The 57671-nt window shown below is 61.7% G+C and carries 55 protein-coding genes (2 of these 55 only partly in view); 40 read left to right on the top strand and 15 right to left on the bottom strand.

All coding sequences use genetic code 11. From position 1 onward, the window contains the following. The 5 genes in view from SB822_RS14670 to SB822_RS14650 are tightly spaced (at most 34 nt apart) and all read left to right on the top strand, a layout consistent with a single transcriptional unit that may run on beyond the window. On the top strand, positions 1–3973 hold the 3' end of the coding sequence (locus SB822_RS14670; RefSeq protein ID WP_410855016.1) for an Ig-like domain-containing protein. 4199 nt of this gene lie to the left of the window's left edge; only the last 3973 of its 8172 coding nucleotides appear in the window; the start codon falls outside the window, past its left edge; the stop codon is at positions 3971–3973. After that, the gene (locus tag SB822_RS14665) at positions 3970–4458 is read left to right on the top strand and encodes a hypothetical protein (RefSeq protein WP_410855015.1); all 489 of its coding nucleotides are present in this window, start codon (positions 3970–3972) and stop codon (positions 4456–4458) included. Before SB822_RS14670 ends, SB822_RS14665 begins: the two co-directional genes overlap by 4 nt. A 34-nt stretch (positions 4459–4492) precedes the next feature. Next, positions 4493–5302 (top strand): outer membrane lipoprotein-sorting protein, encoded by an 810-nt coding sequence (locus SB822_RS14660; RefSeq protein ID WP_410855014.1) that lies wholly within the window; start codon positions 4493–4495, stop codon positions 5300–5302. Between the two features lie 24 nt (positions 5303–5326). After that, the gene (locus SB822_RS14655; protein ID WP_410855013.1) at positions 5327–6160 is read left to right on the top strand and encodes a hypothetical protein; all 834 of its coding nucleotides are present in this window, start codon (positions 5327–5329) and stop codon (positions 6158–6160) included. Positions 6161–6165: 5 nt separating this feature from the next. Then, complete coding sequence (locus SB822_RS14650; protein ID WP_410855012.1) at positions 6166–7824, top strand: c-type cytochrome; 1659 nt, start codon at positions 6166–6168, stop codon at positions 7822–7824. Between the two features lie 38 nt (positions 7825–7862). Here the strand turns inward: SB822_RS14650 and SB822_RS14645 are convergent, their stop codons facing one another. Further along, positions 7863–8501 (bottom strand): lytic transglycosylase domain-containing protein, encoded by a 639-nt coding sequence (locus SB822_RS14645; protein ID WP_410855011.1) that lies wholly within the window; start codon positions 8499–8501, stop codon positions 7863–7865. A 555-nt stretch (positions 8502–9056) separates the two neighbouring features. Between SB822_RS14645 and SB822_RS14640 the strand changes: the two genes are divergently transcribed. Beyond that, the gene (locus SB822_RS14640; RefSeq protein ID WP_007736971.1) at positions 9057–9848 is read left to right on the top strand and encodes a response regulator; all 792 of its coding nucleotides are present in this window, start codon (positions 9057–9059) and stop codon (positions 9846–9848) included. 42 nt (positions 9849–9890) lie between these two features. On the opposite strand, the gene SB822_RS14635 is transcribed toward SB822_RS14640, so the two are convergent. Beyond that, positions 9891–11024, bottom strand: a complete 1134-nt coding sequence (locus tag SB822_RS14635) for an ATP-binding protein (protein WP_410855010.1) — start codon at positions 11022–11024, stop codon at positions 9891–9893. A 711-nt stretch (positions 11025–11735) separates the two neighbouring features. On the opposite strand from SB822_RS14635, the gene SB822_RS14630 reads away from it, so the two are divergent. The 14 genes from SB822_RS14630 to SB822_RS14565 all read left to right on the top strand — a co-directional run bounded on the left by SB822_RS14630 (position 11736) and on the right by SB822_RS14565 (position 24723). Continuing rightward, the gene (locus SB822_RS14630) at positions 11736–12326 is read left to right on the top strand and encodes an SCO family protein (RefSeq protein WP_407671928.1); all 591 of its coding nucleotides are present in this window, start codon (positions 11736–11738) and stop codon (positions 12324–12326) included. Between the two features lie 23 nt (positions 12327–12349). Next, on the top strand, positions 12350–13042 hold the full coding sequence (locus SB822_RS14625; RefSeq protein ID WP_165904617.1) for a response regulator: 693 nt from the start codon (positions 12350–12352) through the stop codon (positions 13040–13042). 156 nt (positions 13043–13198) lie between these two features. Next, positions 13199–13648 (top strand): type II secretion system major pseudopilin GspG, encoded by a 450-nt coding sequence (gene gspG, locus SB822_RS14620; RefSeq protein ID WP_410855081.1) that lies wholly within the window; start codon positions 13199–13201, stop codon positions 13646–13648. Positions 13649–13668: 20 nt separating this feature from the next. Then, positions 13669–14871 carry a type II secretion system F family protein gene (locus tag SB822_RS14615; protein WP_410855009.1) on the top strand — a complete coding sequence of 401 codons (1203 nt, stop codon included), beginning with the start codon at positions 13669–13671 and terminating at the stop codon, positions 14869–14871. Positions 14872–14885: 14 nt separating this feature from the next. Next, entirely contained in the window at positions 14886–16616 is a 1731-nt protein-coding gene (locus SB822_RS14610; RefSeq protein ID WP_410855008.1) for a GspE/PulE family protein, read from the top strand. Continuing rightward, positions 16597–17511 carry a hypothetical protein gene (locus SB822_RS14605; RefSeq protein ID WP_114223631.1) on the top strand — a complete coding sequence of 305 codons (915 nt, stop codon included), beginning with the start codon at positions 16597–16599 and terminating at the stop codon, positions 17509–17511. Before SB822_RS14610 ends, SB822_RS14605 begins: the two co-directional genes overlap by 20 nt. Then, positions 17508–18038 carry a hypothetical protein gene (locus SB822_RS14600; protein ID WP_410855007.1) on the top strand — a complete coding sequence of 177 codons (531 nt, stop codon included), beginning with the start codon at positions 17508–17510 and terminating at the stop codon, positions 18036–18038. The genes SB822_RS14605 and SB822_RS14600 overlap by 4 nt, the downstream gene beginning before the upstream one ends. Continuing rightward, positions 18035–18601: a hypothetical protein gene (locus tag SB822_RS14595; RefSeq protein ID WP_086919458.1), complete on the top strand. Its 567-nt coding sequence runs from the start codon at positions 18035–18037 to the stop codon at positions 18599–18601. The genes SB822_RS14600 and SB822_RS14595 overlap by 4 nt, the downstream gene beginning before the upstream one ends. Then, complete coding sequence (locus tag SB822_RS14590; RefSeq protein ID WP_079490133.1) at positions 18598–19176, top strand: hypothetical protein; 579 nt, start codon at positions 18598–18600, stop codon at positions 19174–19176. Before SB822_RS14595 ends, SB822_RS14590 begins: the two co-directional genes overlap by 4 nt. Before the next feature lie 14 nt (positions 19177–19190). Continuing rightward, positions 19191–21476 (top strand): secretin N-terminal domain-containing protein, encoded by a 2286-nt coding sequence (locus tag SB822_RS14585; RefSeq protein WP_410855006.1) that lies wholly within the window; start codon positions 19191–19193, stop codon positions 21474–21476. Between the two features lie 3 nt (positions 21477–21479). Continuing rightward, the gene (locus SB822_RS14580) at positions 21480–22025 is read left to right on the top strand and encodes a type II secretion system protein (RefSeq protein WP_114223627.1); all 546 of its coding nucleotides are present in this window, start codon (positions 21480–21482) and stop codon (positions 22023–22025) included. A gap of 8 nt (positions 22026–22033) precedes the next feature. Further along, positions 22034–22426, top strand: coding sequence for a type II secretion system protein (locus SB822_RS14575; protein ID WP_007736948.1), 393 nt, complete (start codon positions 22034–22036; stop codon positions 22424–22426). Next, positions 22423–23043 carry a type II secretion system protein gene (locus SB822_RS14570; protein ID WP_410855005.1) on the top strand — a complete coding sequence of 207 codons (621 nt, stop codon included), beginning with the start codon at positions 22423–22425 and terminating at the stop codon, positions 23041–23043. The genes SB822_RS14575 and SB822_RS14570 overlap by 4 nt, the downstream gene beginning before the upstream one ends. Before the next feature lie 294 nt (positions 23044–23337). After that, complete coding sequence (locus SB822_RS14565; RefSeq protein WP_114223625.1) at positions 23338–24723, top strand: sigma-54 dependent transcriptional regulator; 1386 nt, start codon at positions 23338–23340, stop codon at positions 24721–24723. A gap of 191 nt (positions 24724–24914) precedes the next feature. On the opposite strand, the gene SB822_RS14560 is transcribed toward SB822_RS14565, so the two are convergent. Further along, a complete protein-coding gene (locus SB822_RS14560) occupies positions 24915–26042 on the bottom strand; it encodes a porin (protein WP_114223624.1) in 1128 nt (375 codons plus the stop codon). Positions 26043–26484: 442 nt separating this feature from the next. On the opposite strand from SB822_RS14560, the gene SB822_RS14555 reads away from it, so the two are divergent. The 10 genes from SB822_RS14555 to SB822_RS14510 all read left to right on the top strand — a co-directional run bounded on the left by SB822_RS14555 (position 26485) and on the right by SB822_RS14510 (position 35993). Next, positions 26485–27516: an ABC transporter substrate-binding protein gene (locus SB822_RS14555; RefSeq protein ID WP_410855004.1), complete on the top strand. Its 1032-nt coding sequence runs from the start codon at positions 26485–26487 to the stop codon at positions 27514–27516. A 3-nt stretch (positions 27517–27519) separates the two neighbouring features. Next, on the top strand, positions 27520–28353 hold the full coding sequence (locus SB822_RS14550; protein WP_086919461.1) for an ABC transporter ATP-binding protein: 834 nt from the start codon (positions 27520–27522) through the stop codon (positions 28351–28353). Continuing rightward, positions 28353–29192, top strand: coding sequence for an ABC transporter permease (locus SB822_RS14545; RefSeq protein ID WP_410855003.1), 840 nt, complete (start codon positions 28353–28355; stop codon positions 29190–29192). Before SB822_RS14550 ends, SB822_RS14545 begins: the two co-directional genes overlap by 1 nt. A gap of 33 nt (positions 29193–29225) precedes the next feature. Continuing rightward, positions 29226–30611 carry an FAD-dependent oxidoreductase gene (locus SB822_RS14540; protein WP_410855002.1) on the top strand — a complete coding sequence of 462 codons (1386 nt, stop codon included), beginning with the start codon at positions 29226–29228 and terminating at the stop codon, positions 30609–30611. After that, complete coding sequence (locus SB822_RS14535) at positions 30608–31786, top strand: CaiB/BaiF CoA transferase family protein (protein ID WP_410855001.1); 1179 nt, start codon at positions 30608–30610, stop codon at positions 31784–31786. Before SB822_RS14540 ends, SB822_RS14535 begins: the two co-directional genes overlap by 4 nt. Then, the gene (locus tag SB822_RS14530; protein WP_180733937.1) at positions 31783–32556 is read left to right on the top strand and encodes an enoyl-CoA hydratase-related protein; all 774 of its coding nucleotides are present in this window, start codon (positions 31783–31785) and stop codon (positions 32554–32556) included. Before SB822_RS14535 ends, SB822_RS14530 begins: the two co-directional genes overlap by 4 nt. Further along, positions 32556–32891 carry a ferredoxin gene (fdxA, locus tag SB822_RS14525; protein ID WP_007736924.1) on the top strand — a complete coding sequence of 112 codons (336 nt, stop codon included), beginning with the start codon at positions 32556–32558 and terminating at the stop codon, positions 32889–32891. The genes SB822_RS14530 and fdxA overlap by 1 nt, the downstream gene beginning before the upstream one ends. A 9-nt stretch (positions 32892–32900) precedes the next feature. Continuing rightward, complete coding sequence (locus SB822_RS14520; protein ID WP_007736922.1) at positions 32901–33815, top strand: LysR family transcriptional regulator; 915 nt, start codon at positions 32901–32903, stop codon at positions 33813–33815. Between the two features lie 23 nt (positions 33816–33838). Beyond that, positions 33839–34600, top strand: coding sequence for an SDR family NAD(P)-dependent oxidoreductase (locus SB822_RS14515; protein WP_009770153.1), 762 nt, complete (start codon positions 33839–33841; stop codon positions 34598–34600). Positions 34601–35057: 457 nt separating this feature from the next. Beyond that, positions 35058–35993 (top strand): LysR family transcriptional regulator, encoded by a 936-nt coding sequence (locus tag SB822_RS14510; protein WP_009770154.1) that lies wholly within the window; start codon positions 35058–35060, stop codon positions 35991–35993. A gap of 136 nt (positions 35994–36129) precedes the next feature. Here SB822_RS14510 and SB822_RS14505 read toward each other — a convergent pair whose 3' ends face one another. Beyond that, entirely contained in the window at positions 36130–37230 is a 1101-nt protein-coding gene (locus SB822_RS14505; RefSeq protein WP_007736918.1) for an alkene reductase, read from the bottom strand. A 175-nt stretch (positions 37231–37405) separates the two neighbouring features. Beyond that, entirely contained in the window at positions 37406–38290 is an 885-nt protein-coding gene (locus SB822_RS14500) for a LysR family transcriptional regulator (protein ID WP_410855000.1), read from the bottom strand. Between the two features lie 116 nt (positions 38291–38406). Here SB822_RS14500 and argC point away from each other — a divergent pair, with 116 nt between their 5' ends. Then, complete coding sequence (gene argC / locus SB822_RS14495; RefSeq protein ID WP_114223619.1) at positions 38407–39336, top strand: N-acetyl-gamma-glutamyl-phosphate reductase; 930 nt, start codon at positions 38407–38409, stop codon at positions 39334–39336. Here the strand turns inward: argC and SB822_RS14490 are convergent. Then, positions 39303–39590, bottom strand: coding sequence for a hypothetical protein (locus SB822_RS14490; protein WP_410854999.1), 288 nt, complete (start codon positions 39588–39590; stop codon positions 39303–39305). The genes argC and SB822_RS14490 overlap by 34 nt on opposite strands. A gap of 145 nt (positions 39591–39735) precedes the next feature. Further along, positions 39736–40953, bottom strand: coding sequence for an FAD-dependent monooxygenase (locus SB822_RS14485; RefSeq protein ID WP_410854998.1), 1218 nt, complete (start codon positions 40951–40953; stop codon positions 39736–39738). Between the two features lie 170 nt (positions 40954–41123). Between SB822_RS14485 and SB822_RS14480 the strand changes: the two genes are divergently transcribed. Together SB822_RS14480 and SB822_RS14475 are read left to right on the top strand one after the other, a co-directional pair. Continuing rightward, the gene (locus SB822_RS14480; RefSeq protein ID WP_007736913.1) at positions 41124–42059 is read left to right on the top strand and encodes a LysR family transcriptional regulator; all 936 of its coding nucleotides are present in this window, start codon (positions 41124–41126) and stop codon (positions 42057–42059) included. 626 nt (positions 42060–42685) lie between these two features. Beyond that, positions 42686–43561: a patatin-like phospholipase family protein gene (locus SB822_RS14475; protein ID WP_007736912.1), complete on the top strand. Its 876-nt coding sequence runs from the start codon at positions 42686–42688 to the stop codon at positions 43559–43561. A 206-nt stretch (positions 43562–43767) separates the two neighbouring features. On the opposite strand, the gene SB822_RS14470 is transcribed toward SB822_RS14475, so the two are convergent. Together SB822_RS14470 and SB822_RS14465 are read right to left on the bottom strand one after the other, a co-directional pair. Further along, positions 43768–44625, bottom strand: a complete 858-nt coding sequence (locus SB822_RS14470; RefSeq protein WP_410854997.1) for a PA4780 family RIO1-like protein kinase — start codon at positions 44623–44625, stop codon at positions 43768–43770. Between the two features lie 294 nt (positions 44626–44919). Then, positions 44920–45954 carry a hypothetical protein gene (locus SB822_RS14465; RefSeq protein WP_410854996.1) on the bottom strand — a complete coding sequence of 345 codons (1035 nt, stop codon included), beginning with the start codon at positions 45952–45954 and terminating at the stop codon, positions 44920–44922. 386 nt (positions 45955–46340) lie between these two features. Here SB822_RS14465 and SB822_RS14460 point away from each other — a divergent pair, with 386 nt between their 5' ends. The 6 genes from SB822_RS14460 to SB822_RS14435 all read left to right on the top strand — a co-directional run bounded on the left by SB822_RS14460 (position 46341) and on the right by SB822_RS14435 (position 51976). Next, positions 46341–47213 carry an ABC transporter substrate-binding protein gene (locus tag SB822_RS14460; protein WP_410854995.1) on the top strand — a complete coding sequence of 291 codons (873 nt, stop codon included), beginning with the start codon at positions 46341–46343 and terminating at the stop codon, positions 47211–47213. Positions 47214–47299: 86 nt separating this feature from the next. Next, complete coding sequence (locus SB822_RS14455; RefSeq protein WP_410854994.1) at positions 47300–48817, top strand: amino acid ABC transporter permease/ATP-binding protein; 1518 nt, start codon at positions 47300–47302, stop codon at positions 48815–48817. An 8-nt stretch (positions 48818–48825) separates the two neighbouring features. Continuing rightward, complete coding sequence (locus SB822_RS14450) at positions 48826–49509, top strand: GntR family transcriptional regulator (RefSeq protein WP_100216102.1); 684 nt, start codon at positions 48826–48828, stop codon at positions 49507–49509. Between the two features lie 77 nt (positions 49510–49586). Continuing rightward, positions 49587–50426 carry an urea carboxylase-associated family protein gene (locus SB822_RS14445; RefSeq protein WP_007736905.1) on the top strand — a complete coding sequence of 280 codons (840 nt, stop codon included), beginning with the start codon at positions 49587–49589 and terminating at the stop codon, positions 50424–50426. Between the two features lie 108 nt (positions 50427–50534). Continuing rightward, complete coding sequence (locus tag SB822_RS14440) at positions 50535–51092, top strand: carboxymuconolactone decarboxylase family protein (protein WP_410854993.1); 558 nt, start codon at positions 50535–50537, stop codon at positions 51090–51092. Between the two features lie 38 nt (positions 51093–51130). After that, a complete protein-coding gene (locus tag SB822_RS14435; RefSeq protein ID WP_410854992.1) occupies positions 51131–51976 on the top strand; it encodes a helix-turn-helix domain-containing protein in 846 nt (281 codons plus the stop codon). Positions 51977–51991: 15 nt separating this feature from the next. Here SB822_RS14435 and SB822_RS14430 read toward each other — a convergent pair whose 3' ends face one another. From SB822_RS14430 to SB822_RS14415, 4 genes are all read right to left on the bottom strand, one after another. Beyond that, the gene (locus SB822_RS14430) at positions 51992–52753 is read right to left on the bottom strand and encodes an SDR family oxidoreductase (protein WP_410854991.1); all 762 of its coding nucleotides are present in this window, start codon (positions 52751–52753) and stop codon (positions 51992–51994) included. 84 nt (positions 52754–52837) lie between these two features. Further along, entirely contained in the window at positions 52838–53719 is an 882-nt protein-coding gene (locus SB822_RS14425; protein ID WP_410854990.1) for an NmrA family NAD(P)-binding protein, read from the bottom strand. Positions 53720–53846: 127 nt separating this feature from the next. Then, positions 53847–54419, bottom strand: coding sequence for a TetR/AcrR family transcriptional regulator (locus SB822_RS14420; RefSeq protein ID WP_007736894.1), 573 nt, complete (start codon positions 54417–54419; stop codon positions 53847–53849). Positions 54420–54505: 86 nt separating this feature from the next. Further along, complete coding sequence (locus tag SB822_RS14415; RefSeq protein WP_410854989.1) at positions 54506–55147, bottom strand: HD domain-containing protein; 642 nt, start codon at positions 55145–55147, stop codon at positions 54506–54508. Positions 55148–55267: 120 nt separating this feature from the next. Between SB822_RS14415 and SB822_RS14410 the strand changes: the two genes are divergently transcribed. Continuing rightward, positions 55268–56287: a GlxA family transcriptional regulator gene (locus SB822_RS14410; RefSeq protein WP_410854988.1), complete on the top strand. Its 1020-nt coding sequence runs from the start codon at positions 55268–55270 to the stop codon at positions 56285–56287. 48 nt (positions 56288–56335) lie between these two features. Here the strand turns inward: SB822_RS14410 and SB822_RS14405 are convergent, their stop codons facing one another. Further along, positions 56336–56629: a hypothetical protein gene (locus SB822_RS14405; protein ID WP_007736881.1), complete on the bottom strand. Its 294-nt coding sequence runs from the start codon at positions 56627–56629 to the stop codon at positions 56336–56338. 476 nt (positions 56630–57105) lie between these two features. After that, positions 57106–57671: the 3' portion of a glycoside hydrolase family 19 protein gene (locus SB822_RS14400; RefSeq protein WP_410854987.1), read on the bottom strand. 91 nt of this gene lie beyond the right edge of the window; 566 of the gene's 657 nt are visible here — the last part of the coding sequence; the start codon falls outside the window, past its right edge; it ends in the stop codon at positions 57106–57108.

Below are 57671 nucleotides of genomic sequence, written 5' to 3'. Positions count from 1 at the left end.
GTTCTTCTTTACACTGAAGGACAGCTCGCAATGGCTCGACCCGCAAAAGCGAACGCTGCCCATGCACTCGCAGTTCAAGTGCTATGACGGCATGCACGCGTTCAACCAGCTGCAGCCCGCGCCGTACGACGGGATGTACCAGTTCCCGAGCGTGACGGACCGCGATCCGCAGAAGGGCACGCCGAAGGGTTCGAACTGCACGATCTGCAGCAAGCTCGCCGACGGCTCGTACATGCTGCCTGCGGGCAAGTATGTGGTCGAAATCATCGTGCCGGCGGGCTATGAACTCGTGAAGGAAGAAGACAAGAACATCCTGATCGGCGACAACTACATCGCGCCTGTCACGCAGCAGTTCGGCGGACTGGGCAACATCTTCATCCTGCCCGACCAGGCGGCTGTGAACGCGACGTACAACCGCAACAACGCGCAGAACCCGACCACCGACCTCGGCTCGCAACCGCGTCACGAAGGCGACACGGGCAGCGTCGAGACGTTCTGGCCGTGCGTCGGCGCGCTGCGTGTGGTGCCGGACTACATCAGCCTGTTCCCGGGCTCGCAGGAAGTCGCGCCGTTCGCGGGCGCTTCGCGGCACCTGTGCGACCGCAAGGAAGTCGTGCTGACCAACCAGATGTCGGCGCTCGCGAAGTTCTGGGTGTTCAGTTCGACGCACGTGGCCGCGCACTTCACCGGCTTCATGCTCGATGACTTCTCGTCGGAGTTCGATCCGTACTCTCCGCAGTTCGGCGAGAAGTTCGCGGTGCCGAACGTGCCTGTTTCGATGAAGGATTTCGCAGGCAACGAAGTGAGCCGCATCTATTCGGACCAGTGGGGCATCTTCAACGGGATGAATTATTCGACGTGGGAAGTGAACCCGCCGAACCCGACGGGCTACGCGCCGACGATGATGGTCGCCTGCATGAACGATCCCGACATGCCGGACCCCGCGCATCCGGGGCAGACGATCCGCGATCCGCTGTTCAACCCCGCGTACAGCCAGTTCTGTTATGAGATTCCGTTCATGCCGGGGCAGACGCAGTACATGGATACGCCAGTGGTGCCCGTGTCCGCGTTCGCGGACGGCTACAACCCACCCGATTGCGCGTATCCGGACGCGACGCCCGCGATCTCGTCAGTGACGGGCGACACGAGCAACGGCGGCGCGGGTCCGTGGGTGAGCCAGGCCGGCCATACGCTGACCATCAAGGCGCTGGGCGACCAGCAAGTGCCGAATCATGCCTACGGCGGTCCCGCTGCGACCACGGCGCCCTATAACCAGAAGTTCGTCTCCCGGCACTATGGCTTCGGCGCGTCGCAGGGCACAGGGACGGTGACGGTCGGCGGTGTGAATGCGCACGTGAACGCGTGGTCGGATACACAGATCAACGTCACGGTGCCGACGCTCTCAGCGAACCAGTCGAGCTGCACGATCCAGCAGCGCGGCGTCAATACGCAGACGCGCTGCGGCGAACTGGTCATCACGTCGGGCAACGGCAAGAAGTCGATCGATACCGTGACGGTGACGATCGGCGGCAAGGCGCCCGCCTATGTCGGCGGCGAGAACGGGACGAGCAACGCGATCCAGACGGCCATCGACAAGGCGACGCCGGGCGATCTGATCATCGTCGGTCCGGGCACGTACAACGAGATGTTGCTGATGTGGAAGCCCGTGCGCCTGCAGGGGGTGGGTGCGCCCGCTGTCGTCGTGAACGCCAACACGCATCCGTCGGGCAAGGTCGACCCGTGGCGCAGGCAGATCGATTGTCTGTTCGGCCTGGCGCTCAACGGCGGTGCGATTTCGTCGGGCAATGCGTACGACCCGTCGGGAACGTATGCGTGTTCTGCCGCGATGCAACGCAAGGTGGACGCGATTCCGCTCGAGCCGACGTTCGGCTGGGACAGCAACCTCAACGGCAATCTCGGCGAGCTGCTGATGGAGCCGACGCTGATGGGCGCGTACGAAGGCGCGGGCATCACGGTGCTCGCCAAGGGTGTGCGCGACGTGCGGGTCGGTGGCGTGCTGCAGCCCGATCCGAACTGCACGGCCAACGGTATCTGTACGCCGCTGACGGCCAGCAACGCGGACTGCAACACCTATTCGAGCAACTTCCTGTGCAACCCGTCGCGTGTCGACGGCATCACGTTCACGAACAGCTCGCAGGGCGGTGGCGGCATCTTCCTGCACGGCTGGAACCACTACACGGAGGTGTCGAACAACCGCGTGTTCAGCAATGCGGGCACGCTGACAGGCGGGATCACGATCGGCCAGGTCGAAGTGCCCGACGGCACGATCGCCAACGATGGCTTCACGCAGGAGCCGTTCGCGTACAACACGCATGTCAACGTGCACCACAACTCGGTGACGTCGAATGCGTCGTACGGCGACGAGATCAACTCGACGACGCCTTCATCGGCAGCGGGTGTGACCTTCTGCTCGGGAGCGGACAACTATCACTTCAACTACAACTGGGTCTGCGGCAACATGAGTAGCGGGGATGGCGGCGGTGTCGCGCATTTCGGCTTCAGCTACAACGGCGACCTGTCGCACAACTGGATCCTGTTCAACCAGAGCAACAACCCGACGCTGCCAACCTACGGCGGCGGGCTGATCGCCCAGGGCGTGCCGCCCGACGGCACGTTCTGCGAGAACTCGCCGACCGATATCGACTGCGCGCCGCAGCTCTCCGATGGTGTCGGGCCGGGTCTCGTGATCGACGGCAACCTGATCGTCGGCAATACGGCCGAAAGCGGCAAGGGCGGCGGCCTGCGTCTGCAGAACATCAATGGCACGGACGTGCAGCGCAGCCCGCGCAATCGCAACCGCTGGTACGAGGTGAGCGTGGTCAACAACATCATCGCGAACAACGTGGCGGGCTGGTCGGGCGGCGGCGTGTCGGTGCAGGATGCCGTGCGCGTGAACTTCATCAACAACACGGTGATCTCGAACGACTCCACGGCATCGGCGGGCGTGCTGTTCAACACGGCGCTCGCTGCGCAGGCCAATGTCGGTCCGCCGAACTGCACGACGGTCGGCTCGCAAACGACGTGCAGCCCGATCACGACGTCGACGATGCAGCCTTCCGGCCTCGAAACCGCGAAGCATACGCAGAACTTCCTGACGGCGTTCACGGCGGGCGGCGCGGGCTGTCCTGCAGGCGAGGACTGCAGCCACTACTCGTTCCCTGTGGTGAAAAACGACGTGTTCTGGCAGAACCGCACGTTCTATATCACTGTGGGCGGGCTGAACCCGAACATCCCGGGATTGCAGAATACCGTCGCGCTGAACCCGACGTTGAACCAGGCGGGTCATCAGACGGGCTACTGCGATCCGAATGCCGTGTACTGGGATCTCGGCGCCTATGGCGATACGAAGCCTTCGGATCACTCGTCGGGCATGAGGCTCGCTCCGCAGTACTCGATCATCACGGATGCAGGTGACTATCCGAACGCGCACAACAGCTCGGCGAATCCGAACGTGGTGAGCCAGTACTGCAACGGCGCGCGCGTGCCGCCCGAAGGCGGCGGCAACGGCTTCGCGGTGCCGCCCGGGATTGCGGATACCGTGCTGCCCAATCCGCTGTTCGGTCTGCTGCCGTCGGCGACGCCGGATGAAGGCAACCAGTGGATCAACATGTCGTACGGGCCGCTGTCGCTGTTCAACATGACGGTGAGTTCGGGCAGCACGAACTATGGCGTGCCGCTCGGCAACTACTCGATCAAGACAGGTTCGCCTGCCGTCAATGCGGGCACGAATGCGGGTGCACCGAATCACGACTTCTTCGGCACGCAGCGTCCGCAGAGCGGCAGCTACGACATCGGCGCGGTGGAGTTGCCACGCACGGGGCTGTTCGCAGGCGGCAACCTGCCTTTCGCGCCGGGCGCGCTGCTCGATATGCTCAATCAGGTGCTGGGCAATGGGGCAACGGGACCGGCAGGTCCGCAGGCAAATGCACCTTCGACGGGAGCGGTGCAATGAGGCGCGTAGTCACAGCGACGACGTGGGTCTGCTGTGCCGCATTGCCGGCGATGCCGGCAGCGGCGCAGCAGGCACAGCAGGTGGCAACGCATGGCGGTGCGCCGCACGCGTCGCGCTATGAGCCAATGAAGCTGCCCGCGCACGCGCGCACCTTTTATCAGTCAGTGCGGGGCGTCGACAATCTGAGCGTCCGTCGCACTGCGTCGGGCAATCTTCTGCGCTTCAGTTACCGCGTGACGGACCCGGCGCTTGCCAAGCTGCTCGGCGACAAGAGCACGACGCCTTATCTGTATGGCGAGGCCAATCATGTGCTGCTCGAAGTGCCCGTGATGGACAACATCGGCCAGTTGCGGCAGACGGGCGCGCTCGAGGTCGGCCAGCAATACTGGATGGTGTTTTCCAACAAGGGCAATCTGGTGAAGGCGGGGGACCGCGTCAACGTACTGATCGGCTCGTTCCATATCGATGGGCTGGTCGTTCAATAACGCGTATGCGCGGCACGACATTGAGGAGATCGACATGAACCGGGGCTTTCGGATGATTGTTTCGATGACGGGCGTAGTGGCCGCGAGTTTCGCTACGCATGCCCCGCTGGCAGCGGGCGGCGGCGGGATGAGCGCGGCGCAGGTTGTCGAGCGCAACGTGGCCGCGCGCGGCGGCCTGCAGGCATGGCGTGCCGTCAACACGATGACGTTGAGCGGACAGATCGACGTGGGCGGCACGAAGCCCGTCAAGCTGCCGTATGTGATGACGATGAAGCGGCCGCACAAGAGCCGCTTCGAACTGAACTTCGACAACCAGATTGCCTTCCAGGTCTACGACGGCAGCCAGGGGTGGAAGGTGCGTCCATTCCTCGGCCGCAATGTCGCAGAACCCTATACGCCTGCCGAAGCGAAATCGGCGGCGGAAACGGCCGATCTCGACGGGCCGCTGGTCGACTATGCTGCCAAGGGCAGTCAGGTCGCGTTGCAGGGTATGGAGACGATCGACGGGCACCGCGCCTACAAACTCCTGCTGACCACGAAAGATCACGCGCAACGGCATGTGTGGATCGACGCGTCGAGCTTTCTCGAAGTCAAGGTCGAAGGCGATCCGCGCAAGCTCGATGGACGCATGCATGTCGTTTCCGTCTACTACCGCGATTACCGGCGCGAGGGCGGATTGATGGTGCCGCATCTGCTCGAGACGCAGGTGACGGGCGTGAAGCAGAAGCATCAGATGACGATCCAGCATGTCACGGTGAACCAGCCCGCCGACGACGCGCTCTTCGCGAAGCCGCAATTGCCCGCGCAACCGCAATCCGCGCCCGCCAGGGTCGCCGCGAAATGACGCCACGTCGATGAGGTCACGATCATGAAACGCATCGCCTCATGGTTGCTGGCGGGCTGTGTGTCCGCGCTCGCATGGGCGCAGATGCCCGCCGCCGGGCAGCCGCTTACGGTCGACGAGATCATCGCGAAGAACGAGGCCGCGCGCGGCGGCGTGGACGCGTGGCGCAAGGTCCGCACGATGATCTGGATGGGGCATGTCGAAAGCGCGAACGCGCCGACGCCGAATGCGCCGTTCGTGCTGGCGCTGCAGCGGCCCAACAGCACGCGCTTCGAGATCACGGCGATGAACCAGCGGATCGTGCGCGTGTTCGACGGCAAGGAAGGGTGGAAGATACGGCCGTCGTCGGGCGGCGCGCCCGATGTGCAGCCCTACACGCCCACAGAAGTCCGTTATGCACGCGATGAACAGGTAATCGACGGCCCGCTGCTCGACCACGCGGCGAAGGGCATTGCCGTATCGCTCGACGGCATGGATGCCATCGAAGGAAAGGACGCTTACCGGCTTGCCGTCACGCTGCCGTCGGGCGCGCATCGTCATGTATGGGTCGACGCCGCGTCGTTTCTCGACGTCAGGTACGATCGCGAAGCGCCGGGTCTGTCGGGCGCGCCTGTGAAGATCGAGGTGACGTATCGCGACTATCGCGAGATCGAGGGCGTGCAGGTACCGTTCGCGATCGAAAGCGGCGTGGCGGGCGCGGCGAAGAAGGACCGGCTCGTGCTCGAGCGGGTGTCGCTGAATCCGCCGCTCGACGACGCGATGTTCGTCAGGCCGATGGTGCCGGGGCGGCGCGCATCGGTGGCCGTCGGCGCGGGTGGTATGCAGGCGCCGCGTTCCGCATTTGGCCCGGCGCAGTAACGATCATGCCCGGCCTCGTCGCAATGGCCACTGTGTTTCCACGGCGGCTGCTCTTTGCGAGTGCGTTGGCCGCCGTGTTGCTGGTGTCCGCGCATCACGCGCTCGGAGCGCCGCCCGTCGACGCCGGCGCAGCGATCTTTCGCGACGGCATCGCCGGCGACGGCCGCCCCGTCGAAGCGACGCATCAGGGGCAACTCGCGATGCGAGGCGCAACGGCCGCCTGCATGAATTGCCATCGACGCAGCGGGCTTGGCGCGAAGGAGGGCAACACGGTCATTCCGCCCATTGCCGCGCAGTATCTGTTTCATCCGCCCGCGAAAAACCCGGATGAATTGACGGTGCCGTTCATCGACGGCATGCGCACCAGTCGCGAACCGTACACGGAAGCGACGCTCGCGCGCGCGATCCGCGAAGGCATCGATTCCGAAGGCAAGCCGCTCGGCTATCTGATGCCGCAATTCGATCTGAGCGACGCGGACATGCATGCGCTCATCGGCTATCTGAAGACGCTCGACAGGCGCAGGGCGCTCGGCGTCACCGACACCGTGCTGCACTTCGCAACGATCATCACGCCCGACGCCGACCCCGTGAAGCGGCGCGGCATGCTCGATGTGCTCGAACATTACTTTGCCGACAAGAACGCTGCGCCGTTGGGCGCGACGCCCGCGTTGCGCTCGTCGCGCAAGATGATGTTCATGGTCAACAGGCGCTGGGAACTGCATGTATGGGAACTCCACGGGCCGCCGGAGACGTGGCAGGCGCAGTTGCGGCAGTATCTTGCGAAGCAGCCGGTGTTCGCCGTGCTGTCGGGACTCGGCGGCGGGAACTGGGCGCCTGTCCACGATTTCTGCGAGCGCGAACAGGTGCCGTGTCTGTTTCCGAACGTCGAGGTGCCTGTCGAAAGCGAACACGACTTTTATTCGATGTATTTCTCGCGTGGCGTGCTGCTCGAAGCGGAACTGATTGCGAAACGAATTCGCGAGCCCGCCAGTTCTGCTTCGGCTCGACCGGTCAAAACAGTGCTGCAGGTTTATCGCGCGGGCGATAGCGGCGAGGCCGCGGCGCAGGCGCTTGCCGCAAACTTGAAGAAGCAGGGCATCGCCGTCGAGAATCACGCGATGCCCGCGAACGCGCGCGTCGCGGCGGCGCTGCGAGGCGCGTCGCACGCGGATGTGCTGGTGCTATGGCTCAGGCCGCCCGACATCGCCGCGCTCGGCGACGCGCCGGCTGCCTCGGTGGCCGTGTATGTGTCCGGGCTGATGGGCGGGCTCGACCGCGTACCCCTGCCTGCGCACTGGCGCGACAACGCACGGCTCGCGTATCCCGTCGATCTGCCGCAAGGTCGGCGCGTGCGCGTCGACTATGCGTTTGGATGGTTCGCAATACGCCATATTCCCGTCGTCGACGAGCGTGTGCAGGCCGATACCTATCTGGCGTGCGGGCTGCTGGCCGAAACGTTGAGCCATATGGTCGATGCGTTCGTGCGCGACTACCTCGTCGAACGTATCGACGACATGCTCGAACATCGCATTCTCACCGGCTACTATCCGCGCCTCACGCTCGCACCGGGTCAGCGTTATGCATCGAAGGGCGGGTACATCGTGCGATTCGCAGAGCCGGACAGACTGCGCGTGGTCGCGGACAGCGACTGGATCGTGCCGTAGCGCGAGGCGCTGAATGCGCGCTATTCGAAGTGATCAACTCAACTGCTCGCAGGCAGCAAGCGCCGGTATTTATCGAGCACGCGCGGCACATACGAACGCGTTTCGGGGAACGACGGAATCCTGTAGCCCGCGCGTATCACCGCATTCTCGCCGGCGTTGTACGCGGCGAGCGCCAGTTCCATATCGTCCTTGAAGAGATCGAGCAAAAAGCGCAGATAGCGGGCGCCCGCAAGCACGTTGTCGCGCGGATTGAACATGTCGCCATCGGAGAAGCGGCGAGCCGTGTCCGGCATGAGTTGCATGAGGCCTAGTGCCCCTTTGTCGGAGACGGCGTTTGGGTTGTAGCGTGATTCGACGTCGATAACCGCGCGCAAGAGTTCGGGCTGTAGATGGAAGGTTTCGCTGGCCTCGACGATCATGGGTTCGAATTGCGAGGCATCGGCATGCGTCGATTGCACGGGTTGTTTCGCGCGGCCAGGTGACGGCGGCGACGCGACGATCACCGACATGCCCGTCTTGCCCGGCATATCGGTCAGCACGATTACGCCCGTGCTGTCGACCTTGCCGAAAATATCGGCGTGTGCGGACCGGGCCAGAACCAGACCGAGCACGATGGCGGACAGAACGGATGGCGCGGAGGCTGTAGGTGCCCGTCGGGTCGCTGCGTGCACGCGCATGATGGATCTCCGCTCGTGCTTTGATTGTGGTGCGCGGTCCAGAACGCGGCAATGGGGCGATCTCCCCTTTTTCTGAGGCGAATGCGGAGGGCTTTCACCCACTGTACAGAAACGTTACAGGTGAGGCGGCTGCGGCAAGGGCGAATTCGTCGGGTGTTTTGGCGCGCAGGCACGCGCAAAGAAGGAAACGCAAAGCGGAGCATGCCGTGTGGGTGAAAACTGCCGCATAACTGGCATCTCACTGCTGAACGGAACTTTTTCCGAAATATTACGGGCGCGTGAAACGGAAAGAAACCGATCAGGAATGAAACATTTTTGCGTGCAAAAATTACCGATCTTTGACAGTTTTCAAATGGTCGGGCACGCCTACAGGTTTTGCGAGGATGGCAAGCTCCTTGCTCGTTCTGAGCCGGGCGCAGGCCTGGCAGGGTTTTGCCGCCATGCGTTAGCATAACGAAATATATACGTAATGTTCAAGAAAGTAACAATCGAAAGAAGAAGAATTTTGTGCTCGCCATGTTATGGCACGCACACTTACGACACGAGGAGCCGACCGTGAACATCAAACATCGCGTGATCATCGCAGAGGACCACGACCTGCTGCGCAACGGGTTGCGTTCGATGCTGTCGGCGCAAAGCGAATACGAAGTAGTGGGCGAGGCGCGTGACGGGAAGGAGGCGTGTCAGCTCGCCATGTCGCTGGCACCCGACCTGATCCTGATGGATCTGTCGATGCGCGGCATGAACGGCATCGACGCGACGGCGGCGATCAAGCGTCGCTCGCCGCTCGTGCACATCATCGCGTTGACCGTGCATCAGAGCGAGGAATATGTGCGCGAGGCGTTGCGCGCGGGTGTCGACGGTTACGTGCTGAAGGATGTGTCGTTCGACGAACTGCTTTTCGCGATGCGCACTGTCATGCAGGGCAAGAAGCATTTGAGCGCGGACGTCTATGGCTTCATGGTCGATTCGTTCGTGACGGGGCGCGAGATCGCGGCGCCGAAGAAAGCATGGGACCTGTTGACGGCCCGCGAACGCAGCGTGTTGAAGCTGATTGCGGAAGGGCGGACCAACCGGCAGGTGGGCCAGTATCTGAACCTGAGTCCGAAGACGATCGAGAAGTATCGCGCGAGCGTGATGCATAAGCTTGCGATCGAGAACGTGACGGAACTCGTGCTTGCGGCGATCAGCATGGGCCTGCTGACTTCACTCGCGTCGAAATGCGCGGAGCCGGAGACGGACGACGGGCTGTATCGCTTGCCCGTTGCAGGCGCGCAGGTTGACGGCGCGGCGGGCGAAGCGGAGAACGGCGCGTTGCCGCACATGAGCGGCACGGCGGCGGGCTAGCCGGAGCATGCGTGCGCGCCGCGCGGCATGTCACGCGAGGCGCTACAGAGGCCAGCATGCCGAGACTTCGGTGCCGTCGCCCAGAATTGCACTCACGGCGAACGTGCCGCCTTGTGTTTCGACGCGATGCTGCATGCCCGTCAGACCCAGGCCGTTCGAGCGGGCGTCGTCCGTGCGAAGTGGGCGTGCCTCGTAGCCAGTTCCATTGTCGCGTATGGTCAGCAGCAGATGCGATGCATTGCGCTGCAAGTCGACGCGAATCTCCGAAGCAGCAGCATGCTTGACGATGTTATTGAGTGCTTCCTGCACCACGCGAAAGATATCCGCCTTTAGATGGTCGGGGATTTCGCCGTCTTCGATGCCGCATGAAAACATCACTCGCAGCGTTTCGATGCTTTGCCCGACGCGCCGGCAGAGCGCGCTCAACGCGGCGGGCAGGCCGAGGCGCTCCAGCGCGAGTGGCCTCAGCTCTCCGCATATCTGCCGCATTTCGCCGATCGTGTCGCGTATCTGCAGGACGGTTGCATCGAGCAGTTGTGCAGCGTCGTCGGCCTGGCCGCGCCGCAAACGCATGCGCGCGTCTTCCACCATCAGCTTGATCAACGTCAGCGCCTGACCCATGCCGTCGTGAAGCTCGGCGGCAAGACGCTCGCGTTCGCGCTGCTGGCCCATCATGAGCCAGGTTGCCGGTTTGCGCGCGTCGTCGGCAGGTGGCTGAGCGCTTTGGGACTTCTCGCTTCCCAGCGACGCGAGCGGCTCGGCGAGCAACATCAGCCGGAGTAGCGCGCCGCCTTGGCTCGGTGCAAAAGTCTGCTGGTACACATGCAATGGCATTCGATGGCCGGTTCGGCCCGTGAGCGTGACGTCGAATGTGCGGAACACGTGGTCTGCGCTGTCGCGCAGCTGCTGTTCGACGGCCGCGTGATCTTCTTCATGCGCGAGGTCCGCGAGACGCTTGCCGGCGAGATCGGCACTCGCATAGCCGAGCAGCGCGGCGGCGCTGCGATTCATGCTGACGATCGCGCCTTCGGCGGTCGTCAAGGCGAGCGCGGCGCCGCGCGCGTCGCTGATGTGCGCTGTCTGCTGCGTGTCGCGCATGGCGTTGCCCAGCTTGCGCATCGCGTCGATCAGATCACGCAGCTTGACGGGCGGTTCAGGCGACGTAGTGGCATGCATGGGCGCTCCCGTCTGGTTGACCCGAAAACTCTGAAGCCGCTGTGGGATTGTAGGCCGCGCGCCGCGCGCGCGGCAACGGGGCACGTGCTGCGTTTCGTACGGGGAAGACCCGTACCGTCTGGCGCGGGGTATTACGCAGGTGGAAATCCCCTACTGTGCTTTGGGGAGCTTCATCCAATGACGTCCCACAGACGATTGACGAGACTGGTCGAGCAAGGGCGAATTGCGCGCCGTGCCCTGGTTCGCAGCCCGTTGCTTCATGAAGAGGAGGTCGCGATGAACACCCACAGGCTCGTAATCGGTGCGCTCATTCTGACGGGCGCGGGACTGACGGCGCTACCGGCATTGAGCGCCGAGGACGAACAGGCGCCCGCAGCCGATGCGGCGATGGCGGCGCAACATCACGACGCCTCGATGAAGATGGACGAGGCTAAAGGCGATGACCCGATCGCGGAGACGGCTGCAAAGGCAGCACAAGACAACGCAGCACAAGACAACGCGCCGACCAGTGCCGCGCTGCAAGGCATGACGGCGAAGCAGCGTGTGATGAAGGAAGCGGCAGCGGCACAGGCAGCAGCAAAAGCCACGGAAGAAAAAGACGTCGCGACGGAAGAGGCGCCCGCGCACGATGCCGCCGCGATGCCGGCTGATATGCCGATGGACAACATGCCGATGCCCGCCGCGCATGACACGGCCGCGCCCGCGGACGCCATGCCCCCGCACGACGAACAGTCGAAAGACAAGCTTCACTCGATGTCCGGCGAACACGAGATGCTCGCGCATCATCACGACATGGCGCCAGGCACGACACGCACCACGGTGGACTACGCGTTGCCGCCCATCACGCTGGTGCGCGACGACGGCGAATCCGTATCGCTCGTCGACGAACTGAACGACGGCCGTCCCGTAGTGTTGACATTCATCTACACGTCATGCACGACGATCTGCCCAATGGTCAGTCAGACCTTCGAGCAATTGCAGGAGGAACTCGGCAGCGAGCGCGACAACGTGCATATGGTGTCGATCTCGATCGATCCCGAAGAGGACACGCCCGCCCGCCTCAAAGCCTACGCTGAGCGCTTCGGTGCGGGCCCGGAATGGCAGTACTACACGGGCACGGTGGAAGCGAGCGTCGCCGCGCAGCGCGCGTTCAACGTCTATCGCGGCGACAAGATGAACCACACGGCCGTCGCGTTCTTCCGCGCCGCGCCGGGCAAGCCGTGGCTGCGCCTGGATGGTCTTGCGACTCCCGACGAACTGTTGAGCGCCTATCACGAGATCGTCGCCCGCAACGGTTCGTGAACGCGCCGCGCGGAGGTGTCAACGTGGAGAAGATCCACCGGGTGCTGATCGCCGAAGACCAGCCGCTGCTGCGCGGGGGGCTGTGCTCGATGGTCCGCGCGTTGCAGCACTACAGCGTCGCGGGCGAGGCGGGCGACGGCGTCGAGGCGTGCAGCCTCGCCGCGACGCTGATGCCTGACCTGATCCTGATGGACCTGTCGATGCCGGGCAGAAGCGGCGTCGAAGCGATCGCGCACATCAAGCGGCAAGCGCCGCAGATCAGGATCATCGCGCTGACCATCCACGCGAGCGATATGCATATGCGCGAGGCGCTGGCGGCAGGTGTCGATGGCTATGTGCTCAAGGACGCAGCCTTCGACGAGCTTGTCGAGGCGATGCGTCTGGTCATGCTCGGCCAGCGCAATGCGACGCTCGACGAGTATGGCGCGCGACAGGGCGAGCCGCGCGGCCAGCCTGCGAACGGGCAGCATGCGCAGATGTGGAGCGCGCTGACCTGCCGCGAGCGCGTCGTGCTGCGTCTCGTTGCCGAGGGCTGCACCAATCGCGAAGTGGGCGAGCAGCTGCGTCTGAGTCCCAAAACCATCGAGAAACATCGCGCCAGCCTGATGCGCAAGCTCGGCGTATCGAATGCGACAGGGCTCGTGCACGCGGCGCTCGATCTCGGCGTGCTCGCGCTGCCCGAGGACACGGGCAATGGGTTGAACTACTTCGTTTGAACGGTAAAGAACGGGAGGGTCTTTACCCATCTGTTTGCACGAGTCTCCCTACTTCGCGCGCATGCGGGCCTGAACAACAATGCACACAGGCGTCCGGCCTGCGCGACACGCGCGGCATTCCACAGGGAGGACCACACCGTGAGCGACATCCTGTCCATGTCCACATGCGGCAGACCCGTCGATACACATGCACGGCAAGCTGCGCGCGAGCGGGGTTTCACGCTGCTCGAACTGCTGGTGGTCATGGTCATCATCGGATTGCTGGCGGGTCTCGTCGCTCCCCGCTATTTCGACCAGATCGGCAAGTCGAACACGAAGATCGCGCGCGCGCAGATCGAATCGCTCGGCAAGGCGCTCGATCAATTCCGGCTCGATGTCGGCGCGTATCCGACCACGGAAGAAGGCCTGCAGGCGCTGATGACAAAGCCGCAAGACGCGCCGCACTGGAGCGGCCCCTATCTGCAGAAGGCCGTGCCGCCCGATCCGTGGGACCGTCCCTATCAGTATCGCGCGCCTGGCGAACACTCCGACTACGACCTGTATTCGTACGGCAAGGACGGCCGGCCGGGCGGCTCGGGCGAGAACTCGGACGTGACGTCCTGGTGAACGGTGCGAGGAGAAGCGACGTGAAGTATGTGCTGCGGGTCTTCGATACGAACGGGGCGGTGCAGACGGTGCACGTCGAGAGCGATTCGACGGCGGCGGCCGCGTCTCTCGCCCGCGCGCGCGGGCTGCGTGTCGTATCGGTGCGCGGCGAGCGCGGCAGCGCGCGTTTGCGCCTGCGCACGCACGCGCTCGCGCGCGGCAAGTTCAATGTCGAACTCTTCGCGCGCGAACTCGCGGCGCTGCTCTCGGCGGGCGTCGGTGTGGTCGATGCGTTGCGCACGCTCGCGAGCAACGAGCGTCGCGAACGCTCTGCCGCCGTGTATCGCGGGCTGTTGCGGCGGCTCGAAGAAGGACAGTCGTTGTCGGCGGCGCTCGAACAGGCCAGCGACGTTTTCCCCGCCGTGCTGGTCGCCTGTGTGAAAGCGAGCGAGCAGACGGGCGGTCTCGCAGACAGTCTCACGCGCTATTCGCGCAACAGCGCGATGCTGCATGAACTGCGGGGACGGGTGGTGTCCGCGGCGATCTATCCGACGGTGCTACTGGTGGTTGGCGCGGTAGTCGTGCTCTTTCTGTTGGGCTTCGTCGTCCCGCGCTTCGCGACGCTGCTCGAACATAGCGGGCGCGAACTACCGCTTCTTTCTCAACTGCTGATCGCGTGGGGCAGTATGGTTCACGCGCATGGCAAGGAACTCGCAATCGCCTTCGCCGTGCTCGTGTTCGCTGCGTCGATCGTGCTGCGCCGCCCTTCCGCGCGCGACTGGATTGCTGACCGCATGCTCGCGTTGCCGGGCATCGGCGAATACTTTCGGGTGTTCCGTCAATCGCAGTTCTTCCGCACCACAGCGATGCTCGTCGACGGCGGCATCCCGGCCATCCGTGCGTTCGATCTTGCGCGTGGGCTTGTGGGTCGTTCCGATCAGGCATCGCTTGCGCGTGCGCTCGATCAGGTGCGCAACGGCGCAAAGATTTCGGACGCGTTCCAGCAGGCGTCGCTGGCTGATGCGATCACCTATCGGCTATTGACCGTCGCGGAGAAAACGGGCGGTCTCGGGCCCGTGCTCGACCGGATCGCGGCGTTCCAGGAATCGCAGGTGGCGCGCGCAATCGATCTGATCTCACGGCTGATCGAGCCCGCGATGATGATCTTCATTGGCATCGTGATCGGCGGCATTGTCGTGCTGATGTACATGCCGATCTTCGAAATCGCATCGAGCGTTCAATAGCAGGCGAGGATGTCATGGACACGGCGAGCATGGCGAACGGCATCGGCGGAACGGGTGGCGTCGATCTGCGCGATGCGCTGCGCAGCCTCGCCGAGCGTCATGGCTCGGGCCTTCGCGCGCTCGAAGATCTGCTTACGCAAATGCCCGTCAGCCCCGACGAAGTGCTCGCGCAACTCGCTGTGCAATGTCACATGCAGCCGATCACGATGCATGCGCTGAACGCGCTGCAACCGGATTTCGACGTCGTACCGTTCGTCGAGGCGACGACCCGCCTGTGCATCTGCTTTCGCGATGCCGAAGATTCTGCGGCGGGATGCGGCCTGTTGTTCGTGATCGCCGATCCGCTTGACCGGCGCACGCGCGGCAGTATCGAGCAACGCATGCGCGCGCGGCCGGCCGTGCCGTATCGCTGGGCGCTTGCGAGTATCGGCGACATCACCGCATGGCTCGCGGTGCGCGAGAAGGACGTGCGCGCGATGGACTCGCTTGCGTTCGACCAGACGACCCTGCATGCCACTGATCCCGCGTCGCTTGCGCTGACGCTGCAAGGCATCAGCAACGACGACAGCGCCGTCGTGCGCCTGCTGAATTCGACGATCTACGACGCCCTGAAAATGATGGCGAGCGACATACACCTCGAATGCCGCGCGCATGGGCTGATGATCAAATGCCGTGTCGACGGCGTGCTGACGGTGGTGGGGCGCGTCGAAGGGCGCGACGTCGCGGATCAGGTGCTGTCGCGCGTGAAAGTCATTTCCGAACTCGACATCGCCGAGCGCCGCGTGCCGCAGGACGGCCGATTCAAGGCCGTCTATGCGGGCCGCGAGATCGATTTTCGCGTGTCGATCATGCCGAACCAGTTCGGCGAAGACGCGGTGCTGCGCATTCTGGATCGCTATCAGCTGTCGCAGGCGTCGGGAGGACTCACGCTCGAAGCGCTCGGTTTCCAGCAGGAAGACACGCGTTTCATGCGCACGGTCGCCGCGATGCCGTACGGCATGCTCCTCGTCACGGGGCCGACGGGCAGCGGCAAGACGACGACGCTCTACGCGATCCTCACGGAGATCAACGACGGACTTGAAAAGATCGTCACCATCGAAGACCCCGTCGAGTATCAGCTGGGCGACATTCTGCAGATTCCCGTCAACGAGGCAAAAGGGCTGACATTCGCGCGCGGCCTTCGCTCGATCCTGCGCCATGATCCAGACAAGATCATGGTCGGTGAAATCCGCGATCCGGAGACGGCGCAGATTGCCGTGCAGGCGGCATTGACGGGCCACCAGGTCTTCACGACTGTGCACGCGAACAATGTGTTCGACGTGATCGGCCGCTTCACGAACATGGACGTCGACCCTTACAGCTTCGTGTCGGCGTTGAATGGTGTGATCGCGCAACGACTCTTGCGCCAGTGCTGCCCGGACTGTGTCGCTGAAGATATCGTCGATGCCGATGCGCTCGCGCGATCGGGCATCGATCCGGATACGGCGGGCGGCTATCTGTTCCGGCGCGGCATGGGATGCGCAGCCTGCCGCGGTAGCGGCTATCGCGGACGGCGCGCCGTCGCGGAAGCATTGCGCATGGACGACGAACTGCGGCAACTGCTGTCCGAACGCGCGCCGCTTACGCAGATCAAGGCGGCCGCATTCCGGCAGGGCATGAAGACGCTGCGAAGTGCGGCGATCAAGCTCGTGCGGCAGGGCGAGACGACCCTCGAGGAGATCAACCGTGTCACCATGGTCGATTGATTCGCCCGGCGCGGACATCAACATCGGCATCGGCACGCGCGAGGTCGCCGTGGGGCCGCGCTGGACGCGCTGGACGCCGGCGCGCAAGCCCACTTCGCCCGCCGGGCCGCGCAGCGTGCCGATGCCCGAAACGCAATGGTTCACGCAAGCGGGTGTCTTCGACGCACTGCGCGCAGCGCTCGAACCCGCGCCGGATAGCGTTGCGGCGCAAGCGCCGAGCGTGCCTTCCCGAACACGCGGCGCCCATATCGTGCTCGACGACTTCTGGGGCAACCACGCGATACTCCGTGGCGACTTCCGCACGTTGCGCGCGCGAGAAGTCGACGAGATCGCGCGTGCGCATTTCATCGATACGTATGGTGTCGATGGAGAGACCATCGTTGTGCGCGCGTGCGTGCAGCGTGGCGGACGTGCAATGTTTGCCAGCGCGTTGCCTTGCGCGCTGGTGGATGGCATGCGCGAGGCGAGTGCGTCGGCCGGCGCCCGCATGCTGGCGTTGAAACTGTGCCTGCCTGAAATGCTCAACCGGACGCTGCACAGAATGCCCCGCGCAAACGCAATGGTCGTGTTCGCCGCCGACGCGCTGATCCAGGCTGTGCTGATAGAAGCGGGTGGCTGGGCCTGTTATGACGCGCAGCGCCTTTTCGCGGGCGACGCATGCGATCCCGCAAAAGTCACGCTACTCGCGGAACAGGCGTTCGAGCGCTGCGCGGAACGTACGACGCTCAAACACGAGGATTGCGCGCTGGGCTTCTGTGGCTCCGGCATTGCCATCGATCTCGCTGCGCTGCAAGCGCGCTTTGCGAGCGTGACTACGCTGGCTCCGCCGAATGCCTGTCATGAACTTGAGGGGGGCGAGAGCTTTGCGCGCCATCTGCTGGAGTACGCGCAATGATCCAGCGACTCGACATCGACTTCGCTCGCCGCCGGTCACACCTCGCGCCAGCGGGACTCATCGTGCTGTGCATCGCGATTTGCGCGCTGCTTGCGAGCGGTGTGCGGCTGTGGCAGGTATTCGATGACAACCAGCAGGCGCAGGAACGGCTGGACGAAGCGCGTCATCGTGGGTCCGCCAAAGCCCATCTCGTCAGGGCGCAACCAACGCCTGCAGCGATGCATGCGGAAAAGCAGAGTCTTGCGGTGCTGAGTGAACTGACGGTGCCGTGGCAAGACCTGTTGTCGATCGTCGAGGACTATCCCGAGCATGATGTCGCGCTGATCGGCATCGATCAGAATCCGGTGCAGAGCCAGATTCGCATTACGGCGGAGGCGAAGAACTTCGACGCGATGATCGCGTATCTGCGCTATCTGCAATCGAGCAAGCTATTGCGGGAGGCCGTGCTCAACGATCACGAGATCGAAGCCAATGTTCCGGGCACGCCCGTCCGGTTTCAGGTTACCGCCGTGTGGAGCCGCTCATGAACGTCGAGTTTCTGCGCGAGCGCTGCCTGACCTTGCGTTTCGAATTGATGCGGCGCTTCGGCGTAGCGGGGATCGCCGGCATCGTGTTGTTGTGTGCCGCTGCCGTCGTGGCCGATAGCGCGATACGCATGCAAGGCGACACGCTCGCGCTGTCGAACGAGGTTCGGCCTGCTCGTACCGCGAAGAAAGCAGACGTTGCCCACGACGCGGGCCCTTACGCGGATACCGCCGTGCTCGCGAGCTTGCCCGATCTGTTTCCGCGTTTCGCGCATAGCGCGGACGATATCGCTGCGATACTCGCGCACGCCCGCGACAGCAATCTGGCAGTCGGCTCAGCGGAATACGTCATCGTTGCCGATCCAGGCGGACGTTACGTGCGCTATCAGATGCTGCTGCCCGTCAAGGATCAGTACGTCACGATTCGCCGGTTTCTTGCGTCGGTGCTCAACAGCGTGCCGAACGCGGCGTTGCGCGAGATTCATGTCGAACGGCCCGCCGTGGATGGCAGCGTGCTCGATGCGCGTGTCCGGTTCGAACTCGTATACGGGACGGCGCGGCCATGAGTTCCGTTCTCGTTCGCCGCTCCCTGCTGGGCATGTGCCTGATCGTGACGATCGCGCTTTCGGTGAAGGCGTGGCGCGCTCCGCAAGGAACGTCGGCGATGGCGGCTGTGAGTGTCGGGCGTCACGACGTCGCGTTGACGGCTTCTTCGGTTCGCTCCGCGGCAAAGCACGACCGCGCGAAATCGCCAGGAAAAGCAACGCAGGCAGCGAGCGAAAAGACTTCGAACGAAAAGCTCGCGGCATTACGCAAGCCCATGTCGCTCGAATCGCGAAACAACCCGTTTGCCGCGTCGTCGTGGCTGCCGCCTGCGCCCCCACCGGTACAGGCTGCACCCGAGCCTCCGCCACCACCGACCGCGCCACCCGTGCCGTATGTGTACTTGGGAAAACTGGACGGCTCGACGCTCAAGCCACGTGTCTTCCTGAGCAGTGGCGATCAGTTGGTGATCGTGTCTCAGGGAGAAGTGGTCGATGGACAGTACCGCGTCGAGTCGATCTCCGACGCCGACATCGTGCTGATGTATCTGCCGTTGAACCAGAGGCAGGTCATATCCATGCAAAGCGAAGGAAAATGAGCGAAGGAACATAAATGACAGCCGCATGCAGCCGCGATCGGAGCCGCAACGGGGACAGCGGCTCATCAACGCGCTATCCACCGCATTCCGCGCCCCTCACGCATCGCTCGCCCCGTGTGCCGCTGACGAAGCGCCAGGCCGCGTGCATCGCACTGGCCGTGCTCGCGTTGGGCGGTTGTGTGACACCGCCCGCTACGCGCCAGAACGATCCCACCAACGCGCAATTGCAGATCGACTATCTGCACGATCGCGACGCGCGCGTGAATGCATTGCTCGACGATGCGGACGCGTACCGCGGGAGCTACCAGTATGACCTCGCGGTCCAGGCGCTTGGCCAGGCCTACCAGATCGACCCGGCGAGCGAGCGCGGCCGCAAGATCGGCGCCGCGCTCGACCGTGACCGGCGCGACCTCACGAGTTTGCAGGAAGCGGACCGCATGATGCAGCGCGGCTCGTATGCGCTCGCGGAAGAGCGCGTGCATCGGGTGCTGGCGCAGAACCCGACCAATCCGATGGCGCAGCAGATGCTCAGGAATATCCAGGACAAACGTAATCAGCAGCGCGCGCTGAAGGAGGAAAAGATCACCGCGTCGTCCATCATGCGGACGCCCGTCACGCTTCAGTTTCGCGATGCCAATGTGCGGATGGTGTTCGAAGCGCTGTCGAAAACGACGGGTCTCAACGTGATTTTCGATCGTGACGTGCGCGCCGACCTGAAGACGACCATCTTCGTGACGAACGCGACGCTGCAGGACACGGTCGACATGATCCTGATGCAGAGCCAGCTCGACAAGAAGCAACTGAACGCGAATACGCTCTTCATCTATCCGGCGACGCCGGCGAAGGAACTGGAGTATCAGGAACTGAAGGTGCGCACGTTCCAGTTGTCGAATGTCGATGCGAAGCAGATTCAGGGCTTGCTGAAGAGCCTGCTGAAGCTGAAGGAAGTGGTGGTCGACGAACGGTCGAACACCGTCACGATACGCGGCACGCCCGATACGATCCGCGTGGCCGAGGAAATGATCGCTGCGCAGGACATTCCCGAGCCCGAAGTGATGATGGAAGTGCAGGTGCTGGAAGTCTCGCACGATCGCATGACCGACCTTGGCATCGAATGGCCGAACACGTTCACCATGTCGACACCCGCCACGGCCAATACCTGGGGCGAGTTGCACCATCTGCCTATCAATGCGCTCAATGTGAGCGGCCTGTCCGCGACGGCCAATTTCAAGCTGAGCGACACCGATGCCAACCTGCTCGCCAGTCCGCGCATTCGCGCGCGCAACAAGGAAAAGGCGCGCATCCTGATCGGCGACAAGGTGCCCGTGATTTCGAGTTCGAGCACGCCGAGCACGAGTGGACCGTCCTATACGCAGATGGTCCAGTACCTCGACGTCGGCATCAAGCTCGAAGTCGAGCCGCAGGTCTATCGGGACGGCGATGTCGGCATCAAGCTGAACCTGGAAGTAAGCAACATCACCAAGGTTATCCAGAGCGACAGTTCGCAGGCAGGGCTGACGACGCTCGCTTATCAGATCGGCACACGCAACGCGTCGACGAGCCTGCGTTTGCGCGACGGCGAAACGCAGATTCTCGGCGGCCTGATTTCCGATTTTGACAGAACGACGGCCGACAAGGTGCCGGGCCTCGGCCAGTTGCCCGTGCTCGGACGGCTCTTCTCCAATCACAACGGCGACCACGTGAAGACTGAGATCGTGCTGCAGATCACACCGCATATCGTGCGCCCGCAGATCGCCGCTGACGCAGATACGCAGGAAGTCTGGTCGGGCACCGACGTCAACGTGCACTCGGAGCAGTTGCGGCTCGACCCGGTCGTCGCGGAACTGGAACCGACGGTACCGCGTCCCGTCGTCCGTACGCCCGGCAGCGTGGGCGGCGGCACGACGGGCGGCGCGGCCGCCACACCGCACAGCAGCACGCAGGGCCGGCCAACAACCCAGCCGCCCGCGAGCGCGTTCGGCCAGTTGCCTCCGGTGCCACGCACGGCGCCGCCGCAGCAACCGTACGGCGGCCGCTATTCGACCTTGCCCGCGCCGCCCGCTAACGGCGCCACGCCGCCTGCCGATCAAGGTGCCGCCGAGGCGCAGTCGAACGGCGAGAACGGCAACGGCAGCGCGCTACAGGCGCCGTCCGCAGCACCCGGTGCACAGATGGCGCCTCCGCCTCCGCCCGCACCCGCGCTGTCAGCGCCGACCGCGCCTCCGTCGAATCTCGTGATGCCGCCAGGCGACATGCCAAGCGACAACCCGCTGCGTCCGATCCAGAACGGCGGGTACTGAACGATGTCTCGCCTTGTGCGTCCAGACCGTTGCAGCATCGCGCGCCGTGCGAGGCCGCGTGGCTTCACGCTGGTCGAACTCGTGATCACGCTTGCGCTCGTCGGCATTCTGGCGCTTGCTGTCGTGCCGTTTTCGCAACTGATCGTGCAGCGCGAAAAGGAACAGCAACTGAGCGGCGCATTGCGCGAGATTCGTACCGCCCTCGACGCCTACAAGGAGGCGAGCGACGCCGGTCTTATCGAGCGGGAAGCGGAAGCTTCCGGCTATCCGCCTTCGCTAGCGGTGCTGGTGGACGGCGTGAAGAACGTGAAGGACCCGAAGGGCGGCATGCTGATGTTCCTGCGCCGCGTGCCGCGCGACCCGTTCTTCGCAGGCGACGCCGATACACCGCCCGAAGACACCTGGAGCCTGCGCGCGTTCGGCGACCCGCCCGCGCATGCCGACGGCAGTGATGCTTCGGAACGCGGCAACGTGGGCAAGGACGTATTCGACGTTACGTCGAAGTCGGATCGCGTCGGTATCAATGGCATTCCCTATCGACAGTGGTGAGCGCGACCATGAAACACATCGATACGCGCCGGCGCGATGCCGGCTTCACGCTGATCGAACTGGTGGTCGTGATGGCGATCATCGGGCTGTTGCTGACCATCGCGCTGCCGAGTTACATGCACAGCATCGATCGCGGCAAGGAACAGGTGCGTGCGCAGAATCTCGCTGTAATGCGCGATGCGATCGACAAGTACTACGGTGACAACGCCGCCTACCCTGATACGCTCGACGAGCTTGTGACGCGACACTATCTGCGCACGATTCCCGTCGATCCCGTCAACGGTGACGACAAATGGGCGGTCGTCGCGTCGCCGGATGACACGAAGCCGGGTGTCTACGATATCGTGCCTGCCAGCAGCCCGCAGGGCACGGCTTCGGGTGACGCGGGAGCGGGCAAATGAGGTTCGGCGCAGCGTGTGGCCGCCGCGCGACTGCGCATGTCGGGCATGTCGCGCGTGATCGCGGTCTCGTGATGTTGACGTTGCTAATCGCGTTGATGCTGCTCTCCGTCGCGCTGATGGGCGCGCTCGATGTCTGGTCGCTGCAACGCAAACGGGAAAACGAGCAGCAACTGCTGTTCGTCGGGAACCAGTACCGGCTCGCGATATTGCGCTACTACCGAGCTGGGCGCACGCTGCCCGCTTCCGTCGATGAACTGCTCAACGACACGCGTGTTCCCGAGCCGCTGCATCATCTGCGGCGCGCCTATGCCGATCCCATCACCGGGCAGAACGATTGGGTCTATATGTATCAGGCGGGACGGATGGCGGGCTTGCACAGCAATTCGACTGATGCGCCGATCAAGCGTGCCAACTTTCCCCGGCAGTTCGAAGACTTCGAAGGACAGAAGACCTACGCAGGCTGGCAGTTCTTCTATTTGCCGCCGATGCAGCGCGCCTACTCCAACAGCGATACCCCTGCGAAGCCAGCGAGACCGGGTACAGCAGGCGCGCCTTTCGATCCGATGAACGACGGATTGACGCACTACACGCCCCGTCCGTTCGGTGCATCGCATTGACGGTCGGCATCAAGCCGATTGAAATCCCTTTGTTTGCATCTTCATCATTGCAGGTCCAACGTCAAGGTTGTGTCATTGATTCTCATTACCTGGATGTTCGCTACAGCTTATGAGGTTTACCGCACACATGGCGAATGATTGATGCACAAAAGAGCCGTCGTCTTCTGAATAGAAAACAGATCTTAAGGCGTTCTTAAGCTGCACTCGCCGACACTTCCATTACGGTGCAATTTCGCTTCCTTGTCAGGGCGATCAGCTTTTCTTTCGAATCAGAATCAAACAGAGAGGCTTCGTATGGACTCTGTGACGAGGAAGCTCTATCACGTTTGCCGCGTGAACCGCGCGCTGCCGGATGCGCTGCTGCCGACAAAGGGATGGGCGATCGACCGGATCGACATTAGTGCGCGGACGAAGCATCGGACACGGCCTGCTGCGGGCGCAGGTGGATTGCTCGATATTGCGTCGATGAAGTTTCCGCGCGACATGGACCCGCTCACGGAGGTGCTGGCGACGCGGGACGTAGGCTGGGTCGCGGCGCTTCAGCACGGGCAACTGGAAGACACCACGATCCGCTCTGTTGTCCGTAGTCACTGCATCAGCTACATCACGCTACCGACGACGGCCGTCGAACTCGGACATGCCGTGGGTCACGCGCGCGGCATGTGCTCACTGGGCGGAACCACGACGGCCGAATCGTTGACCGTTGTCGATGGTGACATGATCGGCTCGTGCGATGCGATGCTTCAGCTATTTCGCACGATGCGCAAGGTCGCGATGTGCAACGCACCCGTTCTTATCCAGGGGGAGTCGGGTACGGGCAAGGAACTGACTGCATTCGCCATTCACCGGCACTCGGATCGACACCATGGGCCGTTTGTCGCGATCAACTGTGGCGCAATCCCTGTGCATCTCGTTACTTCGGAACTCTTCGGCTATGAGCGTGGCGCTTTCACGGGGGCGAATGAGCGGAAGACGGGGCGCATTGAGTCGGCGAACGGCGGTACGGTTTTTCTCGACGAAATTGCCGATCTGCCGATGGAAAGCCAGGTGACGCTACTGCGTTTTCTGCAGGAGCACAGCATCGAACGACTCGGGGGCGTGTGCTCGATCGATGTGGACGTGAGAATCGTTTGTGCGACGAACGTCGATCTGGAGCGCGCGGCGCGCGAAGGACGGTTTCGCGAGGATCTCTATCATCGGCTGAGTGTGCTCCAGATCGAAGAGCCGCCGCTGCGCGCACGAGGTGCGGACGTCGAACTCCTCGCGCGGCATCTGCTTGACCAGTTGCGCGTGGATTCGCGCCGCCGGATTCGCGGCTTTTCCGAAGACGCGATTCGGGCTCTGCGTGCGCACGACTGGCCCGGCAACGTCCGCGAATTGAGAAATCGCGTGTGGCGTGCGGTTGTACTGTTCGACAACTCTGTCATCACGGCGAGTGACCTTGGCCTTGCGCACCATGTCGATGCGCGCACGATGTCGCTCGACCAGGTGCGGCGCCGCGCCGAGCAACAGGCAGTTGAAAGGGCTTTGCTGCGTCATCGCGGCAGAGTCGCGGACGCGGCGCGCGATCTCGGCATTTCGCGCGTCACGCTGTACCGGCTGCTCGAGTCGTATGGGTTCGATATTGCTTCGTTTCTGCGGGGCTTGCGCACAGATCGCTCACTAACGATGGTTCGCTAGGCCGCGCCGAAGGGTGAAGGCTTTGTTGCATACCTGCGCCGAACAGCAGCCGCGAGCGTCTCGCTGCGAATTCCAGCGAATACGAAAGGGAAACCAACAACTTGCGATGACTCAGCGTATCCCTCCGGGCGCTGGAAGAAACACCCGCGGATCACAGGCACCCTCCTTGATAGTTTGTTGCGAGATTCCTTTTACCAACGATGCCGTAGACCTACTACGGCCGAGACTTGTGTTTTAGTGGTCGATGGCGAAAGCGTATAGATCTGGGCGAATTGTGCATCACCTGCGGCTTTCTGATAAATGCTAACCAGAAACACGTCCGTCCGTTTGCTCAGGAAATACACCGCGCCAGCGTTGACCTGATGCCATTTCGGACTTGTTTCCTGGGGACGGTATTGTCCCGTAGTGAAGACATATGCCGCCCCGAGCAGCAGGTCCGGCAGAACATAATCGGTCAATGAGACTTCGAAGTTCTGCAGCGTCAGCCTAGATTGGTCGAGATATTCGAATCGCGCATTCGTATAGAGCAGAGACAGATTTGCATTTCCAAATGCGTAGGCGCCACCTGTGCCGAACATTCTCTGTTTGCTCACGCCTGCGTTGGTCGCAGGGTTGGTAATAAAAGGTGAAGTGAAGCCATAGTCCCCGACCACCGCGCCGTTGGGATTGGCGGGGTCATTGGGCATTTTGACCTGAAGGTAGGCCACTCCCAGGGAGAACGGTCCCCTGTGATATTGAGCAGCTGCGCTGATGGCGTTGTTGTCCGAGAAATCCCCGGCCTTGTTCGAAAAACCGTAGAGTCCTTCGAACTGGAGTCCGCCGTAATCGACGCTCTTGTACTGCACCGCATTGTTGATGCGGAAAGTATCGAACACGTTATCGCTGTCGCCGATATGCGCGCCATATGCGGCAAACTGGCAGGCCGACGAAAAAATGCACAGCGTGACGGCCTCGTCATACTGGCGGCCGATCGTGACCGTGCCCAGACTGTTCGATGACACGCCTACGAAGGCTTGCCGGCCAAACAACCGGCCGCCTTGCGACAGGGCGCCATTGCCGACGCTGTAACCGCCTTCCAGCGTGAAGATAGTCTTGAGTCCCCCACCAAGGTCTTCGACCCCTCTCATGCCCCAACGCGGCGTCTGCATCGGTCCGCTTGCGAACTGCCAGGTCGAATGCCCCTGTTTGTCGGCTCCCTTCTGATTGTTCGCATACACGATTCCGCTTGAGATCAAACCGTAGAGCGTTACGCTGCTTTGGGCGAATGCCGTCTGACAGGCGAGAGCGGTTGCCGTAATGACGATAGCGCGTCGAATCATGATTTCCTTGAGTGCTGGCTGATTGTTTGAAGTACAGCTCGATTAATTTAGGAAAACGAATTGGATGGTCTGCATGACGGGACCTTGATGTGCCGGCATGATGGATCTGACACCGCATTGCATGAGCGAGGCCGTCTCTTGCCTGCCTCACTAGCGACCGATTCTTGCGGAACAAAAATCGCGTCGGCTAGCACTGAATTTGACCAGCAGTGAGCGAATTTTCAGAGCGGGTGGTCGTGCTACGTGCGCGGCAGGTGCGCAGCTTCGAATTCATGCACCATATCGGTGCATTCCGATGGGTGAGCTAAAATCGGCATCACTCGTCTTCAAAATTGATGCTAGCGGGGACACTTTCGGCTGCTGAGAATGCACTTAGCCGGCAGCACTCGGAAAGCAACAGACCGGTTCCCCCTTGAATCCAGGACCATCGGAGGAGTGAAACATGTCAGTAGTCGAGAATGCGGGGCGCAGACGTATGCTGCGGATGACGCTCGCGGCGGGCGGCATGGCGGCGACAGGCGCACTGCTTTCGGTGCGCGCCCTAGCGGGTGAAAAAGCGACCGTCAATATGCAGTTGGGATGGGTCCCGGGCGGCAATCAGGTTGGTGAGGTGGTCGCGAAGAGACTGGGTTTTTACCAGCAGGAAGGCATCGATTTCCAGATTCAACCAGGTGGCCCCAATATCGATGGCGTCGCGATCGTCGCCTCGGGGCGCTTCGAGACGGGCGAAATTTCATCGAGCCCATCGATCATGCTGGCCGTCTCGGAAGGGCTGCCGATCAAATGCATCGCCGCCGGACTGCAGCAGCATCCGTACACATTTTTCTCGTTGAAGAAAAACCCGATTCGCACGCCGCACGACATGATCGGCAAGCGCATTGGCATTCAGGCGACGGGAATGGTACTGCTCAAGGCGTTGCTGACCAAGAACAAGATTCCCGAAAACCAGGTCAACATCGTGCCGATCGGCGCCGACATGATGCCGCTTCTGAGCGGGCAGGTAGATGCCGTAACCGGCTGGCAAACCAATACGACCGCGCTCAAGCCGCTTGGTGCGGATCGCGTCGATCTGCGGCTGTGGGACACGGGTGTGCGCCTCTATGCATTGCCGTACTACACGACGACGGCGACGCTGAAAGACCATCCCGATACGGTCAGCCGCTTCATGCGCGCAACGGCACGCGGCTGGATCTATGCGAACACCCACCGCGATCAGGCCGTCGACTTGCTCATCAAGGAATACCCGAATCTGAATCATGCGGATGAGCGCATCGCGATCGATTCATTGATGGGCTACGCCTTCAACCAGACAACGCAGACTCAAGGCTGGGGAGCGATGGATCCGAAGGTCTGGGAAGAACAGATCTCGACATACGGACAGCTCGGCCAGTTCAGGGCGCATCAACCCAAGGTAGAGGACGTCATGACGATGGACGTGCTCAACGCTACCCGTTCCTCACGACTTCTGGTGTAACCCATGCAAGCTGCCACCTTCAATCCGCCGCGCGCGGAGCGGGCAAACTCGCCCATTGCGGCGCCGAACGCCGGCGCCTTGTCAATCAGCTGCCGGAATATCAATGTCCGCTTCTTCACCGACCGGCGCAGCGTCACTGCGATCGAAGGTCTGAGTCTGGACGTTGCGGCAGGTGAATTCCTGACGCTTCTGGGGCCTTCCGGTTGTGGCAAGTCGACGTTCCTGCGTGTCGTCGCCGATCTGGTCAAGCCAAGCCGGGGCGAGATCAGCGTGCTTGGCTCGCCGCCCAACGTCGCGCGGGAGCGACGTGATATCGGTTTCGTGTTTCAGGACGCGGCGCTCCTGCCCTGGCGCACGGCTCTGCAGAACGTGCAACTGCCGCTGCAAGTGGCGAACGGAAAGAATCGCGCTGGCCGCGCCACACCCCGCGAACTACTGGAACTGGTCGGACTCAAGGGGCGCGAGGACGCTTATCCCCATGAGATGTCGGGCGGCATGCGCCAGCGGGTCGCCATCGCCCGCGCACTGGTCAGCGATCCGAAGGTGCTGTTGATGGATGAGCCATTCGGCGCGCTCGACGAAATCACCCGTGATCGCCTCAATGAAGAACTGCGCCGGGTCTGGAAAGAGATGGGACTCACGACGCTGTTCGTCACGCACAGCATCTACGAAGCGGCGTTTCTCGGTCAGCGCGTATTGATGCTGGCTGCCAACCCCGGCCGGGTGAAGGAGATCGTGCCCGTCAACCTGCCTGAAAACCGCACGCTCGATATCCGCGAGACCCGTGAATTCGTCGAACTCGCCGCGTATCTGCGACGTGTACTGGAGACCTGCTGATGGCTACGTCTGAAATCCACCTGAATATGTCTTCGCGGACCGCCGACGACGAAGCACTCGCCTGGGCCGCACGCCGGCGCCAGCAAATGTGGCGCGCGCGCATGTTGCCGGCAATCGGCGTTGCAGGTCTTCTCTTCACCTGGTGGGCGGTGGTTGCAGGCTTTCATGTCAAGCCGTTCATTGCACCGTCGCCGATGCTCGTGCTGGAGACCTTCGTCAGCAAGCACGATGTGCTGATTCAGAACCTGCTGCCGACAGCCATCGAGGCATCGCTGGGCTTTCTGCTGGGGAACCTCGCGGCGATCCTGCTGGCAACCGTCTTTGTGCACAACAAGACGTTGCGCGACATCTTCTACCCGGTCGCCGTGATGATCAATTCGATCCCCGTCGTCGCCAAGGCACCCATTCTCGTGCTGATCATGGGCAACGGCCTCGAACCGAAAATCACGATTGCCGCCATCGTCTGCTTCTTTCCGACGCTGGTGAACATGGTTCGCGGACTCAATGCCGTCAATCCGCAGGCCATGGAGTTGATGCAGATTCTCTCGGCCAGCAAGCGCGAGATCTTCTTCAAGCTTCGGGTCTTCTCATCGCTGCCGTATCTGTTCTCCGCGCTGCGCATCGCTGCGTCGATGTCGGTGATCGGCGCAGTGGTGGGCGAATGGATCGGAGCGACACAGGGCATCGGCGCGATGATTATCCAGGCGACCTATAACTTCGATTCCGCGCTGCTGTACACGGCAATCATCATGAGCGCCATCTTGGCAGGCGCATTTTTTCTGGTCATCGCGGCACTCGAGCGCTGCCTCATCAAATGGCAACCCGAAAGCACGCATTGAGCTGAGCGACAAGTAATTCTGAAAGGAGACGAAATGAACATGATCAGCGAATTGATCCAGGAACCCGCTCGCGATGTGCGCGTGGCCGCGAAGGCGAATGTCGTCGTAGTCGGGGGTGGTCCCGCAGGCCTGTCGGCGGCGATCGGTGCGGCGCGAAATGGCGCGGAAGTCATTCTTCTCGAGCGTTACAACCATCTTGGCGGGCTCGCATCGGGTGGCATGGTGCTGGTACTCGACGACATGTGGGATAACCACCTTCGTGAAATCTCTGTCCGCGGCACCTGCATGACATTCATCGAACGTATGGCGGCGCGCAAGCTTGCCGTGTTTCCGCGTTCGCACGAATGGGGCGAAGATCCCGCCGCTTATCGCCAGTGGGGACGTTGGGGCACATTTGATTTTCACAGCCAGAAGACGCCGCATCCCGTGTGCTTCGCGGCGGCTTTCGATCCGGACGCGATGAAGCGTGTCGCGCTCGAAATGGTGGAAGAGCTCGGTATCAAACTTCGGTTGCACTCGTGGTTCTCGCAAACCCTCGTCGAGGACGGCCAGGTGAAGGGCGTGATCTGCGATACGAAAAGCGGACGGGAAGCGATTCTCGCCGATGTCGTGATCGACGCGACGGGCGACCTGGATGTTGCCGCCTCGGCGGGTGTGCCGCATGTCGGCGGTACCTACATTACGACGACGGTATTTCGTCTCGGTGGTGTCGACACGGATGCGGCAGAACGTTTCGAGGCCGAAGAGCCAGAGGCGTTCGCGCTGCTCGACCGCCAGATCAAGCGCATTCTTGGCGGCTCGTGGGGCTACTGGTGGCTCAAGACGCCATTGCCGGGCGTCGTGTGGTGCAACTGCCCGCACATGGCGGGACTCGATGGCCTCAACCCCGAGGATCTGACGCGCGCCGAGATGCAGGGCCGCAAGCATATCCATGCCGTGGTCGATTTCGTGCGCGAAAAGCTGCCGGGTTTCGAAAACTGCTATGTGATCGATGTCGCACCGCAAACGGGCGTGCGTCAGACTCGCCTGCTCGAAGGCGAGTATGTGATGAGCAAGGAGGATCTCGCGCAGCGCACGCGCTTCGAGGACAGCATCGCTCGCGGACGCGACTATTACATGCCATACCGCGTGTTGCTGCCGAAGCAGATCGACAATCTGCTCGTCGCTGGCCGTCACTATTCGGCGACGTCGCAGGCGCAAAAGATGTCGCGCGAAATTCCTCCGTGTATGGCGATGGGCGAGGCCGCAGGCGTTGCGGCAGCGCTTGCGCTCAGCGCGGGCGTGTCCGTCCGCAATGTCGACGTGGGGGCTCTGCAGAAGACGCTGCGCGCCCAAGGGGCGGACCCGGGCGACCAGACTGGCCGCAACACGGACATTCCGCCGCTTGCCGTTCACATCGACGCGAGGGCAGCAGCATGACCAGCAATAACAACGCATTCACGCAGGATTTGCCGCTTCACGGCGTTCGCATCATCGACTTGACGCAGGTCATGATGGGCCCTGTCTGCACGCAGATGCTGGCCGATTATGGCGCGGACGTCATCAAGGTCGAACGCATCGGCGCGGGTGATCTGAGCCGCTCGACATTCGAGCCCGTCGCGGGCGCCGACAACCCGATCTTCTGCAGTCTCAACCGCAACAAGCGCAGCCTCGAACTCGATTTGCGCGATGCCGGGCAAATGGCGGCATTGAAGCAGCTGATCGCCGACGCGGACGTAGTCGTCAGCAACTTTCGCGCAGGTGTGATGGATCGGATGGGCATCGGTTACGAGGCATGCCGGAGCCTTAACCCCCGCATCATTTATGCCGTGGGGACTGGCTTCGGCGAAACGGGACCGTATGCGCACAAGGGAGGGCAGGACGTGCTCGCGCAGGCGATGAGCGGTGTGATGGCGCGCCGCGCGGATGAGTCGCTGCCAATCACGGTGTACCCGACCGCGCTTGCTGATTATTCCGCGGGCATGCACATGGTGCAGGGCATCCTGCTCGCGTTGCTGCATCGCGAGCGGACTGGGGAAGGACAGAAGGTCAACGTATCGCTGTACAACTCGATGCTCGCGATCCAGATGCAGGAGGCGGCGATGATCATGATGGCCGACTCTGAAGTGAACTGGGCAGCCATGCCGCTTTCGGGTGTGTTCGATACCCAGGACGGTGCGCTCGTCCTTGTTGGCGCATTCAAGCCGAACCCGCTTCGCGATATCTGCGCGGCGCTGCAGATCGACGACCTGTCCATCGATCCACGCTTTTGCAATCTGAACGAGCAGTTCCGCCATAAGGACGAGTTGCAAAGGATTTTCCGCGAGCGCTTCGCAAGCAACACGCGAGACTTCTGGCTCGAGCGACTGGAAGAGCAGGATCTCCTCTGCGCCCCCGTGCGCGATCTGCGAGAAGCCCTTGTCGACCCGCAGACACTGCACAACCGTCTGATCATCGAAGGTGAAGGCGAAGGCCAGCCGGTGCGTTTCATCGGCAGTCCAATCGAGCTGTCGCGAGCGCCTGTCGAATTGCGGCGCGCTCCGCCAAGGCTCGGGCAGCATACCAACGAGATTCTCAATCAGTTGCGCGGGACGGTCGCGCCGGAGGTCGCATGAGCGTAAGACTGGTAATCGAGCAACATGTGGCCACTGTGACGTTGGCTCGCCCGGAGGCGCTCAATGCCGTGGACCTGGAAACCGAGAGCGAACTGCAGCGCGTCTGGAACGAACTGGAGCACAACCGGGATATACGTGTCGTCGTGCTGACGGGCGAGGGTGACCGTGCGTTCTGTGTGGGTGCCGATCTCAAGAACCCGTCGATGAGCGGGCTCGAATATTGGGCCGCGCCGCGCCCGGGTGGATTTGGCGGCATCGCGCTGCGCGAAACGTTGAATGTGCCAGTGATTGCACGCGTGAACGGCTATGCGCTTGGCGGCGGGTTTGAAATGGTACTCGGATGCGATCTCGTCGTCGCGTGCGAAGAGGCCAGCTTCGGCTTGCCAGAGGCGCTTGTCGGACGCATGCCTCTCGATGGGGGCATGACGCTCCTGCAACGGCAGATCCCTTACCGGCAGGCCATGGCGATGCTGTTGACGGGGCGCCGGGTGTCCGCACGCGAAGCGCTCGACATGGGGCTGGTCAACGAAGTCGTGCCACGTGTGGAACTGGATGCGGCCATCGAGCGCTGGGTCGAGGGGTTGCTCGCGTGTGCGCCGCTTTCGCTTCAGGCGATCAAGCAGGTGGTGCGGCGGACGTCGACACTTTCGGCGGCGGAGGCTCAGGCCCTGCGGCTACCCGCACTCGTCTCGGCCTTGCAATCCGAGGATGCTCACGAAGGGGTGCGCGCCTTCCAGGAGAAACGCAAACCCCGCTGGAGCGGACGCTAATGGCTTACGTCATCACGTCGCCATGCATCGACGTCAAGGACGGCGCCTGTGTGCAATGCTGTCCCGTCGACTGCATCTACGAAGGCGAGCGCACGCTGTACATTCATCCCGATGAATGCATCAGTTGCGGGGTGTGTGTGTCGGTGTGTCCGACGGAGGCCATCTATCACGAAGACGAGGTTCCGCAGGCAGAGGTTCGATTCACCTGCGTCAACCGGGAGTTCTTCGATGTCCCTGTCAGTGCGCTGGGTTCACCTGGTGGCGCATGCGATGTAGGCAAGATATCGTGCGACCATCCCGTGGTCGCCGGGTGGCCGGCGCGCGCAGTGAATTGAGGCAACACGATGCATGCAAATGTCCTTAAGTATTTCGTTGAAGTGGCGCGTTGCGGATCGATCCGGAAGGCCGCACAGAATCTGTATGTCGCGTCGAGTGCAGTCAACCGGCAGGTTCTCAAGCTCGAATCGGAGATGGGAGCGGAACTGTTCGACCGGCTGCCGAACGGCATTCGCCTGAACGCCGCGGGAGAGCGCGTGCTTCAGCATATCCGTTCGACACTGAACGACTTTCATCTGATGCGCAGCGAACTCGATGCATTGAAGGGGGAGCGCAAAGGGCATGTGTCGGTGGCGGCGATGGACTCGCTCTTCGTCGACTTTCTGCCCGCCACGGTGGAAGAGTTCTCCGAGTCTTACCCGGCAGTGACGTATTCGATTGCCGCAGTGCCGCCTCACGATGTTCCCGCGCGGCTGGTGAGCGGTGAATATGACCTTGGCATTTCGTACGTCACGAAGCTGCCAGCCGGACTCGATGTCGTGACGGAAGTGTCTCTGCCGCCTGGGGTGGTGATGGCTTCGTCGCACCCGTTGGCGAAAAAGGAGCGTATCAGCTTCGAAGAATGTCGCAACCATGCGTTTCTCAGACTCGAAGGACGCTCGCCGATTCAGGGTGTCGTGGCGAATGATTTTCACGAGTATTGGGAATCCCTGAAGCCTAGCGTGACGTGCAATTCGACAACGCTTCTCAAACGCCTGATCGCATCGGGTCGAGGTATTTCGTTTTTCTCCAAACTGGCGTTTCTCGACGAGTTGGCCCGAGGCGAAGTGGTATGGCGGCCGCTTGACGATGTGAATGTCAACGCCCTCACCGTCGGCGTCATTGCGCCGAATCAACGTGCACTGGCTCACGTGACGCTTCAGTTCGTCGACCGCATGGTAAGACGTCTGAAGCACGTCGAATTGTCGTTGCGCGGAGTCTGATCAATCAACGTTGCGGAGTGTCTATGCGAGATTTGAAGAATAAAGTGGTGTTGATCACAGGTGCAAGTTCCGGCATCGGGGCCGCACTCGCCCGCGCTTTCGGTGAATGCGGGTCCAGGGTTGCTGTTCACTACCGGAGTGGCGTGTCAGCGGCGCAATCTGTCGTGTCGCAGATCAAAGAGGCCGGCGGTGATGCGATTGCGGTGCAGGCCGACATTACCGAGTCCAGCCAGGTGGATGAGATGGTGGCGAAGGTGCACGCGCACTTCGGACGCATCGACGTTCTGGTGAACAACGCGGGCGGATTCGTGCGGCGTGCGCCCATTGTCGAAGCAGACGACGACTATATCGACGACGTCTTTCGTCTCAATGCGCGGTCCGTGGTCGCAGTGAGCCGCCGCGTCATTCCTCTCATGGCGGGATCGGGTGGTGGAAACATCATCAACGTGACAACGCAAGCAGCCCGGACAGGTGGCGGTCCGGGTGCCGGGCTCTATGCAGCATGCAAGGGTTTCGTGTCGACCATTACCCGGACGATGGCGAAAGAGTTGGTGGGCGAGAGAATCCGTGTCAATGCGGTGGCACCGGGTGTGATCGAAACGCCTTTCCATGACGGACACTCCAGCCCGGAGATTCTCAAGCGCTTTTCTGCTGCTATTCCAATGGGGCGCTTAGGCACCGCTGAAGAATGTACCGGTGCGTTTCTGTTTCTGGCCAGTGATGAAGCGAGTAGCTATGTCACGGGGCAAATTATCGAAGTCAACGGCGGTCAAGTCATGCCTTGAGCTGACATTCGCCAACGTTGGGCGGTGAACGTGTAGTAAAGCGCGTGTAGCCGCTACGCCATTCCAGGTCGGCGAATAGCGGCGATGATTATGTGACGGTGCCTCGGTGCGCGTTGGCTGCGGAGCGGTCGCTGTTAATGCCTGGTAATGCGTTCATTTGCGAGCTTATCCTCGCCTCATTGTGTAATATGAGAGCGAAAATGATCTCAGCATTTCAAGGTTCCTGAGCGCTGAAAATTGTGGCGTAGCGTCGTGAATCAGCCTCGCCTAACGCGCGTTGTTGCTTCAACTGCCTGCGGCTACGAAAAGTCTTCGGACGGTGCAGTTGCTGCTCGAACATACGAAGCTCGAAAGCACCCTCTGGTATGCCGGCATTGGAGTGGTCGATGCCTCATCGTCCGCACTTCTCCTAATGTCCACCACGTCCGTGTGTTTTCGACTGTCCTGGACACGATACATGTCTACCGATTTTCCTACCAGCCTACAGTTCGATGGCATCGCGGAGTTCGTGGCAGTTGCGCGACTTGGTACGTTTACCGCTGCAGCCGACGAGCTTGGTCTGACCAAGTCCGCAGTCGGTCGCGCAGTTTCGCGCCTGGAGGCACGCCTTGGTGCGAGATTGCTTCACCGCACGACGCGTCGTCTCACGCTGACGTCCCATGGCGAAGCGTGGCTGGAACATTGCGCGGCCGCGCTGGATGAACTGCAACGAGGCGAGGCTATCCTGAAGCTCGCACAGAACAGACCAGCAGGACCGGTTCGTATCGATCTTCCGACCGCGTTCGGTCGGCTATACGTGATGCCTGTCCTGCTCGACGTGGCAGCCCGATGTCCTGCCTTGCAACTCAACGTCAGCTTCACTGACCGGCTGGTCGACCTGATCGATGAGGGCATTGATCTCGCCGTGCGTATTGGCGAACCAGGCGACTCTACTGACCTGGTCGCTCGAAGGCTGGGCGTACAACAATTGGTCATCTGCGGATCTCCGGCGTATGTTGCTGCACACGGCGCGCCCCAGCATGCAGCCGACCTTGCCCATCACGATTGCATTGCCGCCTCGAATTCCCCGCATCGTGTGGCGTGGTTGCTCAAGCAGCGGGACGGCTCAATCGCCCCGCACGTGGTACCGATCAAACACAGGGTGTGCGACTTCGAGATGGTGCTGGCTGCGGTCAAGTCAGGACATGGGCTCGCTCAATTGCCGCTGTGGATGGTCCAGGATGACCTCAGCAGCGGCAATCTTGTTACTGTGTTCGACGGCATGTCGGGTGGCGAGGTGCCAATCAACCTGTTGTGGCCGCGAACACTTGCGTTGCCGGCGAAAATTCGCGTTATCGTCGACGCCCTGCTCGACAGCATGCGTCAATTTCCTGTAACAGCGCGCATGCAATGAACCGCATACCTCGCGTGAGCGAAGTTGAAGAAACGCGCTACCCTCCAGTAGCCGGATGGCAGCGAAGCGTCTGTCTGCGCGCTGTGTTCAGCAGATTGCATGAACAAACTTCAGGGCGGGGAGCTACGACGCTGTCCTACTTGTAGACTCCGTAGTCCGTATAGCCCTTGGCTCCCGCTGTATAAAACGTATCCTCGTCCCATTGATTGAGCGGCCAACCGTTGCGCAGGCGCTCGACCAGGTCTGGATTCGCGATGAAGGGCTTCCCGATCCCGATCAGATCAGCCTCTCCCGAATCGATAGCTGCCTCTCCATTTTCTCGGAGATAACCACCGGCGAGGATCAAAGGTCCTCGGAAGGCGCTGCGAAACACCCGGAGAAAATTTTCAGGAATGGAGACGTCGTCAGCCCATCGCGTTTGGTCACTGAAATGCACATAAGCGATGCCGCGCTTCGAAAGCTCGGACGCCAGCGTCAAGTACGTATCGGCCTCGTCATCGAAAGCCGGCATTTCGTTGTAGCGGCCGAAGGGCGACAGGCGGATGCCAATGCGCTCGCCACCGATGGCATCGACAACTGCATCGACGGTCTCAAGCGTGAAGCGAAGACGATTTGCGATCGATCCGCCATACCTGTCGTCGCGCGTGTTGAGCGTTCCGTTGATGAACTGATCATGAAGATAGCCGTTGGCACCGTGGATCTCGACGCCGTCAAATCCACCTTCGATAGCATTTCGCGCGGCCTGAGCAAACTCGCCGACGATCTGAGGCACCTCATCAGTACGCAATGCGCGTGGCTTGCCTTGCAACAGAAAGGCCGGTTGACCATTCTCATCGAACGCCATTGAAATTGCTTTCGTCGAGCCGGTGTCGGTAGAGCTAACTGTGCTCTGGCGATTCGGCTGATGCGAAACATGGCTCGCGCGGCCACCATGCCGGATCTGCCCGAAGATCACTCCGCCATGATCATGAACCTCTCCGGTTATAGAACGCCAGGCCCGGATCTGGGTTGGCGTGTAAAGGCCGGGCTCGAACGCCCAGGTACGAGCCCATTCGCTGATGGAGATGCTGCCCGTCACGATGAGGCCGGCACCCGCACGCTGCGAAAAATAGCGCGCAGTGTCGGCCTCCGGCGCCCAGTCCGGGTTGCGCGCGCGCGAGCGCTCCATCGGCGCCATGACAACACGGTTCTTGAGCCGGATAGGCCCGAGATCATACGGATCGAACAAAGAAGACATAGTACTTGCCCATTTGAAGTAATCAAAAACGGGCTCATTCTAGTGTCGGTCGATGCAGTGAATAACCGCCTGCGCCTCGACTCAGAGTTGCGTCAGACGCGACAATGCCGTCGATGTTTGCGTCTACCCGGCATGATGGTCAAGTGATGGATCCTGAAGCGGCAAATGGCAACGCCTACGCCAATCGCAGATCCCACAACACATCAAGTACGTGTTGCGTGGAACGCTCTACGTACCCCGCACGATGTGCAATGCCGAGCCGACGCCACAACGCCGGGCGCAGCGGACGCATGACAATGCGCCTGTCGGGTAATGGCGTAGTGGCCTCATGGGGCAACAGCGCTGCGCCGTAACCTGCCGCTACCAGACTCTTGATCGCGTCGTTGTAGTTGAGCTGAATGCGCGGCGCGGGATGGTGTCCCGCGGCCGCGAACCACTCCGCAGTCAGACGCGAGAGACGCGTGGTCGCATCGTTGAGAATAAGAGGTTGGGCGGCGAGCCATTCAGGCGTGACACGGGCCGGACACCGCCAATGCGCCGGCACAAAGGCCATCACGGGGTCGCGGCGCCAAGGCTTTATAACGAGTCCGGCCACCGGGGGCTGGGGTAGCGCGACCAGCCCAACATCCAGCGTTCCATCCGCCAGTCGGGACAGCGTTTCATGTGAAGTGAGTACTGCAATCTGGATGTCGATAGCGGGATGGTGCTGGCGCAGCACCTCAAGCGCTTGCGGCAACAGGTGCGCGATCACGCCAGTCGACGCACCGAGCCGCGCGCGCCCTTCGAGCCCCTGCACCTGACGTTGAATATCGTCTAACGCCTGCTCCGCATCGGCCAGCAGTCGACGCGCGCGCTCCACCAGCACCTCTCCTATCGCCGACGGCCTTACATGTCCGCGCTTCCGTGACAGGAGTGGAGCCCCAACGCGGTCTTCGAGTTCAGTGATATGGAGGCTGACCGTTGGCGGCGCCAGATTCAATGCGCGCGCCGCGTCGGCAAATGAGCCACGGTCGGTAATCGCGACCAGAGTGCGCAAGCGGTCCAGGCTGATTTCTCGCATGTCGGCGTCCAGATTCAGAAAAACTGAATGTTAACGTTATGAAATTCAACTTTCTCTATTCTAGCGGTCCATGGAACATAGGGGCTTGTTCTTCCCGTTAGCGGAGTATTCAACGTATGAGCTCTCCCGTTGTTTTCATCGACGGCGACCAAGGCACCACCGGGTTGCAAATCCACGAACGGCTGCGCAACCGGACCGACCTTGAACTGTTCACGCTTGCGGCTGCGGAACGCAAGGATCCGCAGCGTCGCGCAGAAGCCATCAACGCCTGCGACATCGCCATCCTCTGTTTGCCTGATGCCGCCGCGCGAGAGGCAGTGGAAGCCATTGTTAATCCTGCCGTCAGAGTGATCGACGCAAGTTCCGCCCACCGCACACAGCCGGACTGGACATACGGCTTTCCGGAAATGGCGCTGGGACAGGCTGAACGCATTGCGAACGCACGTCGGGTCACCAATCCCGGTTGCTATCCGACGGGTGCAATTGGCTTGCTGCATCCCCTGTTGCAGGCTGGGCTCATACCAGGCAACTACCCTGTCAGCATTCACGCGGTGTCCGGCTACTCCGGACGCGGGCGTGCCGGCGTCGAGGAACATGAGGGGCAGGGTGCCGTCAACGCGCCTTCATTCCAGGTATATGGTCTGGAACTCGCGCACAAGCACACCCCGGAAATCCAGCGGCACGCCGGACTCGCGCAGCGTCCCATCTTCGTCCCCGCGTATGGTGCGTTCCGCCAGGGCATCGTGCTGACGGTGCCGCTGGATTTGCGGCTGCTGGCACCCGACGTGGATGGCGCCACGTTACACGCATGCCTCGCACGCCACTATGCCGAGGCGGCCCACGTACGTGTCTTGCCGCTGCACGAATCGTGCGTCTTGAAGCACCTCGATCCGCAAGTGCTGAACGGCACGAACGACATGCGCTTAAGCGTATTTCCTAATATGGAACACGGGCACGTCCTGCTGTCCGCGGTTTTCGATAATCTTGGCAAAGGCGCATCCGGCGCTGCGGTTCAGAACCTGAACCTGATGCTCACGCAGCAATAGTGGCCGATGGCTGAGCTAACGTTCAGCCGCACCCATATGCCAACGATTGTTGCCAATCTGGTCGTGGCAAAGCGCAAACCTGTCGACGTCACCGTCTTTGTAGGCAGCGACCACTTGTCGTGCAGATAGTCCTTTGTATTGTTCGGATTCACGATGATCTCGCTGCGTGGAACATCAGCTGTCCGAAATCCCTCGTCCCTCACTGGATTGACGACGATTTCAGAAAAAACTTCGTCGAACTCTTTGGTATCCATGCCTGCCGCCTGCCGCCTGCCGCCTGCCGCCTGCCGCCTGCCGGCACGCGGCGCAGCACGTCCACAGTCATCGCGACCACGGCAGGCATCCAGCAACCTCAACGAGGCAGGATAGTTGTGCAGGCGTCAACGCGAGGTGCGCAGTTCAAAGCCAGGTGCCGCCCTGGCGCTCCGTCGGTTCTTGCGCAAGGGCGTCGAAATCGTGAATCCAGTCCAGATGGTGCAGCAGGCTGTCGCGTGCGCGCAGGCGAGCGTTGCGCGCTTGCGCCTCGGGTCCGTCCGGCAGATGCAACACGTCAGCCGTCGATATCGAGGCGTATTGCACCTTGCGCGTGCGGCCCCGCCGCAACCGCTCGTAGGCTTCCTGCGCCTCGCGCCAGCGACCCGGTCCCGCCTTGGCCAGCTGCGCGGCCAGCACCACGGCATCTTCGATCGACTGATTGGCGCCCTGGCCGTGGTGCGGCACAAGCGCATGCGCAGCATCGCCGATGAGCGTCACGCGGCCCTTGCTCCAGCGCCCGAGCGGGGGACGATGGAACAGACCCCAGCGCTGGCTGATGGGCACCGCTGTGATCATCTGCACCACGGCGGGATGCCAGTCCCTGAACAGGCGCAACTGCTCACCCTCGCTCGCCGACGTGACCCAGTCGCGCGATGGCCACGGCGAGGGATGGCGCTCGACAAGCAGAAAGTTCTGGTCGCCTTTGTCGCCGATCGGATAGTGAAGCAGATGGCCCTGCGGTCCGACCCAGAACTGAATGGCCTCGGGATCGGGCAGGAGATCCATGCGTCCGGCCGGCACCACGCCACGAAAACCTGAGCAGCCCGAATACAGGGCATCGTCGTAGCCGAGCATCCAGCGCCGTGTGATCGAGCGTGCGCCGTCCGCGCCGATCACCAGATCGGCGTCGATCTGCCGACCGTTGGCGAAACTCAGACTCACGCGATCGGAATGCTGCACGAGATCGGTCAGTCGATGGCTGAGATGGATACGTTCGAGGCCGACCGCTTGCGACAGGACGGCCTGCAGATCCGCGCGATGTACGCCCCAATACGAACCGCCGAACTGCTCGCGATAGCTCGGTTCGCCACGATGCTGTCCAATCACTTCGCCGCTGCGTCCGTCCCGATAGATCAGCGCGGGTATTTCAGCGCACACCGCGTCAAACGCTGCACGCAGACCCATGCGTTCATAAAACCGCGTCGCATTCGCCGACAGCGCGACGGCCGCTCCGACCTCGCGAAGCTCGTCGGTTTGCTCGTAAAGCTGCGCGTCGACGCCATGTTCTCGCAGTGCGAGCGCGAGCGTGAGGCCACCAATGCCAGCACCGACGATTGCGATCTTCAGATCCAACTGTTCCATGGGGTGTCTCCAATATTCAGACTATGTGATTGAGTCGGCGCGGCATGCGTACCGTGCAGAAAACCGATGCGTGCGCCTTGTCTGAATTCTCGACATTGGCCGCTCATTCCACAATAAAATGGGGGAAATCTACATCATCACTAAAATCAATGATGCGGAGGGACCGAGTCATGGAACTAGGTGAAGTTGATCTCAATCTGCTGCTGCTTTTCCAACGGTTGATGCAGGAGCGGCGCGTAGCAACCGTCGCTGAGCAGATGAACATGAGTCAGCCTGGCGTCAGCAACGCGCTTGCCAAACTGCGTCGACGGCTCGGTGATCCACTGTTCGTGCGCGCGCCTGGCGGCGTAGTGCCCACGCCATTCGCGATCCGTCTGGCAGAGCCGGTTTCTCAGGCGCTCGCCACGCTGCACGCCGCGCTCAATCCCGAGACCGGGTTCGATCCGCTGCGTGTCACGCGCACGATAACGATCGGCATGACCGATATCGGCGAGGTCGTCTTTCTGCCCGCGCTTGTCGAACGACTGTCGCGCGAGGCGCCGGGCATCGCGCTCAATACCGTTCGCGACACGAGCGTCAATCTGAGCAACGAGATGGCCGAGGGTAGGGTCGATCTCGCCATCGGCCTACTGCCGCAGCTCAAGGGCGGCTTCTATCAGCGCCGCCTGTTCAATCAGCGGTATGTCTGCCTGTTCAGGCACGGCCACGCGCTCGAAGATGCGCCGCTTACGCTCGCTGCCTGGCGTGAAGCCGAGCATCTGGTGGTGGTGTCCGCCGGCACCGGACACGGTCAGGTTGACGATTGGCTGAAACGACGAGGCGTGCAGCGCCAGGTGCGATTGACGGTGCCTCACTTCATGAGCGTCGGCTTTATCCTGCAACGCACCGATCTGATCGCCACGGTGCCGGAGCGACTGGCCTTGCAGCTGGCCGCGCCGTTCTCACTGAGCCTGCGCGCATTGCCCTCGACCTTGCCCGCCGCGCCGATCCATTTGCTCTGGCACGCGCGCGTCCAGCAGGACGAAGGCAATCGCTGGTTGCGCAAGGTAGTGATCGACCTGTTCGCGGACCCGGCGATGCCAACGCGCAGAACGAAGTCTGTGTAAAAACGATCGTAGTCCGCAACGACAATCCAGACTACGATCAATGTATTCCGCTCTCACTGAGAAACAGCGAGACCGTATATCGGCGCGCGATCAGAGACTCGTGCGAAGCGCTTTACAGAAACCGCGCACTGCTCTTGCCTCATGCACCTTGCGGCCATTTGAGCCGAGTCCTCGAAAGACTCTAGATAGCCGAACCCGGTCCGACGCAGACCTCAGTCGATCGCTGATCGCAGCAGGCATACGAAATGTAAAGCGGACCCGATCGGCCACTGGATCCCGGTCCACTTCAATGGCAGCTTCCTGGGGCCGACGGTCGCCCGTGCGTTCGCGACGGCGAGCAAATCTCCGGACGGTCGCGGATTGCCGGCAGAAGCCGTCCAGCACTGTGACATGGAGGCCCACTTCCCAAAAGACCGCGGGATCACGTCTGAACTTAGCGATGTTTGGCGGATACTTTGAAAGGGGCATACCATGCAAAGGACAATGCCGTCGCGGCGATGATCCTTTGAGGCTTGCGTTGAATGCGCCATACGCGTGTTTGTACGCGGTTACCTCGCCATGCTGGTACCGGCGCGACTGGCAGCGGCAATTGATGTTGAGCCGCGGGCAGACGTTTCGAAAGAGCTATGAACTCCCACCCTACGGGTTTGACCGCATTCGTGTTCGCTGGCGGTGGTAGCCTCGGTGCGATCGAGGTTGGCATGCTGCGCGAATTGCTCAAACGCGGCGAGCATCCGGGCTGCCTGGTGGGCGCCTCCGCGGGCGCGATCAACGCAGCGTATTTCGCCGGACGCCCGGACGGCGATGGGGTCGCGAGGCTCGAAGCGCTCTGGTGCAAGATCCGGCGGCAGGACATCATGCCGCTTTCCATGCTTGGGCTGCTCGCGATGATTCTGCGCAGCCGTGCGCACCTGGTCGAGGCGAACGCGTTGCGCCGGCTTCTGGAAACGCATCTGTCGTATGAGCGGATCGAGCAGGCGACCTTGCCGCTTCACCTCGTCGCGACCGATATGCTTAGCGGCGACGAAGTCGTTCTTTCAACCGGTCCTGTGGTGAACGCCGTGCAGGCGAGCGCAGCGATACCCGGCGTGTTTCCGCCGGTGCGTATCGATGGCGTGGATCTCGTCGATGGCGGCGTTGCCAACAACACGCCGATCTCGGTGGCGGTCGCGCTCGGTGCGACGCGCATCATCGTGCTGCCGGCTGGCTTCGCATGTACGCTGCGTGCACCGCCGCGTAGCGCGATCGCGCAGGCCCTGCATGCGCTGACGCTCGTCATCGCACGTCAGCTGGTGCGCGACCTGGAGTTCTATTCGGCGCGTGCGCAGATCTATGTCGTTCCGCCGTTGTGTCCACTCGATGTCTCGCCCTACGACTATACGCAGTGCGCCCAACTGATCGAACGGGCTGCGCAGAAGACGCGTGCTTGGCTCAGTGATGGAGGCCTTGAGCGCGCGTTGATTCCTGGTGAGCTGCGCGAGCATGCGCACGCCGCGCATTGACAGCGCAAGCGAACGCTGACGAGCTGCTTTGCGCCACGGGCCGATGACGCGACGAGCATGATTGACGGCCAATGGTCCGCTATGTGAGTCGAGCCGACCTCCGAACTTTGGGCTGAGATCACAGGCGAACGGCTGGAGCTGGCCGGGCGGCGACATCCTCGAAGACCTTCACTTTCGGGCGATTTTCGGGGGGACATCGAGCACGGTTACCGGCCTGCGCTCAGTTCCTGCTGTCGCCGCACTCGCGCGTCTTCCTCGAGACGTGTCGCTTCGAGTTCCTGCAGCACGCCGTCGAGGTCCACAGGTCGCGTGTCGACTTCGATGTGACCGGTCAGTTCGGCATCGACATGCAGCCGCCCTGCTTCGAAGAGCGCCCAGATCTCCGTGCCATAACTCGCGGTGAGTAGTTGCGGTGCAAACCGTCCGAAGTACGCGGCCAGGTTGTCGACGTCTCGCTTGAGCATCGAGGCAGCTTCGTTGTTGCCGGCTGCGTCGACGGCCTGTGGCAGATCAATGATCACCGGCCCATCCGCTGCCAGCAGGATGTTGTATTCCGACAGGTCGCCGTGAATTACGCCCGCGCAGAGCATGCGGACAACCTGGTTCAGCAGCAGCGCGTGCAGTTCGAGGGCGCGGGCTTCGGTGAGATCGACGTCGTTGAGCCGTGGTGCGACGTCACCCCCCTCGTCGATCACCAGCTCCATCAGCAACACGCCGTCGGTACAAATATAGGGTTGCGGCACGCGCACACCTGCGTTGGCGAGCCGGAACAGCGCGTCCACTTCAGCGTTCTGCCATGACGCTTCCTGCATCTGACGGCCGTAGCGCGTACCTTTTTCCATCGCCCGCGCCTGCCGGCTGTTCTTGACCTTGCGACCGTCCCGATACGACGCGGCTTGCCGAAAACTGCGTTGCTTCGCGTCCTTGTAGACCTTGGCGCAACGCGTCGATTCGCCGCTGCGCACGACATAGACTGTTGCCTCCTTGCCGCTCATCAACTGGCCGATGACTTCGTCGATAAGTCCTTCTTCGAGAAGCGGTGCAAGTCGTTTGGGTATTTTCATACGATCGTCGGGCGCAGCGCGTGGAACATGCATTCCACACGCGTGGCTGGTGAATGGCCCGCTGAGGTATGCGCGACCAACAAACCGATGAATCGAGAAGCCGGTGCCGGCGGCCGCAAGCTTGCTGCGTGGGAGATGGATGGAGTCATGCGGGATTATAAGGGTGGCCGGGCACGAGCCGACGCAAATCTCCCGGCGACTGCGTAGATGCGGTCCGCACTCTCAACTCGCGTCGGACCAGCGCACACTCCCGATGGCCAGCGGCATCGGATGATTCGCGTATCGTGACCCGTTCTAATGCTGTCGAAACAGGTTCTTGTTCACGGTGAGCGAAAGAGCCGCCGCAGCTTCGGTGTGTATTTCAGCTTGAACCGGCGGCGGACGTAGTTGCGCGGCGGGCGCGGCCGGTACGCCAACTGTTGCCTCTCGTATCACTGTTGTCGTCGTTGCGCTCTTTACGGGAGGCCGCACAGTAGGCGGCTCATGCGTCGCTTGTTCGACATGCGCAATGTTCTGGTCACACGACTCAAGCGCGCCGCAGGCGGTTCTCGCAGTTTTCGGGCTAGTCCGTCGCTCCTTCGATATGGTCGACGCAGCGCGGGCTTGTGTCGCGGTCGCACTTGAATTCTGAGCGATCGTTTTCGGCGCCGCGCGCACGGGAGAGGCGGGTGCGCTTGCAACATTCCGCTTACTGGTGGGATTGCTGGGCGCAGGTGCAGCGGCCGCCGCCGCTACGGGCGGCTTCGACGGCGGGTCATGAGCAACGGCAACGCCCGAGTTCGCCGCATCGCTGGCAGCCGTGTGAGGCATCGCGGTGTCGCGTACAGCAACCGGAACGGGTGGTGTGTCGATCGGGGCGCGCGCGGCCTGTGCAACATCCAAAGCAGGTTGACCCGGCGACGCCGAACTATCGTGCTTCGCCGGGTGCGGCTTGTCCACGTTGGCAAAGTGCCCCATGCGGCTTTGCACGGCTTCCCGCTGAGTCAACGTAACGTAGGTACCGAATGCGATCACGAAGCCGAACAGGACGGTCGCCACGCCAGCGCTCAGACTCCAGTCAGGCGCGCCGCCTTCCTTGACGACGGGGAGCTGTTTCGGCCGGGACTGCACGCGCATGATCACCAGCGGGCGAGTGACATCGGGCGCCCGCTTGGACCGGCGCAAAGGTTTGCTGGGCAAGTCGGGCGTATGAGGGGCTTCAGGCGCAGCGGGGCTGGACGAAGCCCGTTCATCGAGCGGTTGCGCGGGGCTCTCCTGTGCTGGCTCATCGCCTGGCGCCACGTCGCATGGCTCGTCCGGCGTCGCCTGACGCTTGCGAATGATGCCCATATTCGGTCTCCCCATACCGCCGGTCAGGCATTGTGCGTTCTTCTCATTGGCAACCAGGTGAGCGACGTCACCTCGGCGCGTTGCGCGTTGCCGCCCGTTCTATAGCCATATGTGGCGGCGCGCTGACTGGGTCATTGTTCAGCATCGAGGCGGGTTCGTATGTTAGTCGCTGCACAAACATAGGGTTCGCCGGACCTCCCGACGAAACGTCAGGCGACAGTGCCCGGTGTCTTGCTTGTCTTGAAACCTTCGCCGTCCCCTTTTCTTTCCGGTCGAACTCGTTACGTTTTCGTCGCGACAAAAAAACGCTTGCATTCGATTTATTGTTCAACAATAGTTTGTATATTGTTGAACAATTGACCCGGCCACCCGACGAGCGAGACCTTATGAAAGCCCACATTTTTCCGAAGTCGGCCCTCAAGGGCCTGTCGCACACGATGAAGATCGCTGCCGCGATCGTCCCGCTGTGCGTGGCGACGCACGCCAACGTTGCCGCCGCGGCCGGAACTGTCGCACCCGAGAGTCTGCAAATCGGCGCAGACCTCACGTACCCGCCGTACGACTATCTGGACAACGGGACGCCGGCCGGCTTCGATCCCGCGTTCATGGGCAAGCTCGCCACGCATCTGAAGCTCAAGCCGTCGTTCGTCGACACGCGCTTCGCGAATCTGATTCTTGGCGTCAACGCCAACCGCTTCGACGTGATTGCGTCCGCGCTGTACGTGACGCCCGAGCGCGCGAAGCAGATCGACTTTCTGCCTTACCTGAAGACGGGCGGCTCGCTGCTCGCGCTCAGCGGCGCGGGTTTTGCACCGAAAACACCAGAAGATCTGTGCGGCAAGCGGGTCAGTTCGATCAAGGGCGCGTCGTGGATTCCGAAGCTTGCCGATGTATCGAGCAAAGTGTGCGGGCCGGCGGGGCGCGGCGCGATCGATGTGCGCGAGTTCGAGACCTCGCCGGAAGCAGCGCAAGCCGTGCTGTCGCACGCCGTCGATGCGCAGTTCGAAGATTCCGCCGTCGCGCAGATCACGGCAAACCGGCTTGGCGGTCGCGTGGCGATTACGTCGACGGTGCCGCTCTACCCGGTGGTGATCGGCCTTGGCGTGAAGAAGGGCAATGACGCGCTGCTGTCGCAGTTGAAGACTGCATTGGCGTCGATGAAGTCGTCGGGCGAATACGCGGCGCTGCTCAAGCAATACAACGTCGCCGAACCGACGGGCGGCGACATTGCCCTCGCGCTGGGAAGCACGCAGAAGTAACGTCGCGTTTTTCCATTGTCTGGCGGGCCTGACGGCTCGCATCGCCATGCGCGCTTTGCTTCGCAGCGCGCGGGAAGGGGAGTCGCATGTTGTTCGATTGGCATTACGCGGCGTCGCTACTGGTCGACGCGGCATTCTGGAAAGCTGCGTGGCTCGTCGTCGAACTGAGCGTGGCGACATGGTTGATCGGTATCATCGCCGGATTCATGCTTGCGCTTGGCAAGCAATCCACGCTTTTGCCAGTGCGCGTCGCGTGTGGTGCTTATATCTGGCTGTTTCGCAGCTTGCCGCTGCTGGTGCTGCTGATCTTCGTCTACAACCTGCCGCAAGTGTTGCCGTGGTCGGGCGGCGTGCTGTCCGATCCGTTCTGGGCCGGACTGATCGCATTGTCGATCAGCGAAACCGCGTATATCGCCGAGATTCATCGCGGCGGTCTGCTCGCGCTCAACAAGGGGCAACTCGAAGCGGGCAGGGCGCTTGGCATCGGATTCGTCGGGCTGCAACGCCTGATCGTGCTGCCGCAGGCATTCCGGGTTGCGTTGCCGTCGCTGATCAACGAGTACATCACGATCGTCAAGCTGACGTCGCTGGTGTCGGTGATTTCTCTTGCTGAAATACTGCTGGTTGGGGAGCGTCTCTATACGCAGAACTTCAAGGTGCTGGAGACCATGCTCGCGGTGTCGTTCTACTATGTGCTGATTGTCACGGTGTTCGGACATCTGCTGAAGATGCTCGAAAAGCGCCTCGACGTGACGCGCCGCAAGCATGCCGTGATGATCGACATCACGGTGCAGTCCACCGATGCATCGAATGCCGCTGCGAAACCCGCCGACTTCCGGGCCACCGGACGCGCACTCGAAGCAACCGGCATTCGCAAGCGCTATGGCCAGCACGAAGTGCTCAAGGGCATCGATCTGACCGTGAAGGCCGGCGAAGTCGTGTCGATCATCGGACCGTCGGGCTCGGGCAAGACATCGCTGATCCGTACGCTAAACGGCCTTGAAACACTCGACGACGGCGAAGTGCGCCTGCACGGACGCGCGTTCCTGCAGTCCACGCTGCCCGGCCATGGTAAGGCGCGGCACGGCGACTACATGCGCGGTATTCTCGACATCGGCATGGTGTTTCAAAGCTTCAATCTGTTTCCGCACAAGACCGTGCTGCAAAACGTGACGCTCGCGCCGCGTTATCACCACCGCCTGAAGGGCAGCGCGCTCGAAGAATCCGGCATGCGGATTCTGGCGAAGGTCGGCATGGCGGCGCATGCGCACAAGTATCCGCATCAGTTGTCGGGCGGACAGCAGCAACGCGTGGCGATTGCACGCGCACTGGCAATGCAGCCATCAATCGTACTGTTCGACGAACCGACCTCCGCACTCGACCCGGAACTCGTGCAGGAAGTACTGAAAGTCATCGAGCAGCTTGCGCGCGACGGGATGACGATGATCATCGTCACGCACGAAATCAAATTCGCGTTCCGCATCTCGGACCGGGTGATATTCATGGAAGGCGGTACGATACTCAGCGATGGTCCTCCACTGGAACTCGCGAAACAGAAAACCTCGCGCATCGCCAGTTTTCTCAAAGACGTTCATATCGCCTGAGCTTACGAATGACAACAGTACGTACGTCCGTTAAATCTGCGCCCGCGCCGTCGGCTGGGGAGGCCGATCAGTCAGTGACGGACCGCATCCTGACAACGATCCGCGACGACATCATCGAGGGCAAGCTGTTGCCCGGCACGGCGCTCGTCGAGAACGATCTGACGCAATTGCACGACGTGTCGCGCAATACGCTGCGCGAAGCACTACGGCTGCTGTGCCGCGAAGGGCTTGCGGTGCATTACCGGCATCGTGGCGTGATCGTGCGCACGCTCACGCGCCACGACGTGCGCGATATCTACCGCGTGCGGCGCACGCTCGAGTTGCAGGCGCTGGTGCGCGACGAGCCCATCGAAGAAGACGATCTCGCGTTGATGCGCGAGGCGATCCGTTGCGCACAGGACGCCGTTGAACGTGAAGACTGGCGCGCTGTGGGCACGTATAGCCTGCTGTTTCACCGGCATATCGTGCGCTTGCTGCACAGCGCGTTGTTCGATGCGTTCTTCACGACGATTCTCGCCCAACTGCGGCTCGTGTTTGGATCCGCACCGGACGAAAAGCGCTTTCAGAAGCCGTGGGTCGCGAAAGACCAACGCATTTTCGCGCTGATCGAGCGCGGCCACCTCGACAAGGCGCAAGCAGCGCTCGCCGACTATCTGACGGAGTCCGAGCACGCGATGCTCGACTATTTGTGACCCATCTCGCGGCCGCGCGTATCGAACGGCGCCACGAGAGCGTGGACACGCCGGCCGCCTCATCAAGGAGCGATCTCATGTTGAACTACCCTGCCGCCTATCAAACGACCAAGGGCTCCGCGCTCGACGTCGACAAGGCATTCTATCGACGCATTGCCGCAGAGCAAGATGCCCGCGAGCTGATCGAATCGATCGTGATTCCGATTCGATCGGGGCAGGCGTGGACGGTGCCCGCCGGGCATGTCTTCCGTATCGTGACGATCGAAGGGCCACAGGTGGCGGACCTCAACATGTGGAACCTGCACAATCCGCGCGAACGGATGTGGGCGTCGCGCACGCGTCAGTTGCAGGCCGCGCACGTCAGCACGTTCGACCGTCTGTGGTCGACGCTGCCGTTTCTGCGCCCGATGGTGACGATTACCGACGACAGTCTCGCTGATTACGGCATCGACGAGCATGGCGGTCGCGTGCACGATCTGCTCGGCACGCGCTGTGACCCATACGTGAACCGCATGCTAACGGGTGAAGATTTCCACTTTCATTGCCATTCGAATCTCACGCGCGCGGTTGCGCCGTATGGTCTGACCGAGTACGACGTGCACGACGTGCTCAACGTTTTTCAATGCACAGGTCTGAATCTCGACGACAAGTATTTCATGAAGGCATGTCCGGCAAAGAAGGGCGATTATCTGGAGTTCTTCGCGGAGATCGATCTGCTTTGCGCACTGTCGACGTGTCCCGGCGGCGATCTTTCTCTGCCGATGTGGGGACCGGACGCGCGCGATCCGCTAGAGGTGTGCCGGCCGCTCGGCGTGGAAATCTATCGGCTTGCGCCAGATCTGCTCGAAGGGTGGTCGACGCCGTCTGTGGCAGCGTACAAAGGGCAGCACGGACTGACGCTGGGCGGACAGGGTTAATCGGCCGCGCGTTGATTACATGCGATGTAATTGGCGCGCAGAACCGGGACGCCTACTCTTCGGCTGTCGCGTCACCAATCCGGTGGCGCTCACGGCCAAGGAGATACCATGTCCCGCTATCCCTTTCACACGCTCGAATCCGCTCCGTTGCAATCGAAGCCCGTGCTTCAACAACTGCAACAGGCGTTCGGCGCGATCCCGAACGTCGCCGCAAAGATGGCTGCGTCGCCGGTGCTGATCAACGGTTTCATCGGGCTGTTCGAGCGAGTGCATGCGAGCAGTCTGACCGAGCCGCAGATTCAAACGTTGCTGCTGACCAATGCAGTGACAAACGCCAGCGAATGGCCAGTCGCGTTTCATACGGCGCTCGCATTGAAGCAAGGCGTATCGTCCGCCGATGTCGATGCGATCCGGCGCGGTGCTCTGCCTGCGAACGCCCAACTGGCTGCGCTTTCGACACTGGCGCGCACGCTGATCGAACAGCGCGGCCGTCTTTCCGACGCGGACCAGCAGCGCTTTATTGATGCCGGATTCAGCGCCGAACAGCTACTTGAGGTCATTGCGGTGGTTGCCGCGTCGACCATCACGAACTACACGAGTAGCGTGACGCGGCCGAAACTCGAAACGCCGTTCGAAGAATTTGTCTGGCGTGCGGGCATCGTGTGAGTCCGTTATAGTGACCCGCTTCGATCGGAGGACGTCCGATGAATGTCAGCAGCCGCGATTCAAGAGCGCCGTCGGGCGAACTCGGCAACTTGCTCCGTTACTGGCGTGACGTGCGCGGGGTGAGTCAGCTCGAGCTGTCGCTCGAAGCGGGTATTTCGCAGCGTCAGATCAGCTTTATTGAGAGCGGGCGCAGTGTGCCGGGCCGGGACACGCTGCTGACCCTCGCGCAAGCGCTCGACGTACCGTTACGCGAGCGCAATGCACTGCTGCTCGCCGCTGGTTACGCACCGGTGTATTCGGAGGCGCCGTGGAATGCGCAGGAAATGCATGGCGTCGTTCGTGCACTGGATCGGGTTGTTCGCCAGCATGAACCATTTCCCGCCATCGTGATGGACCGGCACTGGAACGTCCTGATGACCAACGACGCCGCGCCGCGCTTATTCAACTGCTTTATCGACATGGCCGCGCGCAAAGGCTCGCGCAACATGCTGCATCTGATGTTCGATCCGCAGGGGATGCGGCCGTTCGTAGACGAATGGGACAGCGTTGCGCGAAGCTTGCTGCAGCGGGTGCACCGGGAATCGGTGGGCCGTGTGATAGACGACGGCACCACGCGTCTGCTCGATGAACTGCTTGCCTATCCAGATGTACCGCGCGACTGGAAGACGGGACATGCGTCCTGGGCTGCGCCGGCCATGCCTGTCATTCCAATCGGTTTCGTCAGCGGTGGAGATGTACTTCGTTACTTTTCGATGGTCACGAGCGTTGGTGCGCCGCAAAGCATTGCGGCGCAGGAGCTACGTCTGGAATGCATGTTTCCCGTCGATGACGCGACGGAAGCACGTCATCATCAACTGCTCGAAGCGAATGCAACGCTTCGATGACCACTGTGCCGAACATCAGGGCATGGGCAGAGGCTCATCAATCAACATCTGATTGAAGTAGTCGACGATGCCACGCTCGTTCGGTCCTGCGCTATTTCGTAACTGTTGTGCCGACTCGACGACGACTTCTGTGGTCGCGTGTTCCAGCAGAGCGAATGCTTCTGCAATGAAAGGCTCCAGTTGCATTGCGCGTGGATCACCGCTCTTGTAGACGAGATCGGTGTCCACCCACGGCGGCACGATCTCCAGAACACGGACGGAGGTATCGCGCAACGCGAAGCGCTGGGACAGCGAGTACGAGTGAATGGCAGCTTTCGTTGCCGAGTACAGCGCTGACATCGCCATCGGAACGTAAGCGACAACCGAACTGTTGTTGATGACGAACGCTTCAGGCTGCTTCTTCAGATGTTCGATGAACGCGCCGCTGATACGCACAGGGCCCAACAGATTGGTGTTGACGAGATGCACGGCTTGCGAATCGTCGAGCGGAGCCGTCACATCGTCGAACGGCATGATACCGGCGTTGTTGATGACCACATTCAGCGACGGATACGTTTGAATCAGATGCTCGGCCACGCTTGCGATTTGCGCGGGGTTGGTCACGTCGATTTCGACGGAGTCCATGCCGGGATTGACCTTCGTCACTTCATCCAGCAGTGCTTTCCGGCGGCCACCGATAATGACCTTGTTGCCCTTCTTGTGAAATGCTTCGGCGAGTCCGCGGCCAATTCCCGAGGTCGCTCCCGTAATGAAGATGGTGTTGCCGCTGAGTTTCATTGCATGTATTCCTTTGTTGGGCAGCGTGAGGAAATGCGTTTGGTCAGAACGCGGCTCGACAACGCGAGCTGCGTTCATCACGGATTACTGCTCGAAAACGTGGCGATGCGCTTTGACGAAGTCACCGACGGTTTGAGGTGCCTGCCCCGTGATCTCGCCGATCACGCCGTCCTCGCCCGAGAAAATGCCGTTCTGGTAATCGATGGCGATCGCAAGAAAGTGCTGGATCAGGAATTCCGGCAGGTTGTATTTCTCGAGATGCTCCCGGTACTGTTCGATCGTCGACGGGCTGTAGGTGATCTTGCGACCCAGAACCTTGCCGATTTCATCGGCGATTTCCTGCTGGTTCATCTCAACCGGTCCAAGCAGCGGATAGGTCTTGCCGATGTGCGCTGACGGGTTCGTGAGCACGGCCGCGATCAGTCGAGCCTGATCTTCGCCGGAAATCGGCGCGTGACGTCCGTTGCCATACGGCAGCGTGATCTTGCCTTCCTGCACGATCTGATCGCGCACCCACGGGAAGACGAACCATTCGGAGAAGAACGTCGGGCGAATATGCACGGTGGGCACGCCTGACCAGTCGATCACGCGTTCCGCGATCCAGTGATCGCGCGCGGCGTGACTCTTCGAATCTTCCCGCGCAGAAATCTGCGACATCTCCACGACAACTTCGACACCCGCGCGGCGCGCTGCGTCCGCGAAATACGCAGTGGCCTGAATAAAGCCAGGACGCACGGGATAGCACAGGTATGCACCCGTCACGCCTTCCATGGCACGGATCACGTCGTCATGTTCGAGAAGATCGCCAACGACGATTTCAGCGCCCAGACTGCGCAGCGCTTCGCTGCGCTCGTCTTCGCTGTGTACGAAGGCGCGAACGGCATGTCCGTCGTTCAGAAGATGACGAATGGTGTGGACACCCGTTTTGCCGGTTGCGCCAGTAATGAGGTATTTGCGTTGCTTCATGATGAACTCTCCAATCTAACGGTTTGAACACTCATCAAGAGTGCAGGGGATGCTTCGAAATCTTTGAAGTGCATATGCACATTTTTACGCGTGCGCTTACGACTCCATTCCAACGAGCCGGTATCGCTTACATTGCTTCGAGGTGTTGTCTGACGTCCTGCAGGATCGCTGCTGCAGCGTCGGGGTCGTCTGTGATTCGGGCCATGGTGATGGCGCCGATCATCGCCGACAGTGCGAAGACGGCCTCTGATCTTGCCGCCTCGCGCCGCCGCCGTCCGCTTCGCTTTGCCAATACGTCGACGAGTTCAGCAAATCCGCGCGACGCGACCGCGCGAGTCTGTTCGTCCGCACGCGCCAGTTCGCTGCCCATCGCGGCGAGAGGACAACCGTCCGCCGGCGCGTCCCGATGCGACGACGACACATACGCGTCAACGATGGCCTTGAACCCTTTTTTGCCTTCGCATCCGTTCGCCGCTGCTTCGAGTCGTCCGATGATCGCCGTCAGTCCCGATTCGCATGCTTCCGCGACCAGTTGATCTTTGGAATCGAAATGCCGGTAAAAGCCACCATGCGAAAGTCCCGCCTCGGACATCAGATCGGCAAGTCCGGTCGCCTGAATGCCGTTGGTCCTGAATTCCCGGCTGGCGACTTCGACGATCCGTCGACGTGTGTCAGCCGTTTCCTCTCTGGATTTCCGCATGGTTTGCTGCGCTCCGTGATTCGATGTTTTGGATGATATTCATCATCTAAATGAGAGTCAACGGATCTTTGCTGCAACACTGCGTTTCAGCTTTCGAACGGCGCGTGATCGATCAGGTCGCACACGTTCGCGCAGTCGAAACCATGTACGTGCCGATGTCCGATATCGACCAGACCGGTGCCCAGCGCCGTGTGGGGCTTCTTCCTGACAACTTCCGCCAGCGCTTCGGCAAAGGCCGCCTTGAAGCCCACGCGTGGATAGAGCGCCAGCACATCGTCGACGAGCGACGGCGTGATTTCGTCCAGCCGCAGTCCAAAGACGTCCACATGAGCGCCCATGTAGACCAGGGCGATTTCCGGCTGCTTGCGCTCGGCGATGCCGGCGCTCGAATGCAGCGCGATCGCGTTCCACACGAGTTCCGCCTTTTGTTCTGCGTAGCCGTTGGCCGTCAGGAACAGGTTCGCGGCATCCGCGCCGTCGACCTCGAAGCGCTGATCGGCGGCGAATGCGTCTGTGAGGCCCAGATCGTGAAGCAGGGAAGCAAGGTAGACGACTTCACGGTCGTATTTCAAACCGCGCTTTCTGCCGAGGAATTCGGCGAACCACCACGTTCGGTGCACGTGATTCATGAGTGCGTCTGAATGAACGCGTTCGACGAGCGAGCTTGCCTGACGGGTGAAGTCGGAATCGGGAGCGCTGATTCCTCCGATGGTAACGATTGTGCTCATGTGGCCTCCGCGAGTATCGAGATTGACCATCGAGTGTATAAACACGTCACGTGTCACATATGACTGTTTCTGGACGATTTGTGACAAAATGAAAATGACGTGTTTTCACAGGAGCTGTCGATGAGGAAAGCATCCGGTCCGATATCGGGTACGACGCGAAAGCGCGTTGTGATTCTCGGTTTGCCGCCCGTAGACGCGCTCGACGTAATCGGTCCTGCAGAAGTGTTCGCATCCGCAAATCAGCTGCACGCTGGCGCACCGGCTCCCTATTCACTCGAACTGGTGTGCGCGGGTTCCGACGTCCATCTGGAAAGCGAAACAGGTATCGGACTCAAGGGCCACCGAACGCTCGAAACAGAGCGTCGTGCAAACAGGCCAATCGACACATTGATCGTGACGACCGGCTTCAATTCGATCGATCGCTTCGACAAGGCAGCCATAGACTGGATCCGGAAGCGTTCGAACACAGCGCGTCGCGTGTGCTCGATTTGCGTCGGCGCGTTTGCGCTGGCGGAAGCGGGGCTGCTGGACGGCCGCAGGGCAACGACGCATTGGCGGATGACGCAGCACCTTGCCGAGCGATATCCCGGCGTGCAGGTCGACCCTGTTCCGATCTGGGTGAAAGATGGCAACTTGTATACGTCGGCTGGGGTATCGGCGGGAATCGATCTTGCACTTGCTCTTGTCGGTGAAGACCTGGGTAATGACGTTGCTTTGGAGATCGCGAAGAATCTGGTCCTGTTTCTGCGACGTCCCGGCGGACAGGCGCAGTTTAGCGTCGCGCTTCAATCACAGCGCGTGTCGGGCTCAAGCATCGACGATCTGTGCCTCTGGATCAGCGAGCATCTGCATACGGACCTGACGACCGACATGCTGGCGGACAGGGCGTCGACGAGCGTGAGAACCCTGATTCGCATGTTTCAGCGTGAATTGAAGACGACGCCCGCGAAATATGTCGAAGATGTACGGCTCGAAGCCGTTCGGCGGGCGCTCGAACTCGGCGAGCGGTCGATGGAAGAGATAGCGCGCCGGTGCGGCTATGGCAGCGGCGACGTGCTAAGAAAAGCTTTCACGCGGCGAATGGGTGTGAGTCCAAGAGAATACGCACGACGCTTCGCGCCGGATAGCGAACTGCCCTGAAGATGTGTCGCCGTCATATCACCGACGGCGACACCTGCAGCGTTACTTTTACTGAATCAGCAAACGAAGGGGCGCAAGCGGCCCAACTGGCAGCAGATCGAAGCTCATGAGACCTTCGGCGGTGAGCGGCAACGCGTCCACTGCCGCCTTTGCGTGCTCGACCGATTCCACGTTCATGAGAAAGATGACACCGGGCGTCGCCGGATCGTCACGGAACCAGAACTGCTCGATGGTGCCATCGAGGTAGAGCTTGAGCGTGTCGGGGACTTCCTTTGGCATGATGCGCTGCCGCTGTTCCGGCGTGAACGCCTGACGAATCGAACCAATGGCGAAAACTTTCATGAAGACTTCTCCGGTGACTGTTCATGTTGAGGTACAACGGAGATGAGTCTAGTGATGGAGTTGTCCTGGTGGTACTGTCGCAAACGACAACTTTAGAGTCGTTTACGCCACGTGTGGCAGGTTACGGATTTCCGCTGCCGGACGCTCACGCAACCTCCGTTCTGACCGTCCCCGGATTTAGCACTATCACCACGCCTCCCCACATGCACATGCATTGCGACACACGCCGCGCGAACCAGATCTCGATCTCGCGTTGATGGCGCGCCGCTACACGCTCACGGGCGGCAATATCCGCAACATCGCGCTGGCCGCCGGCGAGGGCGACGCATGAGTCATCGGATATCCGTGACGCAGCGCGAATATCAAAAGATGGGCAAGCTCGTCGGCGACGGCGAGTTCACTCATGCCTGCACGTCAGCATGATCATGAAGCTCGCCGCCGTGTTCAAGGAATCACGCGACGGCCGTGCCGCCCGCTCAGGCAGCAGGTGCTGCGTGGAGCGCGTTGCTCGCGAGCTGGAATGCTGCCTGACGGTCCGTCTCGCCCGCGTGCGCCGGATTGATCTGCGCCGTGATCGCGTTGAACTTGTTCGCGTCGGCGAGTTCGTTGCAGCCGTGCGATTGCCAGTACCACGCGGACACCAGCGCGGCGGTGGCGGGGTCGTTGCGCACGAGGTCCGGATTGCTGACGATATCGACGCCGATCGCCTGACCCGCGCGGGCGAAGTTGTCCTTGAACGTCAACTGGATCAGGCCCGAGCCGCGATACTTCCAGCCGTCGCCCGTCGAGGCTGAGCCGTTGCCGAAGCGGCCGCCGTAGACGAGGTTGGCGATCTGCTGCTGGCGCTGGGGCGGCACGCGCGTCTCGCCAGGCTGACGCCCGAGGCTCGCGCATTGCGAGGACGTCAGCGAGCGGAATGTCGACTGCAGGCCTGCTACCGAGTAATTGAAGTTTTCCGACACGGGTGGAGGCGGAAAGCGGCCGCTTTCAAACGCGACTTGTGCCAGAAAGGCGGCCTGGCGCACGGGTGTGTTGATCTGGA

Origin of the sequence: Paraburkholderia sp. SIMBA_054 (assembly GCF_046534875.1) — a bacterium.
Classification (GTDB): Bacteria; Pseudomonadota; Gammaproteobacteria; order Burkholderiales; family Burkholderiaceae; genus Paraburkholderia; species Paraburkholderia hospita.
The sequence above is the reverse complement of the archived record's forward strand: the minus strand, read 5'-3'. Positions and strand labels throughout refer to the sequence as shown.

Coding starts and splice junctions, on each gene's coding strand:
- SB822_RS14535 (WP_410855001.1), top strand. CDS start 30,608: ATGACCAGCAATAACAACGCATTCACGCAGGATTTGCCGCTTCACGGC.
- SB822_RS14595 (WP_086919458.1), top strand. CDS start 18,035: ATGAACGTCGAGTTTCTGCGCGAGCGCTGCCTGACCTTGCGTTTCGAA.
- SB822_RS14665 (WP_410855015.1), top strand. CDS start 3,970: ATGAGGCGCGTAGTCACAGCGACGACGTGGGTCTGCTGTGCCGCATTG.
- SB822_RS14505 (WP_007736918.1), bottom strand. CDS start 37,230: ATGTCTTCTTTGTTCGATCCGTATGATCTCGGGCCTATCCGGCTCAAG.
- SB822_RS14565 (WP_114223625.1), top strand. CDS start 23,338: ATGGACTCTGTGACGAGGAAGCTCTATCACGTTTGCCGCGTGAACCGC.
- SB822_RS14545 (WP_410855003.1), top strand. CDS start 28,353: ATGGCTACGTCTGAAATCCACCTGAATATGTCTTCGCGGACCGCCGAC.
- argC (WP_114223619.1), top strand. CDS start 38,407: ATGAGCTCTCCCGTTGTTTTCATCGACGGCGACCAAGGCACCACCGGG.
- SB822_RS14465 (WP_410854996.1), bottom strand. CDS start 45,954: ATGGGCATCATTCGCAAGCGTCAGGCGACGCCGGACGAGCCATGCGAC.
- SB822_RS14405 (WP_007736881.1), bottom strand. CDS start 56,629: ATGAAAGTTTTCGCCATTGGTTCGATTCGTCAGGCGTTCACGCCGGAA.
- SB822_RS14420 (WP_007736894.1), bottom strand. CDS start 54,419: ATGCGGAAATCCAGAGAGGAAACGGCTGACACACGTCGACGGATCGTC.
- gspG (WP_410855081.1), top strand. CDS start 13,199: ATGTCCACATGCGGCAGACCCGTCGATACACATGCACGGCAAGCTGCG.
- SB822_RS14475 (WP_007736912.1), top strand. CDS start 42,686: ATGAACTCCCACCCTACGGGTTTGACCGCATTCGTGTTCGCTGGCGGT.
- SB822_RS14450 (WP_100216102.1), top strand. CDS start 48,826: ATGACAACAGTACGTACGTCCGTTAAATCTGCGCCCGCGCCGTCGGCT.
- SB822_RS14610 (WP_410855008.1), top strand. CDS start 14,886: ATGGACACGGCGAGCATGGCGAACGGCATCGGCGGAACGGGTGGCGTC.
- SB822_RS14490 (WP_410854999.1), bottom strand. CDS start 39,590: ATGGATACCAAAGAGTTCGACGAAGTTTTTTCTGAAATCGTCGTCAAT.
- SB822_RS14485 (WP_410854998.1), bottom strand. CDS start 40,953: ATGGAACAGTTGGATCTGAAGATCGCAATCGTCGGTGCTGGCATTGGT.
- SB822_RS14585 (WP_410855006.1), top strand. CDS start 19,191: ATGACAGCCGCATGCAGCCGCGATCGGAGCCGCAACGGGGACAGCGGC.
- SB822_RS14520 (WP_007736922.1), top strand. CDS start 32,901: ATGCATGCAAATGTCCTTAAGTATTTCGTTGAAGTGGCGCGTTGCGGA.
- SB822_RS14580 (WP_114223627.1), top strand. CDS start 21,480: ATGTCTCGCCTTGTGCGTCCAGACCGTTGCAGCATCGCGCGCCGTGCG.
- SB822_RS14425 (WP_410854990.1), bottom strand. CDS start 53,719: ATGAAGCAACGCAAATACCTCATTACTGGCGCAACCGGCAAAACGGGT.
- SB822_RS14430 (WP_410854991.1), bottom strand. CDS start 52,753: ATGAAACTCAGCGGCAACACCATCTTCATTACGGGAGCGACCTCGGGA.
- SB822_RS14590 (WP_079490133.1), top strand. CDS start 18,598: ATGAGTTCCGTTCTCGTTCGCCGCTCCCTGCTGGGCATGTGCCTGATC.
- fdxA (WP_007736924.1), top strand. CDS start 32,556: ATGGCTTACGTCATCACGTCGCCATGCATCGACGTCAAGGACGGCGCC.
- SB822_RS14515 (WP_009770153.1), top strand. CDS start 33,839: ATGCGAGATTTGAAGAATAAAGTGGTGTTGATCACAGGTGCAAGTTCC.
- SB822_RS14550 (WP_086919461.1), top strand. CDS start 27,520: ATGCAAGCTGCCACCTTCAATCCGCCGCGCGCGGAGCGGGCAAACTCG.
- SB822_RS14600 (WP_410855007.1), top strand. CDS start 17,508: ATGATCCAGCGACTCGACATCGACTTCGCTCGCCGCCGGTCACACCTC.
- SB822_RS14460 (WP_410854995.1), top strand. CDS start 46,341: ATGAAAGCCCACATTTTTCCGAAGTCGGCCCTCAAGGGCCTGTCGCAC.
- SB822_RS14540 (WP_410855002.1), top strand. CDS start 29,226: ATGAACATGATCAGCGAATTGATCCAGGAACCCGCTCGCGATGTGCGC.
- SB822_RS14530 (WP_180733937.1), top strand. CDS start 31,783: ATGAGCGTAAGACTGGTAATCGAGCAACATGTGGCCACTGTGACGTTG.
- SB822_RS14645 (WP_410855011.1), bottom strand. CDS start 8,501: ATGCGCGTGCACGCAGCGACCCGACGGGCACCTACAGCCTCCGCGCCA.
- SB822_RS14500 (WP_410855000.1), bottom strand. CDS start 38,290: ATGCGAGAAATCAGCCTGGACCGCTTGCGCACTCTGGTCGCGATTACC.
- SB822_RS14470 (WP_410854997.1), bottom strand. CDS start 44,625: ATGAAAATACCCAAACGACTTGCACCGCTTCTCGAAGAAGGACTTATC.
- SB822_RS14635 (WP_410855010.1), bottom strand. CDS start 11,024: ATGCATGCCACTACGTCGCCTGAACCGCCCGTCAAGCTGCGTGATCTG.
- SB822_RS14510 (WP_009770154.1), top strand. CDS start 35,058: ATGTCTACCGATTTTCCTACCAGCCTACAGTTCGATGGCATCGCGGAG.
- SB822_RS14650 (WP_410855012.1), top strand. CDS start 6,166: ATGCCCGGCCTCGTCGCAATGGCCACTGTGTTTCCACGGCGGCTGCTC.
- SB822_RS14555 (WP_410855004.1), top strand. CDS start 26,485: ATGTCAGTAGTCGAGAATGCGGGGCGCAGACGTATGCTGCGGATGACG.
- SB822_RS14440 (WP_410854993.1), top strand. CDS start 50,535: ATGTCCCGCTATCCCTTTCACACGCTCGAATCCGCTCCGTTGCAATCG.
- SB822_RS14480 (WP_007736913.1), top strand. CDS start 41,124: ATGGAACTAGGTGAAGTTGATCTCAATCTGCTGCTGCTTTTCCAACGG.
- SB822_RS14560 (WP_114223624.1), bottom strand. CDS start 26,042: ATGATTCGACGCGCTATCGTCATTACGGCAACCGCTCTCGCCTGTCAG.
- SB822_RS14455 (WP_410854994.1), top strand. CDS start 47,300: ATGTTGTTCGATTGGCATTACGCGGCGTCGCTACTGGTCGACGCGGCA.
- SB822_RS14655 (WP_410855013.1), top strand. CDS start 5,327: ATGAAACGCATCGCCTCATGGTTGCTGGCGGGCTGTGTGTCCGCGCTC.
- SB822_RS14435 (WP_410854992.1), top strand. CDS start 51,131: ATGAATGTCAGCAGCCGCGATTCAAGAGCGCCGTCGGGCGAACTCGGC.
- SB822_RS14570 (WP_410855005.1), top strand. CDS start 22,423: ATGAGGTTCGGCGCAGCGTGTGGCCGCCGCGCGACTGCGCATGTCGGG.
- SB822_RS14410 (WP_410854988.1), top strand. CDS start 55,268: ATGAGGAAAGCATCCGGTCCGATATCGGGTACGACGCGAAAGCGCGTT.
- SB822_RS14660 (WP_410855014.1), top strand. CDS start 4,493: ATGAACCGGGGCTTTCGGATGATTGTTTCGATGACGGGCGTAGTGGCC.
- SB822_RS14415 (WP_410854989.1), bottom strand. CDS start 55,147: ATGAGCACAATCGTTACCATCGGAGGAATCAGCGCTCCCGATTCCGAC.
- SB822_RS14575 (WP_007736948.1), top strand. CDS start 22,034: ATGAAACACATCGATACGCGCCGGCGCGATGCCGGCTTCACGCTGATC.
- SB822_RS14445 (WP_007736905.1), top strand. CDS start 49,587: ATGTTGAACTACCCTGCCGCCTATCAAACGACCAAGGGCTCCGCGCTC.
- SB822_RS14630 (WP_407671928.1), top strand. CDS start 11,736: ATGCCCCCGCACGACGAACAGTCGAAAGACAAGCTTCACTCGATGTCC.